This is a genomic window from Chryseobacterium salviniae, from assembly GCF_035819015.1.
GTDB classification, from domain to species: Bacteria; Bacteroidota; Bacteroidia; order Flavobacteriales; family Weeksellaceae; genus Chryseobacterium; species Chryseobacterium salviniae.
Genome location: NZ_JAYLAA010000018.1, coordinates 1 through 57,671, shown reverse-complemented (window position 1 = coordinate 57,671; position 57,671 = coordinate 1). Strand labels below are relative to the sequence as shown.

The 57,671-nt window shown below is 42.3% G+C and carries 49 protein-coding genes and 3 pseudogenes (1 of these 52 running past the window's edge); 22 read left to right on the top strand and 30 right to left on the bottom strand.

Annotated features, from left to right (window positions below; translation table 11 throughout):
- The 6 genes from SOP96_RS04110 to SOP96_RS04085 form a co-directional block, all read right to left on the bottom strand.
- Positions 1–36, bottom strand: the 5' portion of a protein-coding gene (locus SOP96_RS04110) for a heavy-metal-associated domain-containing protein (RefSeq protein ID WP_066434334.1). 186 nt of this gene lie to the left of the window's left edge; 36 of the gene's 222 nt are visible here — the first part of the coding sequence; its start codon is at positions 34–36; the stop codon falls past the left edge of the window.
- A gap of 122 nt (positions 37–158) precedes the next feature.
- Complete coding sequence (locus tag SOP96_RS04105; RefSeq protein ID WP_219071571.1) at positions 159–1,013, bottom strand: heavy metal-binding domain-containing protein; 855 nt, start codon at positions 1,011–1,013, stop codon at positions 159–161.
- A 182-nt stretch (positions 1,014–1,195) separates the two neighbouring features.
- The gene (locus SOP96_RS04100; RefSeq protein ID WP_066434337.1) at positions 1,196–2,392 is read right to left on the bottom strand and encodes an MFS transporter; all 1,197 of its coding nucleotides are present in this window, start codon (positions 2,390–2,392) and stop codon (positions 1,196–1,198) included.
- A gap of 163 nt (positions 2,393–2,555) precedes the next feature.
- Positions 2,556–4,856: a multicopper oxidase family protein gene (locus SOP96_RS04095; protein ID WP_066434340.1), complete on the bottom strand. Its 2,301-nt coding sequence runs from the start codon at positions 4,854–4,856 to the stop codon at positions 2,556–2,558.
- Between the two features lie 66 nt (positions 4,857–4,922).
- Positions 4,923–5,366 carry a DUF3347 domain-containing protein gene (locus tag SOP96_RS04090; RefSeq protein WP_082738211.1) on the bottom strand — a complete coding sequence of 148 codons (444 nt, stop codon included), beginning with the start codon at positions 5,364–5,366 and terminating at the stop codon, positions 4,923–4,925.
- A 35-nt stretch (positions 5,367–5,401) separates the two neighbouring features.
- Positions 5,402–5,623 (bottom strand): heavy-metal-associated domain-containing protein, encoded by a 222-nt coding sequence (locus SOP96_RS04085; RefSeq protein ID WP_027384830.1) that lies wholly within the window; start codon positions 5,621–5,623, stop codon positions 5,402–5,404.
- A 370-nt stretch (positions 5,624–5,993) separates the two neighbouring features.
- Between SOP96_RS04085 and hppD the strand changes: the two genes are divergently transcribed.
- The 3 genes from hppD to SOP96_RS04070 all read left to right on the top strand — a co-directional run bounded on the left by hppD (position 5,994) and on the right by SOP96_RS04070 (position 8,562).
- Positions 5,994–7,154 carry a 4-hydroxyphenylpyruvate dioxygenase gene (hppD, locus tag SOP96_RS04080; RefSeq protein ID WP_066434350.1) on the top strand — a complete coding sequence of 387 codons (1,161 nt, stop codon included), beginning with the start codon at positions 5,994–5,996 and terminating at the stop codon, positions 7,152–7,154.
- Positions 7,155–7,217: 63 nt separating this feature from the next.
- A complete protein-coding gene (locus tag SOP96_RS04075) occupies positions 7,218–8,051 on the top strand; it encodes a helix-turn-helix domain-containing protein (protein WP_066434353.1) in 834 nt (277 codons plus the stop codon).
- A gap of 100 nt (positions 8,052–8,151) precedes the next feature.
- The gene (locus tag SOP96_RS04070; RefSeq protein WP_066434354.1) at positions 8,152–8,562 is read left to right on the top strand and encodes an OsmC family peroxiredoxin; all 411 of its coding nucleotides are present in this window, start codon (positions 8,152–8,154) and stop codon (positions 8,560–8,562) included.
- 193 nt (positions 8,563–8,755) lie between these two features.
- On the opposite strand, the gene SOP96_RS04065 is transcribed toward SOP96_RS04070, so the two are convergent.
- The 12 genes and pseudogenes from SOP96_RS04065 to SOP96_RS04010 form a co-directional block, all read right to left on the bottom strand.
- A complete protein-coding gene (locus tag SOP96_RS04065) occupies positions 8,756–9,289 on the bottom strand; it encodes a universal stress protein (RefSeq protein ID WP_308196694.1) in 534 nt (177 codons plus the stop codon).
- A 93-nt stretch (positions 9,290–9,382) separates the two neighbouring features.
- Positions 9,383–10,465 (bottom strand): annotated as a pseudogene (locus SOP96_RS04060) (Nramp family divalent metal transporter); the annotation flags it as partial.
- A 260-nt stretch (positions 10,466–10,725) separates the two neighbouring features.
- A complete protein-coding gene (locus tag SOP96_RS04055; protein WP_066434355.1) occupies positions 10,726–12,933 on the bottom strand; it encodes a heavy metal translocating P-type ATPase in 2,208 nt (735 codons plus the stop codon).
- Between the two features lie 157 nt (positions 12,934–13,090).
- The gene (locus SOP96_RS04050) at positions 13,091–14,398 is read right to left on the bottom strand and encodes an efflux RND transporter periplasmic adaptor subunit (protein ID WP_066434357.1); all 1,308 of its coding nucleotides are present in this window, start codon (positions 14,396–14,398) and stop codon (positions 13,091–13,093) included.
- 1 nt (position 14,399) lies between these two features.
- Positions 14,400–18,717 (bottom strand): annotated as a pseudogene (locus tag SOP96_RS04045) (CusA/CzcA family heavy metal efflux RND transporter).
- Between the two features lie 40 nt (positions 18,718–18,757).
- A complete protein-coding gene (locus SOP96_RS04040) occupies positions 18,758–19,165 on the bottom strand; it encodes a hypothetical protein (RefSeq protein WP_146193372.1) in 408 nt (135 codons plus the stop codon).
- Between the two features lie 124 nt (positions 19,166–19,289).
- The gene (locus SOP96_RS04035; protein ID WP_219071566.1) at positions 19,290–19,781 is read right to left on the bottom strand and encodes a Fur family transcriptional regulator; all 492 of its coding nucleotides are present in this window, start codon (positions 19,779–19,781) and stop codon (positions 19,290–19,292) included.
- A 48-nt stretch (positions 19,782–19,829) separates the two neighbouring features.
- On the bottom strand, positions 19,830–20,357 hold the full coding sequence (locus tag SOP96_RS04030) for a DUF2652 domain-containing protein (RefSeq protein ID WP_185113527.1): 528 nt from the start codon (positions 20,355–20,357) through the stop codon (positions 19,830–19,832).
- A 118-nt stretch (positions 20,358–20,475) separates the two neighbouring features.
- A complete protein-coding gene (locus tag SOP96_RS04025) occupies positions 20,476–21,771 on the bottom strand; it encodes a TolC family protein (RefSeq protein WP_066439822.1) in 1,296 nt (431 codons plus the stop codon).
- A gap of 9 nt (positions 21,772–21,780) precedes the next feature.
- Complete coding sequence (locus SOP96_RS04020; RefSeq protein WP_066439828.1) at positions 21,781–24,912, bottom strand: efflux RND transporter permease subunit; 3,132 nt, start codon at positions 24,910–24,912, stop codon at positions 21,781–21,783.
- A 3-nt stretch (positions 24,913–24,915) separates the two neighbouring features.
- Positions 24,916–25,986, bottom strand: coding sequence for an efflux RND transporter periplasmic adaptor subunit (locus tag SOP96_RS04015; protein WP_050377138.1), 1,071 nt, complete (start codon positions 25,984–25,986; stop codon positions 24,916–24,918).
- A gap of 239 nt (positions 25,987–26,225) precedes the next feature.
- The gene (locus tag SOP96_RS04010; protein ID WP_066439830.1) at positions 26,226–26,816 is read right to left on the bottom strand and encodes a helix-turn-helix domain-containing protein; all 591 of its coding nucleotides are present in this window, start codon (positions 26,814–26,816) and stop codon (positions 26,226–26,228) included.
- A gap of 207 nt (positions 26,817–27,023) precedes the next feature.
- On the opposite strand from SOP96_RS04010, the gene SOP96_RS04005 reads away from it, so the two are divergent.
- Genes SOP96_RS04005 through dapB form a run of 3 tightly spaced genes read left to right on the top strand, consistent with a single transcriptional unit; the run spans position 27,024 to position 28,459 of the window.
- Entirely contained in the window at positions 27,024–27,290 is a 267-nt protein-coding gene (locus SOP96_RS04005; RefSeq protein ID WP_050377136.1) for a hypothetical protein, read from the top strand.
- Between the two features lie 45 nt (positions 27,291–27,335).
- The gene (locus SOP96_RS04000; RefSeq protein WP_066439832.1) at positions 27,336–27,647 is read left to right on the top strand and encodes a hypothetical protein; all 312 of its coding nucleotides are present in this window, start codon (positions 27,336–27,338) and stop codon (positions 27,645–27,647) included.
- 11 nt (positions 27,648–27,658) lie between these two features.
- Entirely contained in the window at positions 27,659–28,459 is an 801-nt protein-coding gene (gene dapB / locus SOP96_RS03995; protein WP_066439833.1) for a 4-hydroxy-tetrahydrodipicolinate reductase, read from the top strand.
- A gap of 61 nt (positions 28,460–28,520) precedes the next feature.
- Here the strand turns inward: dapB and SOP96_RS03990 are convergent, their stop codons facing one another.
- The 9 genes from SOP96_RS03990 to SOP96_RS03950 all read right to left on the bottom strand — a co-directional run bounded on the left by SOP96_RS03990 (position 28,521) and on the right by SOP96_RS03950 (position 36,385).
- A complete protein-coding gene (locus tag SOP96_RS03990) occupies positions 28,521–29,591 on the bottom strand; it encodes a flavin reductase family protein (protein ID WP_164467814.1) in 1,071 nt (356 codons plus the stop codon).
- A 108-nt stretch (positions 29,592–29,699) separates the two neighbouring features.
- Entirely contained in the window at positions 29,700–30,116 is a 417-nt protein-coding gene (locus SOP96_RS03985; protein ID WP_109568750.1) for a helix-turn-helix domain-containing protein, read from the bottom strand.
- Between the two features lie 105 nt (positions 30,117–30,221).
- Positions 30,222–30,467 (bottom strand): heavy-metal-associated domain-containing protein, encoded by a 246-nt coding sequence (locus tag SOP96_RS03980; protein ID WP_066439837.1) that lies wholly within the window; start codon positions 30,465–30,467, stop codon positions 30,222–30,224.
- A gap of 107 nt (positions 30,468–30,574) precedes the next feature.
- A complete protein-coding gene (locus tag SOP96_RS03975; RefSeq protein WP_066439840.1) occupies positions 30,575–31,084 on the bottom strand; it encodes a plastocyanin/azurin family copper-binding protein in 510 nt (169 codons plus the stop codon).
- Between the two features lie 169 nt (positions 31,085–31,253).
- Positions 31,254–31,592 (bottom strand): four-helix bundle copper-binding protein, encoded by a 339-nt coding sequence (locus SOP96_RS03970; RefSeq protein ID WP_066436100.1) that lies wholly within the window; start codon positions 31,590–31,592, stop codon positions 31,254–31,256.
- 250 nt (positions 31,593–31,842) lie between these two features.
- The gene (locus tag SOP96_RS03965; protein ID WP_066436101.1) at positions 31,843–32,232 is read right to left on the bottom strand and encodes a hypothetical protein; all 390 of its coding nucleotides are present in this window, start codon (positions 32,230–32,232) and stop codon (positions 31,843–31,845) included.
- Between the two features lie 48 nt (positions 32,233–32,280).
- Positions 32,281–33,231 carry a cation diffusion facilitator family transporter gene (locus SOP96_RS03960; protein ID WP_066436104.1) on the bottom strand — a complete coding sequence of 317 codons (951 nt, stop codon included), beginning with the start codon at positions 33,229–33,231 and terminating at the stop codon, positions 32,281–32,283.
- A gap of 88 nt (positions 33,232–33,319) precedes the next feature.
- On the bottom strand, positions 33,320–35,731 hold the full coding sequence (locus tag SOP96_RS03955; RefSeq protein WP_066436105.1) for a heavy metal translocating P-type ATPase: 2,412 nt from the start codon (positions 35,729–35,731) through the stop codon (positions 33,320–33,322).
- Between the two features lie 90 nt (positions 35,732–35,821).
- Positions 35,822–36,385, bottom strand: a complete 564-nt coding sequence (locus SOP96_RS03950) for a helix-turn-helix domain-containing protein (protein ID WP_066436106.1) — start codon at positions 36,383–36,385, stop codon at positions 35,822–35,824.
- A 229-nt stretch (positions 36,386–36,614) separates the two neighbouring features.
- Here SOP96_RS03950 and SOP96_RS03945 point away from each other — a divergent pair, with 229 nt between their 5' ends.
- The 8 genes from SOP96_RS03945 to SOP96_RS03910 all read left to right on the top strand — a co-directional run bounded on the left by SOP96_RS03945 (position 36,615) and on the right by SOP96_RS03910 (position 48,946).
- Complete coding sequence (locus SOP96_RS03945; protein ID WP_066436109.1) at positions 36,615–37,460, top strand: RteC domain-containing protein; 846 nt, start codon at positions 36,615–36,617, stop codon at positions 37,458–37,460.
- A 262-nt stretch (positions 37,461–37,722) separates the two neighbouring features.
- Complete coding sequence (locus tag SOP96_RS03940; protein ID WP_109568748.1) at positions 37,723–38,076, top strand: helix-turn-helix domain-containing protein; 354 nt, start codon at positions 37,723–37,725, stop codon at positions 38,074–38,076.
- Between the two features lie 11 nt (positions 38,077–38,087).
- Positions 38,088–38,396, top strand: a complete 309-nt coding sequence (locus SOP96_RS03935) for a helix-turn-helix domain-containing protein (RefSeq protein ID WP_002978404.1) — start codon at positions 38,088–38,090, stop codon at positions 38,394–38,396.
- 85 nt (positions 38,397–38,481) lie between these two features.
- The gene (locus tag SOP96_RS03930; protein WP_213189188.1) at positions 38,482–39,960 is read left to right on the top strand and encodes a DUF3945 domain-containing protein; all 1,479 of its coding nucleotides are present in this window, start codon (positions 38,482–38,484) and stop codon (positions 39,958–39,960) included.
- A gap of 6 nt (positions 39,961–39,966) precedes the next feature.
- Entirely contained in the window at positions 39,967–42,060 is a 2,094-nt protein-coding gene (locus tag SOP96_RS03925; RefSeq protein ID WP_213189189.1) for a type IA DNA topoisomerase, read from the top strand.
- A complete protein-coding gene (locus SOP96_RS03920; RefSeq protein ID WP_109568747.1) occupies positions 42,050–42,931 on the top strand; it encodes an ORF6N domain-containing protein in 882 nt (293 codons plus the stop codon). Before SOP96_RS03925 ends, SOP96_RS03920 begins: the two co-directional genes overlap by 11 nt.
- A gap of 146 nt (positions 42,932–43,077) precedes the next feature.
- Positions 43,078–43,515, top strand: a complete 438-nt coding sequence (locus tag SOP96_RS03915; protein ID WP_066434609.1) for a DUF1896 domain-containing protein — start codon at positions 43,078–43,080, stop codon at positions 43,513–43,515.
- Positions 43,502–48,946 carry an N-6 DNA methylase gene (locus SOP96_RS03910; protein WP_213189190.1) on the top strand — a complete coding sequence of 1,815 codons (5,445 nt, stop codon included), beginning with the start codon at positions 43,502–43,504 and terminating at the stop codon, positions 48,944–48,946. Before SOP96_RS03915 ends, SOP96_RS03910 begins: the two co-directional genes overlap by 14 nt.
- Positions 48,947–49,011: 65 nt before the next feature.
- On the opposite strand, the gene mobC is transcribed toward SOP96_RS03910, so the two are convergent.
- From mobC to mobA, 3 genes are all read right to left on the bottom strand, one after another.
- Entirely contained in the window at positions 49,012–51,009 is a 1,998-nt protein-coding gene (gene mobC, locus SOP96_RS03905) for a conjugal transfer protein MobC (protein ID WP_109568746.1), read from the bottom strand.
- 101 nt (positions 51,010–51,110) lie between these two features.
- A complete protein-coding gene (gene mobB, locus SOP96_RS03900) occupies positions 51,111–52,397 on the bottom strand; it encodes a conjugal transfer protein MobB (RefSeq protein WP_066440843.1) in 1,287 nt (428 codons plus the stop codon).
- An 8-nt stretch (positions 52,398–52,405) separates the two neighbouring features.
- Complete coding sequence (mobA, locus tag SOP96_RS03895) at positions 52,406–52,837, bottom strand: conjugal transfer protein MobA (protein WP_066440844.1); 432 nt, start codon at positions 52,835–52,837, stop codon at positions 52,406–52,408.
- Positions 52,838–53,603: 766 nt separating this feature from the next.
- On the opposite strand from mobA, the gene SOP96_RS03890 reads away from it, so the two are divergent.
- The 8 genes and pseudogenes from SOP96_RS03890 to SOP96_RS03855 form a co-directional block, all read left to right on the top strand.
- Positions 53,604–54,371 (top strand): ParA family protein, encoded by a 768-nt coding sequence (locus tag SOP96_RS03890; RefSeq protein ID WP_312768704.1) that lies wholly within the window; start codon positions 53,604–53,606, stop codon positions 54,369–54,371.
- 5 nt (positions 54,372–54,376) lie between these two features.
- Positions 54,377–54,826 (top strand): DUF3408 domain-containing protein, encoded by a 450-nt coding sequence (locus SOP96_RS03885; protein WP_312768702.1) that lies wholly within the window; start codon positions 54,377–54,379, stop codon positions 54,824–54,826.
- Between the two features lie 11 nt (positions 54,827–54,837).
- Complete coding sequence (locus tag SOP96_RS03880) at positions 54,838–55,110, top strand: DUF3408 domain-containing protein (RefSeq protein ID WP_312768701.1); 273 nt, start codon at positions 54,838–54,840, stop codon at positions 55,108–55,110.
- A gap of 11 nt (positions 55,111–55,121) precedes the next feature.
- Positions 55,122–55,394 (top strand): DUF3408 domain-containing protein, encoded by a 273-nt coding sequence (locus SOP96_RS03875; protein WP_312768700.1) that lies wholly within the window; start codon positions 55,122–55,124, stop codon positions 55,392–55,394.
- A gap of 2 nt (positions 55,395–55,396) precedes the next feature.
- Positions 55,397–56,038 carry a conjugal transfer protein TraD gene (locus tag SOP96_RS03870; RefSeq protein WP_312768699.1) on the top strand — a complete coding sequence of 214 codons (642 nt, stop codon included), beginning with the start codon at positions 55,397–55,399 and terminating at the stop codon, positions 56,036–56,038.
- A 37-nt stretch (positions 56,039–56,075) separates the two neighbouring features.
- Positions 56,076–56,864, top strand: a complete 789-nt coding sequence (locus tag SOP96_RS03865) for a hypothetical protein (RefSeq protein ID WP_312768697.1) — start codon at positions 56,076–56,078, stop codon at positions 56,862–56,864.
- 200 nt (positions 56,865–57,064) lie between these two features.
- Positions 57,065–57,369, top strand: a pseudogene (locus SOP96_RS03860) (DUF4134 domain-containing protein).
- 11 nt (positions 57,370–57,380) lie between these two features.
- Positions 57,381–57,671 (top strand): DUF4133 domain-containing protein (locus SOP96_RS03855; protein WP_326319940.1); only part of this gene is annotated, 291 nt, incomplete at its 3' end.

Here is a 57,671-nt window from a genome sequence, read left to right as displayed (position 1 = left end):
AAGATTGGTCTTGAACTGAAATTCTGTATTTTCCATATTTTTTTAAACTTATTTACTATTGTTTTGAACTGTCGCAAAATTCAACATAATCCCGAAGTCTGCTATTGTGATATTCCGGGTTTAATTTGTGACTTTTACTGTTTTCCTGTTACAGACTATTAATGGTTGTGCGTGTGGTGGCTGTGGTCTTCTACCGATTTTTCGCCTTCTGATACGGTAATAGTAAAATCTGCCGTATGTACCACATTGTTTATTTTGAACTGTGCCCACAATCTATAAAGCCCTGCTTTTTTGATAAGCGTTTCGGCATAGATTGGGAAATTCTCTTTTGATACCGGGTGTATATGTAGAAAATCCTTATTAGTTTTACTTATCATTACGATATGGGCAGTCGCTCCGAGATAATTCTGCATATCCTTTTCCTCTAATTTCTTGCCGTCCTTTTCTACCGAAAATTGCAAGCCCTGATTTCTGTTTGTTTTAAAGTCTTCGCCGTTAAGCAGCGTTACCGTAAAACCATCTACGGTTGAAACCAATTTTGTCTTTAAATCGGCTGTTTGTGTTGCTGCCGTACCTTTTACCTCAATGGTTTGCTTATTGACCTCTCCCTCGGCTCCGTTCGGTTTGTAGTCGGTAAATAACAGGTATTTACCTGCTGTAGGGAATGTTTCTGAAACCTTATAAGAACCGTCTGCCTGTTCTTCGGGGTGGATATGGTCAAACCAGGTCAGTTCTTCATTCACTACCAAAAGGTGCATTTTCATTTCGTGCACTACTTCCAACGGTACATTTTTACCGTGTTCACTAATGGCGATGGATAGATTAGTTGGTTTACCTGCTTCCACATTTTGCGGGTCGGCAGCCACTTTTACTTCATACTGGCTTTTCTCTTTATTAACAGGGCTCAAAGCCATACCACATTTAGGGCATTTATCGCCTTTGTTTCCTTTTACTTCCGGGTGCATCGGACAAGCGTATGCGCTGTCGTGATTTGCGTGCTGATGTGCATTCATATCCTCTGATTTTTTATTATTACTTTCTGAATTGTTGCAGGCAGATAACGCTGCCAGTGAAACAACCGTGCTTAGTAATATGGTTTTAAATTATTCATTTATTTATCTCTCTTATTACAATACAAATTTCCGCATTAAATGGGTTGTATCTATTGTGATATTCTTTGTTTGATTTACGATTTTTACTGATTGCTAACGCTGTTCTTTTGGCTCATTACAATCCTGATAACCGCTATCAATGTGATGATAAGCATCGGTATCAGTACAATGTTTACGCCATTCCAACCCCAGTAATTAAACAGGCTGCCTGCAAAGAAGCTAGCAATACTGATTACTGCAAAAACCGTGAAATCGTGGAAAGCCTGCGTTTTTTCTTTCTCTTCGGGACGGTACACTTTGGTAAGCAATGACGAACCGCCGATAAACAGGAAGTTCCAACCTAAGCCCACGATGAACAATGCGGAAACGAAATGCGCAAAGCCTGTTCCCATCAGGGCAATGATGATGTACAGGAACAAAATCGCCAAACCGGAAATAATGATACGGTAAACGCCGAATTTCTGAATAAGCATACCTGTAAAGAATGACGGCAGGAACATACCTAATACGTGCCACTGGATAACCGTTGCGGAGCTGTCGGACGAATGCCCTACGCTGTGCATTGCTATCGGGGTAACAGTCATAGACATTCCCATTACGGCAAATGCGGTAGATGATGCCAGTATTGCAAGTATGGTATCTTTATTCTTAATGATTTCTTTTAACGGGCGACCTTTCTTTACCGCTTCATTGGTTTGTACCGCAGATGTTCTTTGCAGCTTTAAAAAGGAAACAACACCCAAAGCGACCACGCTTAACAGGATAATAGAAAAGTAGGGATAAGCGTAAGGAACCGCCCCTAAATGCTGCGTAAACCTCGCTAAGTTGGGTCCTGCGAATGCTGCAACAATGCCACCTGCAATAACAAAAGAAATTGCCTTGCTTTTCGCATAGTCGGGAATGGCATCAGCCGCCGCAAAACGATAGTATTGCGAAAAGCCTTGATAAGTACCAATGAGCATATTACCCACTGAAAACAGCCAAAAGGAATTTTGGATAATACCGTACCACGAAACCAAACCCGACAAAACACCTATCAGTGTACCTATCATAAAGGCATTGCGCTGACCTAATTTTCTAATAATGAGGGATGCGGGTATCATCATACCTGCCGTACCTACGGTAATCATTGCCAATGGTAAGGTCGCCAGATTTTTATCGGGAGCCATTTGTAAGCCTACCACACCCGAAAGTGTAATGACCAATATGGATGCAGTCTGGAACAACGCCTGCGAGGTAAACAGTAGATACACGTTGTTCCATTTTATTTTTGCTGTCATAATCTTAAAATTTATGATGCAAAATTGGCAATTTGTTTCGGGCTGCCTATTGTGATATTTCTTGTTTGATTTGTGAGGTTTACTGATTTAGTCTGGTATTGTAAATGCAAAAAGGTTATAGCATAACCGCTACAACCTTTGTCTATTTTATGAATGAAATCCTTTAGTAATTGAGCGAAAGTCCTGCACCAAAGCCCATATCACTATCATAGTGCGCCCTGATACCGATATGCCTCGTCAAAATGTACCGCAGGTCTGCCATATATTCCAAATCGGTATTGACCATAAACCCGGCTCTTAACCGTCTGGAGATAGGTATATCCTCCCGCATCAATGATACCCTGAAAATACCGTCGTGGTAAACTTCTGCCTGTACGTTGACCAACATCGGCAAGGTGTACATTACCCCTAAGCTCACAGCAGCTCGGTTGTCTTTTTTATTAACCTGTCCGAAGAGGTTTTTCTCGTGCTCGTCCATTCCCATTCTGCGGTATCGCCAATCGAAACCGACAAAAGGCATCAGCCATTGCATTTTACCAATGTAACGTCCCAAATGCGTTTCCACTTCATAGCCGTGCATATCATTATAGCCTAAACGCCATTCCGTACCCAAACTGTAACGGGCGTTCATCAACATTGCTTCTCCGTCAATACCATTGGTCGCAAAATCACTTTGAGCCATCAAATGTGGCATATTGCTTTCACGCTGCAACATTTTATATGCTTTTTCCTTATTGGGTAAATACGGATTTTTGTAATCATCCACAGCGAAAACCCTATTCATACCTGCCATCATATGATACAGGATATGACAATGGAAAAACCAATCACCCTCGGTATTCGCAAGGAACTCTATCGTATCGGTTTCCATCGGCATAATGTCGATGATGTTTTTCATCGGTGCATTTTCGCCGTGCTCATTCAGCACCCTGAAATCAAAACCGTGCAGGTGTATCGGGTGGCGCATCATTGAGTTATTATAAATCGTAATCCTCAATACTTCGCCTTTTTTAACAGGTATCTTATCTGTTTCTGCCAAAACCTTGTTATCCATACTCCAAACGTAACGGTTCATATTTCCCGTTAAGGTAAATTTCAGTTCCTTAACCGGGGCATCAGCCGGAAGCGTGGTATTATGCGGCGATTTCAACATTGCGTAATTGAGCGTTTTAATGTCGCTCAACGCATTAGCATTATAACGGTTGGGGTCTTCGTCGCTATTCATCTTATGGTCGCCGTGATGCTCCATAGACGGTGCTGTACCCTTGTTTTTTTTGCTCTTTTCCTCGCCTGTAATCTCCGGGTACATCACTACGTTCATATCCATTTGGTTCAGGCTCATATTCATTCCCATATCTTCCAGGTCGCCGTTCATCTTCATCATATCGTTCATCATTTGCATACCCTCAAAATATTTCAGGCGTGGCATTTCCCCGACCAATTGTTTTGTACCGTTGCCAATAAAATAGCTTGTGGATTGGGTACGGTCTTCGGTGGTTGCCATAAATTCAAAGGCTTTGCCGTCCTCGGGAATGGTAACAACCACATCGTAAGTTTCCGATACAGCAATAATCAGCCTGTCCACTTCCACAGGCTCCACATCGTTGCCATCACTCGCCACTACGGTAATTTTACCGCCTGCATAGCGCAGCCAAAAGTAAGACGATGCACCCCCATTGGAAATGCGTAAACGTACTTTATCGCCTGCTTTTAAGGGCTTGCCGTCAATGCTTTTTAAATCGGTATGATGATTACCGTTCATCATTACACGGTCGTAATACACATCGCTCACGTCCATTGCCAACATACGCTTCCATTCGTTGTTCAGCTTGGTTTTGAATTTTCCGCTTCTAATGGCTTCGGCGTAGCTTTGTGTTGCGCCTTTCCTTATCGCAAACCAGTCGCTTGCTGCGTGCAGCATACGGTGTACATTTTCGGGCTTCAGGTTCGTCCATTCGCTTAGCATTATGGGAATTTCCGGTAAATCGTCAATTCCTTTCCTAAATGTTTTATCATCAGCCCTTTTGCGCATTATAAAGCTGCCGTACATTCCAATCTGTTCCTGCAATCCCGAATGTGAGTGATACCAATGCGTTCCGTTCTGAATAATCGGAAATCGGTAAGTATAAGTTGCGCCCGGCTCAATCGGCATTTGCGTTAAGAAAGGTACGCCGTCTTCCTTATTCGGCAGGAACAAGCCGTGCCAGTGCAGGGATGTACTTTCTTTTAACTGGTTATGCACTACGATTTCTGCCGTGTCGCCCTCTGTAAATTCAAGCGTGGGCATCGGGATTTGCCCGTTTACAGCAATTGCCCTCTTTTCCTTGCCCGCATAATTTACAAGCGTATCTTTTACATACAGGTCGTAATGAACTACCTTTTGTGCAATGCTGACTTGTGATATAAAGATTGCCAACAGGGTTAGCGGCAACAGCTTTTTGTAAAGAAATTTTTGATTATCCATTTTAAAAATCGCATTGGTTATAAAGATTAAAAGGCATTGCCCATTGAGCAATGCCTTTGTGGGTTATTATTTAGTTTCGGTAACTTTACCACAAGTAAGCATAGAAGAACCGTAGTAAGGATTTTTAATCTCCTTTTCTTTGCTTAACCAATATGCTTTTTTCATCGGGCAATATTGGTAGTAAACGGGTTGGTTTACTTTGTCTGATGATTTTACCACTTTCCACAGTACGGTTGATACTTCGTTGAAAGCGGCTCTTTGCTTTTCAAGGTTGTTACCTGCCTTACTTAATTTGTCGGTGGCTTTCTGCAATTCTGCTTTCTGTGCAAAATCGCCCTCGCTCTTAACGGCTTCGTTCAGTGCGCTAATGGCGGTGCTTGCCGCTTTACTATCGCTGCTTACCAAAGCATTTTTTACGCTGATGTAGTTGTTCAGCAGGTTGCCTGTATTTTGCGCAAAGGCAGAAAATCCAAACAACATTACGGTCATTGCTACTATTAACTTTTTCATTTTTTTATCCTTTTTAATAATGAGTGAATGGCTGATTATTCTGAAATGGGTTCAGCTTTAAACCCTTTTTTCTTGATGATGGCGACAACCTCGTCTTCGGTAATGCCCTCTGCTTTTACAGTCAGGATTTTATCGGCGTTGGTCGTATCAACGTTCCATTCGCAGATACCGCCTGCGTTATCTAAATCTGCCTGCACTTTTGATACACAGTTGCTGCAATTAAGGTTTGTCTTGAATTGAAGATTTTTGCTTTCCATTGTCTTGAACTTTTATTTGTTTTTGCTGATACAAAAATCGGTAGATAATGCGCTAAGCTGTTTGTGAAATTCCTTGTTTGATTTATGATATTTACTGATTGCATTTCAAAAACGGTTCCGCTTGTAATATTCCGGCTTTGTTTTATGACTTTTACTGATTATAGTGCTCGTTCAGAATAAGCGGAATACTTTTATCGAAGTATAACGCTAACTGTTTTATAAAATGGCTATCAAAACCTTTCTCTCCGTTTTGCATCGGGCTATGTTGTAGCTTCGGGTTCCCAACCCCAACACGATTGCACAAATCTTCTTTGTGCAACAATCTTTATTGCAAAATCACACATAACATAATTTTTAAAAATCATATATAATGACAAACGATTTAAAGAACGTCGAATATGGCTTGGATAAGATATTCGAGGGCGCACAAGATTTTTTACCGATTTTAGGAACAGACTACGTGGAATTTTATGTAGGCAATGCGAAACAGGCTGCTCACTATTACAAATCAGCTTTCGGGTTTCAGTCGTTGGCGTATGCCGGACTGGAAACAGGCTTACAGGACAGGGCTTCTTACGTGGTAAAGCAGGACAAAGTGAGACTGGTATTAACGACCGGGATGCGCTCTAATTCCGAAATTAACGGACACGTAAAGAAGCACGGCGACGGCATCAAAGTAGTGGGTCTTTGGGTAGAAGATGCCCGCAAAGCCTTTGAAGAAACCACGAAAAGAGGTGCTAAAGCCTATATGGAACCAACTGTAACTACCGATGAAAACGGCGAAGTGGTACAATCGGGCATTTATGCGTATGGCGAAACGATTTTTATGTTTACCGAACGCAAAAACTACAACGGTATATTTATGCCGGGCTATGAGCAATGGGAAACCGAATATAACCCTGCGCCTGCGGGACTAAAATATATTGACCATATGGTGGGCAATGTGGACTGGAACCAAATGGACACCTGGGTAAAATGGTTTGAGGATGTAATGGGATTTGAGAACTTCCTGTCATTCGATGATAAGCAGGTTTCTACCGAATATTCTGCCCTGATGTCTAAAGTAATGGCAAACGGTAACGGCAGAATTAAATTCCCGATAAACGAACCCGCAGAGGGCAAAAAGAAATCACAGATTGAAGAGTACCTTGAATTTTACGAGGGCGAGGGCGTTCAGCATATTGCCGTAACTACGGATGATATTGTAAAGACCGTAAACGACCTGAAATCAAGAGGGGTTGAATTTCTGTCAAGACCGCCACAAGCGTATTATGATGCCATTCCTGAACGCTTAAAAGCGCATATGCACCGCTTTAAAGAAGATATCAAGGAATTGCAGGAGTTGGGTATTCTGATTGATGCGGACGAAGAGGGCTATTTGTTACAAATCTTTACCAAACCAGTTGAAGACCGTCCTACATTTTTCTTTGAGGTTATTCAAAGAATGGGTGCAAGAGGTTTCGGCGCAGGAAACTTTAAGGCATTGTTCCAATCTATCGAAAGAGAGCAAGAACGCAGAGGAACATTATAATTTTTGTAACTTTAGCAAAGTCCTGATTTATTTCAGGGCTTTGTTGTTTATATAAAAAGGAGAATGGATATAGCGACCGAGAACAATCAGGATAAAATGATAGGTTATTTCGATTTTTTTGGAATGCCAGATGGGATTGTAAGCAACACAGTTTGGTTTGACGAGAATTATAAAATTGTTTTCTTAAAAGAAGGACGTGTTAATGTTGATTTTGTTGACTATGATTTTGAAGAAAGTACATTGCTTTTCTTTAGTATAGGGCAACAATTCAAAATATCTAAAAATTCGGAAGGAAGCATTGTTTATTTTAACCCGAATTTCTATTGTATCGCTTTTCACGATAAAGAGCTTGCTTGTGACGGACTTCTTTTCGACAACGTTTTTGAACTTCCTTTTATAGCGCTCACCGCACATCAAAGAGACATTTTTCAAAAAATACTTATTTCTATTAAAGAGGAAATTGCGGTAAAAGATTTTTGGGCGGAAGAAATGATTAAGACCTATATCAAGCAGGTTGTTATTTTTGCTACCCGAACTCTTGCAAAAAAGGACTACGATATTTATCACCCCGTATCATTCGATAAAGAGCTGGCGAGAAAATTTAGCCAATTGGTAGAGCAAAATTATCGAACTATCCACTCCGTAGCAGATTATGCATCTATGCTCAATCTTACACCTAAAAACCTCAACCGAAAAATAGTAACAGAAAAACAGATTGCTCCAAATACAATTATCAAAAATCGAATTATCCTTCAGGCAAAAAGATTACTTGTCAATACAACGTTAAGCATTAAAGAAATCGCTGTTTATCTCGGGTACGAAGACTATTCTTATTTTCTTCGCTTTTTCAAATCACAAACGGGCTCTTCACCTCTTACATTCCGAAATTCAATGTAACCCTACTTATGGGTAAAATGTCCTATTAAGTGTGAAGTATGTGTATTGATAGCCTTTCTCTGAAGCAGTAATTTTGTTATGTAATTAAAAATAGAGTACAATGAAAGCAAAAATCACAGCTAAATGGCAAGGTAATTTTAAAAACGGAAATGGAAATTTTGATGCATCGCATTCTACTATTGGTAGAAGTGTTTTTAAACACAATAAAGCAGAAGGAGAAACTACTGCTACTAATCCGGAAGAATTAATGGCGGCAGCGCACGCAGCTTGTTACACAATGACATTAAATTATATCCTCACGAGCAACGGTATAGAGGCAGAGAAAATTGAAACATCCTGTACTATAACCGCAACAAGCTTCGATATTACTAATTCCGATTTGGTACTGGATGCAGAAATACCTGGTTTAACCAATGAAGATTTTTTAAAATACGCTGAACAGTCAAAAGCAATGTGTCCTGTAGGAAAAGCATATAATTTAGAAATTTCATTAACTGCCACCTTAAATTAAAATCAGGTCAATTTTGGGGGATTGAGTTCATTAGTTTAATCAAATTAAAGTCACGGTATATCCCGTGACTTTTTAGTTTGCAATATTTACATAAAGTACTTTAAGAACTTTGGATTAACAACCCAAGAAGCGACGACAATAGCAGTACGCACTTCCAACAATTCAGTTTATTCATATTATCAATTTTTAAAGGTTAAATTTTTACTATTTCAGTGTTTTCTTTAGGGATAACCAGCACAGGTACATTTACCAAATGCCTTACCTGATTTATGGTTGCGCCGTACAACAAATCTTTCAATCCCTTATGCCCGTGTGCACCCATTACCACCAGTTCAGCACCGGACTGATTGACGATTTCGGCAATGGCATTGGCAGTCCTTCCAAAGCCTAGTTTTGCATCAGCAAAATATCCGTTGTCCTGTAACTGCTTTGCGTATTCCTCCAAAAACTCCCTGTCTTTTACAGTTTCCTCGTCGGTACTGTCGTGAAAGTGCGATGCGGATGCCACACTCTCCACGATATGAATGAGCGTGTACCTGCTGTCTTTACCGCCCTGCGTAATGGCGTGGTTGATAACCTTGTGGTCAAGGGTCTTAAAATCCACAGTAAGCGCAATATTCCGGTATGGCACGAATGGTTGTAGCTGCAAAGGCTCCGGCTTGTCGTGCGGTGTTATTTCACAAAAGGCTTTTCTACTGAATAATGGGTACAACGTAGTATATGCCATCAAAATGATAAAACCTATCCCACCCAAAATGATTAAACTTTTACAAGCTATGTTACCTGAAGTAGCAAAAAAACTAAATGCTTCCTCTGCTAATAGTTTGGAATTTAGATACACCAGTAGGATTGTTATAACCCAAGCCGTTATTTTTATCAAGGGCTTGATGGCAAATTTGCCCATTGTCCTTTTATCACTTACAAAATGTATAAGTGGAATAACTGCAAAACCCAGTTGCATACTCAATACCACCTGGCTGAAGATAAGCAGGCTATCTACATTGTCCTCGCCATTGATTAGGATTACCAAAGCTGCCGGAACTATGGCGAGTAACCTCGTGATAAGCCTTCTTAATAAAGGGTTTATTCTAAACCGCAGATAACCCTCCATTACGATTTGGCCGGCAAGCGTACCTGTAATGGTACTGCTTTGCCCGGCAGCTATCAATGCTACGGCAAAGAGTTTGGCTGTAAAATTACTTCCGAAATGTTGAGGTAATAGCTCGTAAGCCTGCTTTAGCTCCGCCACATCAGAACGCCCGGTTTTGTAAAAAACCGTAGCGGCAAGAATTAATATAGCAGCATTTACAAACAATGCCATATTTAATGCAATAGCACTGTCCCAAAAATTTAGCTTGATTGCTTTTTTGATGCTGGCGTCATCACGGTTAAACTTTCTTGTCTGTACCAATGCAGAATGGAGGTATAGATTATGTGGCATTACCGTCGCACCGATAATGCCGATGGCGATATACAATGCTGTATCGTTCTGAATGTGTGGTATCAGTCCTGTCGCTATTTCTCCTACATTGGGATTAGCTACCCATATTTGCACAAGGAATGACATTCCGATAACGAATATCAATCCAATAATAAAGGCTTCTAGTTTTCTCATTCCCCATTTTTGTAGGGTCATCAACAAGAATGTATCTAACGCAGTAATTGCAACACCCCAAATCAAGGGCATTCCTGTAAGTAATTGCAAGCCTATCGCCATACCCAATATTTCAGCAAGGTCTGTGGCCACAATAGCTATTTCTGCAAGTAGATACAGTATAAAGTTTATTTTCTTCGGGTATGTTTCCCGGTTTGCCTGTGCCAAATCCCTATTACGAACGATGCCCAACCTTGCTGACAAGCTCTGGAGCAATAAACCCATAATGCTACTCATCAACAAAACCCAAAGTAATGAATATCAGAACTGGCTGCCACCCGCCAAACCAGTTGCCCAGTTGCCTGGGTCCATATACCCAACACTGACAAGATAAGCTGGCCCGAAAAAAGCCAGTACTCTCCGCCAACGGGATTTACCAGGAGTGGTCGTATCGACTGAATTATGTATTTCGCTTAGTGAAGCCTGTGATTGTTGTTTACCCATTTCCAAAATTGCTTACGATAAAAAAACTGCCGCAAAAATAATCTTGCGGCAGTCCAACTTAACAATTAAAACTTCATTCTTTGTATCCGCACCGCATTAAGAATTGCTAATAAGGCTACACCTACATCGGCAAATACAGCTTCCCACATTGTTGCTAATCCTCCTGCACCAAGTATAAGCACGATTGCTTTTACTCCGAATGCCAATGCTATATTTTGAAAGACGATTTTTTTAGTCTGTTTTCCGATATTAATAGCCATTGGTATTTTGGATGGCATATCGTCCTGTATCACAACATCGGCTGTTTCAATAGCAGCATCACTTCCTAAACCGCCCATTGCGATACCTGCATCACTCAACGCAATTACTGGAGCATCATTTACACCATCACCTACAAACGCCACGCTGCCATTACGGGATTTGATTTCCTTTACTTTATTTACTTTGTCTTCAGGTAATAAATCCCCATACGCACTGTCAATGCCCAACTGTCCCGAAACAAACTGAACAACGGTATTTTTATCACCACTCAACATTGTGGTTTTTACACCCATTTTACGCAGATTTTCAATTGCTGCTTTTGCATCTACTTTAATGCTGTCCGAAATGGTTAAATATCCTACGAACTTTCTATCATAAGCAATCGCTATTACTGTGTAAACTATGTTTGCGGTATCTGCATCGTGGCTGATGTTAAATTTATCGAGCAATTTGAAATTACCTACTAAAAGCTCTTTACCGTTAACGGTGGCTTTTAATCCGTGTCCTGCTATTTCTTCAACATTTGCTAAATTTACGTCGGCATCTACCTCTCCCCAATAATTGTGGATTGCGGTTGCAACAGGGTGTGTACTTTGACTTTCCAATACGTTGACGAGGTTGAGTATTTCGTCTTTATTGAATTCTGGTTTGATAAAGACTTCCTGGACTTTGAAAACACCTTCGGTGAGGGTTCCCGTTTTATCCATCACTACATTTTCTACTTTGGCAAGAATATCAAGGAAATTAGACCCTTTAAGCAGGATACCGTTTCGACTTGCTGCCCCAATACCACCAAAATAACCCAGAGGGATGGAGATTACCAAAGCGCAAGGACAAGAGATAACCAGGAATACCAATGCTCTATACAACCATTCACTGAATACATAATTATCTACGAAAAGTGCGGGAAGTAAGGTAATAGCAATAGACAGATATACGACTATCGGCGTATAAATTTTGGAAAATTTACGGATAAACAACTCGGTTGGTGCTTTTTGCGATGTGGCATCCTGAACCAGTTCCAAAATTCTGCTTAACTTACTATCCGAATAATCGGTTGTTACCTTTATTTGGCTTACAGTGTTGAGGTTAATCATACCTGCCAATACAGCTTCGCCTTTACTTTTTGTATCAGGTTTGCTTTCTCCTGTAAGGGCTGCTGTATTGAAAGAGGCGGTTTCTGAAATCAACTCGCCGTCCAATCCCAATTTTTCGCCCGGCTTTAACTGAATAACATCGCCTATGTAAGCATCTTCAGCTTTTACAACAATAGGCTTACCTGCTCTGATAACCGTTACCTCATCAGGGCGTTGGTCTAATAGGGCTTTAATATTACCTTTTGCTCTTGATACCGCAATAGTCTGAAATACTTCACCTACGGAGTAGAACAGCATTACAGCTACTGCTTCAGGATATTCGCCAAGTGCAAATGCACCGATTGTCGCAATCGCCATCAAGAAAAATTCTGAAAAAAAGTCTTTGTATCGGATACTTTCAATAGCTTCTTTGATTACTGGCAATCCGACAGGTAAATAAGCGATAACGTACCAGGCAATTCTAACCCAACCAGTGAACCAGTTTTGAGTAAAGTAATTATCAAAACCGATAGCAACAAGTAATAAAGCTAAAGATATACCCGCAGGCATAAATAACTGAAATGGCGTTTTGCCCTCTATGTCGTGACTGTGGTCGTGGTCATCACCGTGGCTGTGCCCGTGGTGATCGTGATTGTGTCCGTGGTGGTCGTGATTGCGTCCGCTTTTTTCTATATGGTTGTGGTCATCATCACAATGTTTAGTATCGGCTTTACTGCAACTTTTGCCGCCAGTGTGTCCGTGTCCGTCATCGGAATGATTAGCATCTTTCAGCAAATCTGATGCACCTGCATTTTTATAAATCTTTTCTGTTTTCAAACAGCATAGTTGATTTCCCTGTGTATCATATTTATGTTTATGCTCTTTTTTATTTACCAGGTTCAGACTATCGTCTGTACTACAACATATTTTTGACATATCTAAAATTTTTTTTATTTCTATTTGTAAAACAAAATTACTCTGCCATTTTGGGAACCTGGTTGCAAAAGCGAAACAGCTACCATTTTAGCAAAACCCTTATATTTGATTTACTGGCTGATTGCTTATTAGGAACAATCAGAGGGTATTTGTTATTTTAGTGTGCGTGAGCGTGACCGCCACCACCTGATAATTTCGCATTGATGAAAAACGCACCTTTGGTAACTATCCTTGCATCTTTGGGAATTTCCGTTACTGGAGTAATGCTCGTATAACCCATTTCTGTAACACCTGTAACCACTTCAATTTTTTCAAAATTTACCGTGCCTGCCGCTTCCTCTTTATGCGCTGTCTTTTCATCGCCGTGGTCGTGCCCGTGTCCGTCTTCTTCTCCGGCTGCCTGCGGCTTTTTGTTGGTAATGACAAAGATGTATTTCTTACCGTCCGCATCTACCACCGCATCATTTGGAACTGACGGGGAAAGCACATTGTTGAGGCTCACAATCGCCGTAATGTTCATCCCGTCAATCAGTCCCTTTACATTGCCTTTTACACGGGCGTGTATGGGAATGGTTTTGCTGTCGTTTTCAAACGCCGAACCAATACCGTATATCACGGCATCGTGCTCGTTTACCGGATTATTGGTCAGGGTAAAATGTATGGTCTGCCCGGTTTTCAGCAAGGGCAAATCTTTTTCAAATACATTCAAATGCAAATGCAGGGAACTGTTATCTACAATTTCAGCCACAGGCGAAGAAACATCTACATAGCTGCCGATTTTGCCGTACACATTGCTAATGGCTCCGCTAATGGGGCTTGTAACTATCAGTGAGGATTTAAGTGAACTGTTGCTGACTGAATTTGGATTGATGCCCATTAGCTGTATTTGTTGATGCAAAGAGGCTTTGCGGGTTCTTAACGCATTGAGTTCGGCGGTGGCATTTTGCAGGTTTTTCAATGCCCCGGCATTGCCGGTGTTCAGTTCTTTTTGTCTTTGCATTTCCTGTTCGGCAAAAGTTATTTTACTGTTGATGGTCAGGTATTCTTCCTGCAACTGGATAAACTGCGGGTTGGCAATGGTGGCAATAACCTGTCCTTTGCGTACATAGTCGCCAATCTGTACATTAATAGATTTTATCACGCCACCGTATAAAGAGGTAGCATTTGCCTTGCTACTGTTGGGCAAACTCAAAATACCGTTCGCTTTAATAGTGGCGGTTAGTTCTTTCATTTCCACCACACCGTATTTGATACCTACAGCTTCAATCTGTTGGGGCGTAAGTGCCGCAACGGTGGCAGCGCCCTCTTCGGCTCCGTGCTCGTGTCCGTGCCCTGTATCGGCTTTTGCTTCCGTTTTGTGCTCGTGGTTATGACCGTCTTCGCTTTCCTTTTTTTGACTATCTCCACAGGCGGTCAGGGAAACTGTAAAGAGTGCTGCTAAAAACATTTTCGATATATTGTTCATCTTATTTGTTATTAAGGTAATTGTATTGAATTGCTGAGTGATTGTAACTGTTCAGAACGTCCAGATAATTTTGGCGGATATTGATTGCCTGCGTTAAGAACTGGCTTAGTTCTGCAAAGCTGATATCTCCCGAGCGGTAGCTTTGTGACGCCGCTTCGGTAATATCCTTTGCCTGTTGCAGTCCCGATGTTTCAAAGAAGCTCAACAAAGCCATATTCTTTTCCATTTCTGCGATGGCAGATTTCTTGTCCGTTGCCATTACCTGCGTTTGGTAAGACAATAGGTTTTCCTGTACTTCCTTTTCCTTGTTGGCTACATTCACTTTGTTTTTATACGCACCTGCACCAAACAACGGGAAGCCTACCGAAACCGAAAAGCCCGTAAACGGGTCTGAAACGCCGTACAATCTCTGGCTGAATACCCTTGCTGAAAATTCGGGCAAATTGCTTTTCTTTTGTATCTTGATATTTGCCGCCGCAACGCTTACATTTTGCTGCTGCAACTGCAATACCGGGTGTACATTGTTTTCATCATACAAGTTCGTTTCCAATTTCTGTAACGGCTCATCTATTGGGAGTATCCATTCGTTACGATTGAGCAATACCATTAATTGCTGTTGCTGTATTACAATTTCCTTATTGTTCTGCTCCACGTAGGCTTTTAACTGTTTGAGTTGGGCATCTGCCGCAATCTGGTCGAGCTTTGCGACGTCGCCCGTTCTAACCCGAACCTGTGTTGTATTGAAGAGGTTGGTGTAAATGCTGTCAAGGCTTTTCAGTAACAGATTTTTATCCTGCAAAAACCACAACTGGTAATAAGCGGTTCTAACGTCTTTTCGGATATTGGCATTCATAACCTCTGTATTCAATTCGGAATATTTTAGCTGTGCTTTTAAATAGTCCTTGCGGGCAGCATATAAGCCGGGCCACGCAATACTTTGCGTAAGCCCGATTTTCCATATACCCGTTTTGTCCGATGGTCTTAAATCTTCATTTTCTACAAATACCTGTGTCATTGGTATATCGTTAGCGGTCTTTACATTGTATTTAGCCGCATCAATCTCCGACTTATTGACGTTGACCTGCCCATTGCTTTGCAATGCGGTATTAATAGCAGTATCTATGCTTACCCTTTCCTGGGCATTGGCAGTGGTCATACCTCCGATACCCAGTAAAAGAGCGATTACGGTTGTTTTCACACCTTTACTGTTTTTGAAATTAAATTTTGAATTGAATATGATGTAGAGCAATGGCAATACAAACAGGGTAAGAAATGTAGCCGTTATTAATCCGCCAATCACTACTGTAGCCAATGGCTTTTGTACTTCTGCCCCGGCACTGGTGCTGATTGCCATCGGCAGGAAGCCCAGTGATGCTACCGTTGCCGTCATCAATACCGGACGTAACCGGATTTTTGTTCCCTCGATTGTCCGTTTTATCACATCATCCAAACCGTCTTTTTTCAGTTGGTTGAATGTGCCTATCAATACAATACCGTTCAATACGGCAACACCGAACAGGGCAATAAAGCCGATACCTGCGCTAATACTGAAAGGCATTCCCCGCAGCATCAAAGCAAACACACCGCCGATGGCACTCATCGGGATGGCAGTAAATATCAAACCTGCCTGCTTGAATGAACGGAATGTGAAATAAAGCAATGCGAATATCAATAACAGCGATACTGGTACGGCAATCATCAGGCGGTTACTGGCTTCTTTCAGGTTCTCAAACTGACCGCCGTAAGTAAAGTAATACCCTGTGGGCAATTTTACTTTTTCGGAAAGCTGCTGCTGAATATCGGTAACAACGCTTTGCACATCACGTCCGGCTACGTTAAAGCCAATCACAATGCGGCGTTTTCCCGCTTCACGGCTGATTTGTGCGGCATCCAATTTGTAATTGACATCAGCAACCTGCGATATGGGTATCTGAAAGCCTGTATTAGTTGGTATCATCAGGTTCCTTACATCTTCGATGCTGCTGCGGTGTACGCTATCCAACCTTACCACAAGCTCAAACTGCCTTTCGTTCTCATAAATAACCCCGGCTGCTTTACCTGCAAATGCGGTACTCACAATATCGTTTACCTGTTGTATCGTCAGCCCGTAATTTGCCATCCGGGTACGGTCGTAGTCGATGTTAATCTGCGGCAAGCCGTTTACCTTTTCCACCTGTGGCGGTGTGGCTCCTTTTACCTGCTGTACTACTTCGCTAACCTTATTGGCATACACGCTTAACGTGTCCATATTCTCCCCGAATATCTTAACGGCAACGTCCTGACGAATACCTGTCATCAATTCGTTGAAACGCATCTGTATCGGTTGGTTCTTCTCAAAGAAAACGCCCGGAATAACGGACAGCCTTTCCATCATTTCATCCCCTAACTCGTTGTAGCTTTTCTTGCTTTTCCATTCGTCCTGCGGTTTGAGGATAATCATCATATCCGTAGCTTCAGGCGGCATCGGGTCGGTAGGCACTTCGGCAGCTCCGGTCTTGCCGACTACCATTTTAACCTCGTCAAATTCTTTAAGAATGCGGGATGCCTGCATCGACGTTTCTATACTCTGATTGAGCGAACTTCCCTGAGGTAAAATACAGTGAAAGGCAAAATCTCCCTCCTGCAACTGCGGGATGAACTCGCCGCCCATTCTGCTGAACAGAATAACGGCAACTACAAATACCGCAGTGGTAACGCCCACTAACCAATATTTAACCCTGATAGCTTTCTGCAACAAAGGTTGGTAGAAGCCTTGCAGCTTATCCATAAACTTGTCGCTGAAATTCGGCTTGTCGTGCCCTTTTTTCGGCAGGAACAACGCACACATCATTGGGATATAGGTCAAGGACAATATCAATGCGCCGAAAATGGCAAAGCCTACGGTTTGCGCCATCGGTGTGAACATTTTACCCTCAACGCCTACCAACGTCAGGATTGGGATATATACGATAAGGATAATGATTTCGCCAAATGCGGCACTTGTCCTGATTTTGGAAGCGGACAAAAATACTTCCTCGTCCATTTCGCTTTGGGTCAGTTTATTGGTGGATTTCCGCAAGCCCAAATGGTGTAGGGTTGCTTCCACGACAATAACGGCACCGTCCACAATCAAACCGAAGTCAATCGCTCCCAGGCTCATAAGGTTGGCACTAACGCCAAACACGTTCATCATCCCCAATGCAAACAGCATCGCTAACGGAATGGCTGATGCTACGATTAGCCCGGCTCTTAGGTTGCCCAGAAACAGCACAAGCACAAAAATCACAATCAAAGCTCCCTCAATCAAGTTCTTTTCCACTGTGTCCATTGCCCTGCCTACTAATTCGGTACGGTCTAAATACGGCTCGATGGTTACATCTTCCGGTAATGATTTCTGAATGGTGGGTAATTTCTCTTTTATCCGTTTTACCACCTCGTTACTGTTCTCGCCTTTGAGCATCATTACCACACCGCCCACGGCATCTACTTCTCCGTTATAGGTTAGTGCGCCGTAACGCACGGCACTACCGTAACGCACATCGGCTACGTCTTTAATAAAAATGGGTGTATGCCCCGTGATTTTTACGGGTATATTTCTAATATCTTTCCAACGAAGTAGCCAAGCCCACACCACGGATAAAATAAGCGTTAGGCTTCTTGTCGATATATGCACCGCCCGTATTCTGATTGTTTTGTTCCAGTGCGTTGAATATGTCGGGAATACTTACGGTCATCGCTCTCAATCGGTCGGGGTTTACCGCAACCTCGTATTGTTTCAATTCTCCGCCAAAGCTGTTTACTTCGGCAATGCCTGGCGTGCCGTACAACTGGCGGGCAACAATCCAATCTTGCATTGTACGCAGGTCTTTGGCGTTGTACTTATGCTCGCTGCCTTTTTTGGGGTGGATGATGTATTGATAGACTTCTCCAAGCCCTGTACTTACCGGAGCCAGTTCAGGCGTGCCGATACCTTTCGGAATTTTTTCTTCGGCTTCTTTCAGTTTTTCATTGACCAACTGCCTTGCAAAGTAGATGTCTACATTTTCTTTGAACACTACCGTAACGACGGAAAGCCCGAACCGGGATATACTTCTTGTTTCTACTAAATCGGGAATGTTGGCGATGCTCTGCTCAATGGGGAACGTAACCAACTGTTCCACTTCCTGCCCCGCCAGTGTAGGACAGGCAGTAATAATCTGTACCTGATTATTGGTAATATCCGGTACGGCATCTATTGACAATTTGGTTGCACTCCATACGCCCCAAATGATAAGAACCAATGTCATTATAGCAATGACGATTTTGTTCTTGATGCTGAATTTAATTATACTATCTAACATTTGAATTTGTATTAAGCCTGAAATGTTTTGTATTTGGTGTCTACTGCGGATATTCCATCATTAAAAAGCAGCCGGAATATCGGTCGTCAATCATAATGAGAATTACAGGCTCCCGCAGTTCGTCGAGGCTTTCATCGTAGAAGAAGTCATAAGATTTCATCAGGGCTAAATTGCCAATGATGACTTCGTGCCCGTTTACAAATCCTTTGATACCATAACCAGGTATCTCTTCAAATTTTTCGACCTTGTAATCGGATAGCGTGATACCCGGAAGAAATTTGAGCAAACTGCTTGCTATACGGTGCGTGGAATGGGATTGCATTGCTGCCGTATAAGCAATCACGATTTCTTTTTCGGGTACTGCACATTCAAAGGAAATTACATCAAACAGGCGGTTGCTTTTGTAGGCTGTATCTATATCTGCTGAATAATGATTTTTTATTGCCATTGTCATATTATTTTAATTTACAAGGCAAAATTATCAGTCGGTTTTGGGAACCTGGTTGCAAATACAAACAGCCATATCGGGAAATATGGCTGTTTGTAAATTTAAAGATGAGTATCATAAAATATTATTTTGTTTTAACGAACCTCGAACATTCGTTGCACATTCCTTTCATTACAAAATTGATACTCTCCAACAAAAATTTGTCGGGCAACTGGATAGGCGGAATGGCAATACTTTCGAGGCAGAAGGTATTCTTGCATCGGTTACAGTTAAAGTGCACGTGCAAGTCGCCAACGGTGCACATACAGTTATCGCTGCAAATAGAATACTTCATTGCGCCGGAGCCATCATCAATAGTATGAATGAGTAGGTTATCGTGAAAGAGGGTCAACGTCCTGAATATGGTCGATTTATTGACCGTTTCCAGTTCGGTTTCCAAATCAGTCAGGCTGAAAGCCTTTTTAAAGTCAGACATTCTTCTAAAGATTAACAGCCTAACCGAAGTTGGTTTTATGTTCCTGCGCAATAGTTTTTCTTCTAAATCTTTCATTTTGTCATTGTCGGTTTTAGAACCGTATTTAAAATCTAATGTAAAATTATAGAAGCTGCTATGCACAAGTATTATAATTTCCTTTGATAAATTTGTGATTTTTACTGTTAGGTTTTATAGGTAATGGATATAACCTATTTCGGGCAGGTATTTACAGTCTTCGCAGTTGTCATACGCAACGGTTGCTTTTTCGGGTTGGTCAAAATTGATTTCCAAAAACGCATTAGAAAATAACGCATATGGCGGGTATTCCGCAATGTGATTTTTCAGCATCTTGTGGGCTTCTACCACTGGTGCTCCGTAGAGCTTCTCGAATTTCCCGATTTTGTATTTGGTAAATTCCCCGTAGTGTACAATTATCTTTAATGATAAAGGAATTTCTATTGCCAGTTGTAATGCGAGGCGTTTGCATTCCTTTTGAAAATCGTTGTACATCTGTTCTATCTGCATCAATGTTTCTTCAAAGGTGGGCAGGTTGTGGTACTTGTAAAAAAGTATCGCATCGCCCTCAACCTCGGAAATTTCAAGGCAAAGGATATTGCTATCCATTACTGATTTGAGCAGGCTTTCTGTTATGTATTTTCCAACAAACATATTTGATTTGATAACGAAATCCGTAAAGCCTGAAATGTCGGGTATCATTATCATACCGTTTTTATTGGCAGTATCGTGTTGCATTTATATCATCGTATTAACCATTAAAAATGCAGGGGCTTGTTACCGTCCCCCGCAAATTGAGTGTATCTCACTCCAACAAAAACTATTTTATCTGCCCAGTAGCTTTGTGGTACACAGCTTCGGCTATTTTGTACCGTATTTTTGCATCCAACATATTGCTGTATGCTCTTTGCCAAAGCGTTTCAGCTATCAGCACATCTTCTCCGGTAATGGTTCCGGCTTTAAAGCGGTCATTGCTCAACTTCAAATTTTCGTCGGCTTCAATTAATGACGCCTGCATCAAATCAATGTTATTCGCCTGCAATTGCAGATTAAGCATTGCGTGCTCAATCTCCACCGTGATTTGGCTTTTCAGTTCTTTCAAACCGTATTCAGCCGAACGTATATTAGCTTCCTGCTGTTTTACTTTTTCTTTTCTGCTACCCCAGTCAAAAACCGGGATTTTCACGCTTAGCATACCAAAGTAGGTTAGCATATGGTTTTTGGTCGGGTCGCCAAAGTTAATACCCTCTTTTCCAAAGGCAGCCATTCCATTGAGCGATAAGCCTACCGATGGTTTCAGGTCGGCTTTGAGCATACTTTTGGTAAGCTGGCTCATTTTAATGCCATTGGTTGCCAACTCAATTTCCGGTCGGTTCGCATCGACAGCATCCAAAACACCCTGCTTAGAAAAGTCGCCCGTACTCAATGTATCGGCTACGTCTATACCTGTTGGGGCTTCCATCCCGATTAACTGGCTCAATCTTCTTTTTGCCAGGATGAGCTTATTCTCCGCAGCCTGCAAACGGGCTTCGTTTTCATTCTGGAGCACCTTTGCCCGCAATACATCGTTTTTGTAAATCAATCCTGCCCCAAACTGGTTGTTCAGGAATGTATAATGCGAAGCCAGTTGCTTTTTAACCTGCTGTTCCAGTTTGATTTCTTCCTTAGCCTGCACTAAAAGCCAGTAAGCGGTTTCGGTAGCCAGTAATACTTCGTCTTCCACCAATCGTTGTTGCGCATTGCTCATCTGTATATTGGTTTCTGCCATCTGCTTGCCGTACTTAATCTTACCGCCTGTGTAAATCGGCTGTGTAACGCTGACCATCGGTGCAAACCCGTATTCGGGCAGCATTGTGTTCAATGGCTCGCCAAAGTAAAAGGCGGTTGCCGAAGCATCCAGTTTTGGTCTGCCTGCCACATCCGCAATCAGCTTGTCGGATTGGGTGGCAATTACGTCTTCTTTAGCTTTGCCTATTCTGTTATTGTTTTTTAATGCCAGTTCTTTGCTTTCCGCAAGGGTTAGCTGCTGTTGTGCAAAGAGGTTGTTTGTTCCCTGCAAAAGAACGAAACCGCATATAAAAACCTTTATGACTGTTTTATATCTTTTCTGTAACATAATCCCTTTTTATGATAAATATTTTTGGTGGTGAACATCGGTATCGGTATTGCGCTCGTGCTGTTCATCCGATTGTTTGTTTTTAGGTGGTTTTACGAACCTGTAATACAGTACCGGAACGATAAATAATGTGGTAATCATTGATACCAGAATACCGATTGAAATGGTACTTGAAATCGGTCCCCATTCCGGCGAGCCACTCGCCATTAACGGTATCAAACCGATTGCTGCCGCCATTGAGGTAAGGAAGATTGGTCGCATTCTTCGTTTAGCTGCAAACAGGGCTGCTTCTCTAATCGTATGACCGTGCTCCCTTACCAGTTCATCTGCATAGTCCACGAGGATAATCCCGTTACGGACTACGATACCCAGTAAGGCGGTAATACCGATGATTGCCATAAACCCGAACTCGTACCCTGTAAGGAACAAGCCCAACATTGCGCCCAGTAAACTCAACGGGAACGAAGCCAGTACAATGAATACTTTACCCACACGCTTGAACTGGAATAACAGCACAAGGAAGATGAGAACGAAACTTATCATAAAAGCCTTTCCCATTTTGGGACCGCTTTCCAGTCCATCCTCATACTCGCCGCCGTAGGCAATCTTAATGCCTTTAGGCAGTTTCAGGCTGTCAATTTTAGGCTGTACTTCTGCAAATACTTCTGCGGGTTTTCTGCCCAACTGCGCTTCGGAAGAAACGGTTAAGGTTCTTAACCCGTTACGGTGTACAATAGCCCCAGTATGCCACGACGGTTGTAAATCTACCACCTGCTTTAGAGGAACCTTAGCACCGAATGTTGAATTGATGTACATATTGCCCAAAGCATCCAGATTTTCCCTGTCGCTTTCGTCTGTACGCAATACAATGTCGATGGCTTTATTGCCCTCCCACATCTGCGATACCGGGTATCCTTTTATCTTTGCACCCAATGCCTGTGCTATCTGCGCTTTGGTAACGCCCAAACGCAAGGCTACATCTTCTTTAACCACGGCTTTCAGCCCTACATAATCATTCTGATAATCGGTGCGCACCCAGTTAGAACCTTTAGTGTTTTCCAGTAATGCTGCAACCTGCTTGGCTACTTTTTTCTGCTCGGTCATATCCTTGCCAATCACACGGATTTCAATCGGTGCGTGCTGCTGCTTCTTGCTTAGCTGCCTAACCCGCACATAACCGTTCGGCAGGTAGTTGTTGAATTTCTGTACATACTCGTCTATCATTTCTGCCGTTGCATCTTTGCTTGTGGTATTGATGAATACCTGCGCAAAGTTTTCCCGTGGGTGCTCCGGTGCATAGGTAGAGTAGAAACGTGGCGAGCTTGTACCGATAAAACTTGCTGTGTTTACAATGCGCTTATCGCCTGCAATTTCCTTTTCTATCTTCTTAACGGCTGCTTCGGTTTCGTGGATATTCGTACCGTTATCCATCCACAATTCAAGGTTGAACTGGTTTCTTTCCACGATAGGGAAAAATTCGGTTTTAACCTGACTACCTACCACGAAAGACAGTAAGAAGATAACCAAACCTGCTACCAACGTAGTTTTCTGCCATTTCATACAGAACTCGATTGCCCGGTCGAAACCGTCCTGCATCCGGTCTAAGAAATTGCGTTTTTTGGGTTTATCATCGTGCTTTTTCAATCCTTTTTTCAGGAAGTGGTAACACATATACGGCGTAAGGAACAAGGCTACAAGGAACGAAACCGCCAAAGCTATGCTTACGGTAATCGGTATCCATTGCACAAACTCTCTCGTAAGCCCGGTAAGCGTAAATGCCAACGGCAGAAACGATAGGACAATGGTAAGCGTAGCCGTGAAAATGGGAACCATCAACTGCGTGGCACTCTGCCAGGCGGCAGTCCACGACGGTATTTTTTCGTCCACTTTCTCGATGTAATTATCCACTACGATAATGGCATCATCGACCACCATCCCCAGTACGATAATCATTGCCGCCAAACTAACCTGGTGCATTTCGATACCCAACAAATTGAGGATAGCAAATGTTACGGCAATGGTAACGGGTGCTGCAATGGCTGAAATGGTGGCAACCCTGAACGGCAGCAGGAGCATTACGACCAAGATAACGGCTGCAATGGCGATACCGAACTCGATAAAGAAATGCCCCAAATTCATATCAACCACTTCGGGTTGGTCAACAATGGTGCTGACCTGCACATCTGATGGCAGGATTTCTTTTACTTCAGCAACTTTCTGTGTCAGCGCATTACCCAAATCGACAATGTTCTGTCCGGGCTGCATTTCTACGGTCAGCATCATTACATCGTTTCCTGAAACGGTAATTTTGCTTTTCAGGTCTTCATATCTTCTCTCGATGTTGGCTATATCCCGCAAACGGATATTGCCGCCCTGCGGGGAACTATATACAATCAGGTTCCCGATTTCATTTTCATTCTGATACTGCGCATCCGTGAAAATAAGGAAACGGTTTTTGTCAATTTCAATATCGCCACTCGGAATAGTTACATTCTGTTGGCTTAATGTGTTTGTGATTTCGTTGATACCGAAACCGTATTGCTTCAATACATCTTCTCGCAGGGTAATAAATACCTGCTGCTTCTGTCCGCCGTAACGCTTGATTTTGGAAACGGACGGTATCGTCTTAATGCCGTCTTCCAGTTCATCCAAATAGTTTTCCAACTGGGCGTAAGAACGACCGGGGGCTGATACGGCAATCATCTGAACAACCACATCGCCGAAATCGCTGTTCACATACGGTCCCTGTACGCCCCGTGGCAATGCTAAAGGCATATTGGCATCCAAACCGTGCTGTAAAGTATTCCAGAATTTTTTGGTGTCCTTTACATAGTCCTGCAATTCTACCGTTACAACCACCTGTCCGGGCTTACTTTCCGAATGGGTTTTTTCTTTTTTGATTTCCTCGAAACCGAACAGGTATTGTTCCAGCTTGTCGGTTACTTCTTTCTCTATCTGCTCTTCGTCGGCTCCGGGGTAGAAAGCCACAACAAGCCCCTGTCTAACTGTTACACGGGGGTCTTCACTTCTCGGCATCGTCATTAATGAAATTAACCCGGCAAACACCATAATAACGGTAATCGCTATCGGTACTTGCGGAAATTTCATTGCCGCTTCAATGAGGTTTATCTTTCTTTTCATAAATTATTCAGATTTTGGGGCTGATGCTGTTACCGATGTAGTTTGCGCTTTTACTTTCTGCCCGTCTTTCACGTTATTTTGCCCGGCAAGGATAATGGTCTGGCTTTCGTTAAGACCATCGGTTATAATAACCGCATCGCCTACGATTTTGCCCACTGTAACCCTCGTCAGCTTAGCGGTGTTGTTCTTATCTACCACGTACACGTGCGGGATTTTATCTACATTGTTGATGATGGCGGTAAGTGGTACACGTACCTGCTTAACCTTTACCGGGACGCCTGCAAGCACTTCGGTAATCATTCCCGGCATCAGCACGCCGCCCGGATTGTCCAAGCGTACTTTAAGGGTAAATGCTTTTGAAATTTCATCGGCTACGGGATTAATGATGGTGATTTTACCCGTGAAATTGCGTTGCAATGTAGGAATATTCACATCTACCTGCATCCCTTGTTTAAAGCTGCCGATTTCGCTTTCGGGTACGGCAAACTGCGCATATACCATATCTGTTTTTACAATGGTAAAGGCAGGAACGCCCGGTGCTGCCATACCGCCAACCTCGGCAGTTTTCACGGTAATTATACCATTGGTAGGCGAATGCAAACGGCTGTCGGCAATGCGCTTGCGGTTGATTTTTTTGTTGGCTTCTGCCTGCGCTACTTTGGTCTTGATGTCGATGTAATCCTTTTCAGGGAAACTTCCTTTTTTGTACAGTTCATCAAATCTTCTGAACGCATCCTGGCTCTGCTCTAAACTGGCATTGGCAATCTGCAATGCCGCTTCGTACTCGGTGGCATCAATGCTTGCAAGAAACTGTCCTTTGCTCACTCGCTGCCCCTCATTTACACCCACACTGTTAATCGTGCCGGGAACGGCAAAACTTATGGTAGTCATATTGTCGGGAACAATGGAACCCGAATAGGAAACGGATTGCTCGGTTTCCGAACTGTTGATAGTGGCTACGGTTACTACCGGAGGCTCATCTTTTAACTGTTTTTCTTCTTTTTGTTTGCAACTCTGTATCAATCCGGCTCCGATAAGGAAGAGGGATAACAAACCAATTTTACTTGTTCTCATCTTACATTTATTTTGTTACGCTTCTTTGTTTAGTTAAACTTTGAAAATTTTAAATACAGGGGCAAAGGTCGGGTTACAGCTAAGGTGCAGCTATACGAAATGACGGGTAAAAGTTGTGAAATTTACTTTTTTGATTTGGTGGTATCTGCCTGAAACAAACAGAGCTACTGATGTTTCAGTAGCTCCGATGCCTGCATTAAAAAAATAGCAAAATGCTTGGGGGATGGATTGGAAAACCCTTAATGCGGGGGTTGCGCTTCGTCCATCTGCATAGTAACGGCTTCCCCGTGTTCCTGCTTTACCTGCTTGAAATAGCTTGATGTAAAGCCCGTGTGTTTTTTCAACTGGTTGGAAAGGTATGCCTGACTGCTGTACCCCAGTACGTGGGCAATCTCGGTCAGCGACATTTCGGTATGTACCAAAAGGTCTTTTACCTTTTCAATCTTCCGACGAATGATGTACTTTTCGAGTGTAATTCCCTCCACTGAAGAGAATAAGGCACTCAATGTATCGTAGTTCTTGTGCAGCTTGCCACTGATTAAGGTTGTGAATTTGGTAGGTGTGCCGCTTTGCAGTTGCAACGTGATACCTTTCTCCACCAACTCTTTTATCCTGTTTATTGTCTTTTGGTTTTTGTCATACATCAGTTCCAAGCCGATGCCTTTCAGCATCGTTTTGATTACTCCCAACTTCTGCGAAAAGTCTGTCGTATCCTTTATGATGGCTTGCCCCAGTTTTATATCCAAAACCTCAAAACCCAAAGCTGTCAATTCCTGTTCAAGAACATAGGTACATCTATTGCACACCATTCCTTTTATTAATAGTGTCATATCTTCTAAAATGTATAAGTTCCTTTATTCAATGGTCAAAATTCTGCATTTGCCCCCGACAAACTATTATGATATTCCGGCTTTGTTTTGTGAAATTTTATGAAAATCGGTGCAGTAACATTAAATATCATAAACTAAATAAGGAAAAGTACATAGCTACTTCCGACCATCTTACGGAATTTTGTAATAGACAACATCCGTATAAAAATGAAGAACAAAAAGAGCAACGAACATCAGGTTTTAAAGGTGCTGAAAGATTACAACGCAGGTAAAAGCGGACTGGAACTTTTCGAGAAATACGGCGTTTACGGCACGAACATTTTTGAACTGAAACACAAATACAAGGATTTAGGGATGGATATTCTTGTAGAATTGGTAAATTTAAACGAAGAAAACAGCAGGCTGAAAACAATGTATGCCGAACTGTGCATACAGCACCGGAAGCTCAAAGACCTGCTGAAAGAAGATTTCTGACAGGACAGTCGGGAGCGGTAAGCAGCAATTTAAAATACTATTACTATGACAAATGTAACGTACAAATACGCTACGGTTTTGGTAGCAATACAGAACCTACGCAACGAGGGGTATAACGTGGATTTCAATCTCGAAGAGAACTGTTTAATCTGCGGCGATAACAAATATACCATTGATGATTTTGAGATTGAGCAGGTCTATCGCTATGAGGGCGAAAGCAACCCAAGCGATGAGGCTACGGTGTATGGCATTGCCTCGAAAGACGGTTTAAAAGGAATTTTGGTTACGGCTTATGGTGCTTATACCGATAGTATGAGTACGGCAATGCTCCGCAAACTGGCACTAAAAAACGATTAAGATTTTAAAGTATGATAAAAGTGTTTATAGCCGGAGCCACCGGGTGGGCAGGCTCGGCAATCGCAAAAGGTGTTTATAACGAAAAAGGAATGCAACTGGCAGGCGGCTTGTCACGCTTCAATAAACAAGAGAATTTAGCCGAAATCCTGGATTTCGGAAATGATGAAATCCCATTGTTCGGAACCATAGAAGAGGCACTGGAGCAAGTGGATTTTGATGTACTTGTCGAATTTACCAAACCAGATATTGCCAAAAAGAATATCCTGTCAGCCTTAAATAAAGGAAAAAAAGTTGTGGTGGGTACTTCGGGACTTACTAATGAAGATTATACCGAAATAGAAAAGGCAGCCAACGATAATAACACTTCAGTACTTGCCGCAGGCAACTTTGCCATTACAGCCGTCCTGCTATTCAAGTTCGCTTCTATTGCTGCGCAGTATATTCCCAATTATGAACTCATAGACTACGCAAGCCAAAACAAAGTGGATGCGCCGAGCGGCTCGGTAGCGGAACTGGCGCATCGTTTGTCGGGCATACAGCAATCGAATATTACGGTTCCCGTTAAGGACACCATTGGCAGCAAAGAAACAAGGGGTGCAGATATTGAGGGCGTACAGGTGCACGCTGTAAGGCTTCCGGGTCACGTGTTGGGTATTGAAGCCATCTTTGGAATGCCGGACGAAAAGCTGATTTTAAGGCACGATGCGGGAAACAGTGCCGAACCTTATGTAAAGGGCGCAATCCTTGCCATCGAAAAAGTAAGCACGTTCAAAGGGTTGAAAAGGGGTCTTGATGCGGTAATGGATTTCTAAAAAAACAAAGTGCAAAATAATAGCTGAAACTGATATTTTGCCTTTTTTCTATACCCGGTATTTACTGCACCGTCACACAAACATCGGCATTCATCGGGTAGCTTTGGCAAAGCAAAATTATTCCCTCTGCGATATCCTGTTCTGTCAGTGCCCCGTTATGGAGCATCCGAACTTCGCCATCGGTTTTTACTGCCCAACAAGCCCCGCAGGTTCCATTCTTACAGGAACTCGCCACTTTGATATGGTGCTCTTTCATCGCATCCAGAAGCGACTGCTTCGGCTGTACCTCAATGAGCGATGTGCATTCATACGTTTGCTTTTCCTCGTTCTCGTAGTAGTCCTCGTAATAGTTTACAATCACATCTTTAACAGTACCGTCCGTTTCCAAATCGCCCGCATTCCCCGGAACCGGGTCGAAGTATTCCAAATGGATATGGTCTTCGGGAATGTACAAGCCCGTTAAGGCATCCTGGTACAAATCCATCAGCCCGTTGGGTCCGCAGATGTAATAATGGGCTGCAGCAACATCGCCAACCAGTCTTTTAATGACCGAACGTAAAACAAGCAGATTGAACCTGCCTGCAACGTGGTTGAGTTTGGTGGAAATAAAATCAGGTGCAGTAAAGGAATAACAAATATTCAATTCTTGCGCTGCCTGCATCGCTTCCAGTTCATTCCAAAATATGGTTTCTTCCGGTGTTTTATTGCTGTACACCAGTAAGGGTATCCGATTGCTGTTTTCAACGCTTTTCAGCATTGCGTATAACGGGGAAATACCGCTACCGCCTGCCAGTAAAACAATTTGGGATTGCTCGGCTATCGGTTTTTCTAAAACAAAGCTGCCAAATGGGGCTTCTATTTCCCAGGCTTCGATGTTGTCTGCATTATTTAAGATGTAATTGCTCATCTTTCCACCTGTAACCCTTTTAATAGTAATGGCGGGAAATTCGTCAGACGGCACAGAACTGAACGAATACGAACGTATGAGCAGTTCGCCGTTTACGGTAAGCCTGATGTTGAGGTACTGACCGGGCAGGTAGGTAAACGCCTGCTGCTCCGTGTCAAAGTATAGGGTAATGGTATCTTCGGTTTCCTTTATAATTTTATGTGTTCGCCACGTGTATTTCTTCATCCCTCGGTTTTTAATGTCTTGCATTGCTGATAAAAAGAAAACCTCTGCTCCTGTACACAAAGCGAGGTTTCATAAAGACTTCTATTTAAAAGTTTGCTGTTCTGATAATTATAGTTCGTTTTGCTTTTCCTGTTGTCTTCTGATGATTTCGAGCTTGTTTTTTCGTATCTGCTTAAAATGGGCAGACGTTAATCCCGTATAGGTCATTAATTGCTCGGACAGTTCCGTCGGCTTTTGATAGCCTAACGCCTTTGCGATTTGTGACAGCGATTGCTCGGTGTACACCAGTAACTCTTTTACCTTTTCGATAATGCGCCTGATATAGATAATTTCAAGGCTCATATCATATTTAACAAGGAACAGATTGTTCAACTGGTGATAATCTGCTTTCAATTCGTTTGTAAGCTGTACGGCAAACGGTGCAGATTTACCTGTGTCCAACCTGTTCTGTATAATCCGGTCTGCTACATTGCAAACTTTCGTCATTATCTCCGAACAGTCGCCTGAATTTTGTTTCTGTAACATTGCTTTTTATTTATGGAACGAGATTTAACTGTTTCATACGCTGGGTAGCTTTGGTAAAAAATACCGGAGAAGTACTGGTGTGCTTGCTCCGGGACTGTCCAAAACTTATCCGCAGCATCCTGTTGAACAACTTGAAGCCTTTCCGCTGTCGTCGCCGCCAACTTTGTAGCCTGCTTTTTCAATCGCCTCAACCAACTCTTCTTTCACTTCGTCGTTTTCAACTGAAACAGATAATTTTCCTGCTTCCAGTTTTTCTACTTTAATGCCGTCAATGTCTTTGATTGCTCCGTTTACTCTCGACTGGCAGTGTGCACTTTGCATATCTGGTATGCTTAATTCTACATTTTTCATTTGAACTTATTTTTTATTGTGATACAAATTTCCGTATTAAACGAGGTGTTACTATTATGGTATTCCCTGTAAGATTTGTGATTTTTACTGATTTTGAAATCGCCGTGTTATTCCACGATTAATTTACCTTTCATATAGATGTAATGACCGGGAAACGAGCACAGGAAATCATACGAGCCTTTTGCCGGAGCCGTAAAGGTAATTTCTGTGGTTTGCCCACCGCCAATCATATCCGTTTTTGCGATTACGGCGTTTTCCATTCCTTTAGGTATGTAGCCGTTGTCCTTAGCATCTATCGCAGCATTGGCAAAAGTGTTGAAGTCTGTGCCCTGGGCAAGTATAACAACATTGTGCCCCATTGCCTCAATCGGTGCTTTTCCGATGTGCTTTAAAATGAGCTTTACGGTTTCGCCTGCTTTGGCTTTCAGTTCGGTTTTGTCGAATTTCATATCATCGCCGCCGCTAATGGTAATTACATTTTCGTTCCCTGTTTCTGCGGGGGCAACTGTTTCTTCTATTACAGGCTGATTGCTCTCCTGTGTGGTCTTGTCTTTTTGCTGATTGTTGTTACAGGCAGTAAATGCGATTACCGACAATGCTAACACTAACTTTTTCATTTCTATTTGAGATTTTATTTTGTTATCTGATAGTGCAAATTTCAGTACATAAGGTCACTTCCTCATTACGCTTTTCCCTGTTTGATTTGTGATATTTACTGATTGGACAGGGCACAAAAAAGAGGGCTGCAATAACCCTCTAAATTTTAAACAAAAAAAAATGCCAGTATTACGCTGCCATTTCCTCACAAGCCTTTGCACAAGCTCTGCACGCTTCTGCACATTCTTTACAATGCTCCATACCCATTGCAGCGTGTTTCTCACACTCTTCAGCACAAGCGTTGCAAATGTCAGCACATAGTTTGCAAATCTCTTTGCTAAATTTACCATCAAGACTTAATACGTTTGCTGCCGCTTGGCAAATAGCTGCACATTCCAGGTCTAACTGGATACATTTCTTTACGTGTGCAACATCATCTTCATTTAAACAAGCAATGGCACATTGGTTACAGATAGCTACGCACTTCAGGCAAGCCTCGATACACGATTGAAATTTTGTTTGTATCATAATATAAAATTTAAAAAATTAAGAAATAGATTTTATACTGTTTCTAACAAATATCAGTCCCTTGCAAAAGAAATGCTTTGTAAAATTCCTTGTTTGAATTGTAAGATTTACTGATTTGATATTTCGTAATATAAGGCTATATAAATAAAACCTACCTAATATTATTTCTGTAAAGAATTAGAATAAAAAAAACGACAGTCCCAATTAAGGAACCGCCGTTTTAGCAAACGCAATAAAGCTAAGTTCTACATTATTTTTTCAGTTTGTCGGCAGGAGGATTGTAATCAGACAATGTTGTTACCCTTACGGTATCAACCCCGGTAATATCCCAAGTGATAGGTATCATAGTCATATACTCACATTTCGGACACATATCACCCTCTGAACCTATCATTTCTTTATGACCGGGACAGCCTGTAATCAAATGTCCGTGGGCATCAATCAGCTCGCCTTTTTCGTTCCTGTCTTTTGCTGTAATTTTTTCGGCGGGTTTTTCAACCACCTGTTCCGTAGCGTGGTCGTGCCCGTCGCCCTCGGTGTGTGCGTGTCCGTCTTTTGCTGTTTTGGTATCGCCCCCGCAAGATGCTAAGAAAATCGCTAAGGAGGCAAATACGCCTATCAATAATTTGTTCACTTTCATTTCTATTTATTTTTTAGAGATTAAAAACTTGATTTTATTCCAGTAAGATTAATGATTATGATGGTCGTGTGCTGACGGTTCAGCCTTTACAATACATAGCACCGAATTATCGTGTAGATGTGCTGGTGTTTCCAACTGGATGGTAACGTGATGGATATTCATATGCTCTAATTCGTGTTCTACTTTACGAAGTAATATTTCACTTTCTTCGATAGTCATTTTTTCATTTACAACGGCGTGGCACGTAAGTGCATTCAATCCACTTGTAATTGTCCAAATATGCAGGTCGTGAATACTTTTAATACCATCGGTTTTAAGGATTTTTTCATTGACCTTATCCACTTCAACATTTTCGGGTGTGCCTTCCATCAATACGTGTACCGATGATTTAGTAACTAAATACCCACTTCTCAATACCAGTATCGAAACAATAACGCTTGCCAACGGGTCTGCCCACCCCCAACCGAAAAACATAATGAGCAACGCTGCGATAATTGCACCAACCGAACCGAGCATATCACTGATGACGTGCAGGTAGGCTCCACGCATATTGAGGTTTTCCTTTACGTCAGCACCACGCATCATTATCCAGGCTACAAGCACATTAACCAATAAGCCTACAATTGCTACAATGAGCATACCTCCTGATTGAATTTCCGGTGGGCTCTGAAAGCGTTCTATCGCCTCGTAAATGATATAAACTGAAATCAGGATAAGTGTTGCACCGTTGATAACTGCTGCAAGTATTTCAAAGCGCTTATAGCCGTAGGTCTTACTGTAATCGGCTATTTTACTGCTGAACTTAAAGGCCATCAGCGCAATGAAAAGCGATATTGCATCACTCAACATATGTCCGGCATCGGCTAATAAGGCAAGGCTGTTTGTCAGAAAACCTCCCACTACCTCCACTACCATATATGTAGTGATGATTACCAAGCTAATGGTCAGGGTCTTTTTATTCGCAGTATGCGAGTGGCTGTGTCCGTGGTCTTGTCCCATATTTACTTGTGATTATTGTTTCACTGCTGCAAATATCAGCAGCAAAACGTTTCTATCTATTTTAATATTCTTTGTGTGATTTATCGGTTTACTTCTTCCATTTCAAACGTAAACTGTTACTTACCACACTTACACTACTCAACGCCATTGCGGCTCCGGCAATCATTGGGTTTAGTAAGAAACCATTGATTGGGTAAAGAATACCTGCTGCAATCGGAATACCTATAAGGTTATAGATAAATGCCCAAAACAGGTTCTGCTTAATGGTTGATACGGTTTGTTTTGATAGTCTTATGGCTTGAGGTATTTTGGTAAGGTCTGATGAAATAATGGTCATCTTCGCCACGTCCATTGCGATATCCGAACCTTTACCCATTGCGATACTTACATCGGCAGTTGCCAGTGCTGTACTGTCATTGATACCGTCGCCAACCATTGCTACTACTTTGCCTTGCTGTTGCAGTTCTTTCACAAAATCAGCTTTGTGCTGTGGCAAAACTTCGGCTTTGTAATGCTTGATACCAGTTTGCTCGGCGATAGCTTTGGCGGTAGCCTCATTATCTCCCGTCAACATATACAGTTCGATATCCGCATCCTGCATTTCTTTGATAGCCTGTACCGATGTCTCTTTAATTTTGTCGGAAATAGCGATTACAGAAAGAGCTTGTTTACTGTTTGCAAACCATATAACGGTTTTAGACTGTGTGCCCCATTCGTCCGCCTGCTTTTGCAGTTGGTCGGCAATGGTAATGTTGTTTTCGGCTAACAGTTTTTTATTACCTACATAGTAAGTGTCGCTGTTGTAATCGGCTTTTGCGCCTTTACCTGTTATACTGTCGAAGTTTGATAATAAAGTTGTAGAAACGCCCTCCAAATTTTTCACAACGGCTTCCGCTAATGGGTGCTCCGATTGCTTTTCAATGCTCAATAAAACATCTTTCGTCGCATCGTCATTGTTCAGCCATTGGATGCCTGTAACCTGTGGTCTTCCCTCGGTAATCGTACCTGTTTTATCCAGCACGATAGCGTTTACTTTCTTCGCTAATTCCAAACTTTCCGCATCTTTAATCAGGATGCCGTTTTCTGCACCCTTACCAACGCCCACCATAATAGCGGTAGGAGTAGCCAAGCCTAAAGCACAAGGACAAGCAATAACCAATACAGTAACGGCTGCTAAAAGACCTTGTACAACACCATTCTCGCCTCCTAAGAAGAACCAAAGAATAAATGTCAGGATAGCAATACCGATTACTACCGGAACGAAAATACCTGCGATTTTATCCACCAGTTTTTGTACGGGTGCTTTACTTCCCTGTGCATCCTGCACCATTTTGATGATTTGGGCAAGCATTGTTTCTTTACCCACTTTTACCGCCTTGAACTGGAAGCTACCTTTTTGGTTGATGGTTCCGGCAAATACCTTTTCGTTTTCCTTTTTCAGTACCGGAACAGGTTCGCCGCTTAGCATACTTTCATCTACATACGAATTGCCCGATACAACTGTACCATCCACCGCAATTTTTTCGCCCGGCTTAACCAAAATAATATCGCCTGCGTTTACATCTTCGATGGCTTTTTGTCTTTCCGTGCCGTCTGCTTCTATTACGATAACCGTTTTCGGTTGCAAGCCCATCAGCTTTTTAATGGCTGATGAGGTATTGCCTTTGGCTTTTTCTTCCAATAGCTTGCCCAATAAAATAAAGGCAACGATTACGGCTGCGGCTTCAAAGTACACGTGTGCGTGTAAACCTCTTTGATGCCAAAAGTCCATAAACAGCATATTGAATACGCTGAATATATAGGCGATACCTGTACTCAATGCGACAAGTGTGTCCATATTGGCAGAACGGTGTTTCGCCTGCTTCCACGCATTGATAAAGAAGTCTTTACCTAACCATAAAACTACCGGAGTGGCGAATGCCCACATTATTTCATTACCGTAAGGCATATCCATAAAGAACATACCGATAATGACCACCGGTAGCGATAGGATTACTGCCCAAATGGTTTTGTTTTTAAGTTTTCTGAATTTTTCGGCGTGGATAGCTTCTAAAGTTTCCTGTTGCTTGCTCTCGTCTTCGAGCAATAGGTCATAACCGCCGTCCTGTACCGCTTTCCTGATTTGCTCGGAATTGGTTATATTCGGCAGGAATTCAACGTTGAGGTTTCCCGTACCGTAATTCACTTCGGCACTTACTACGCCCGGCGTATATTTTGCCATACTCTCGGCACTGCCTGCACAAGATGCACAGGTCATACCTAAAACGGGATAAGTCTTTTTAACAGTGGGAACGCCGTAGCCTAAATCTTTAATTGCTTTTACAGCTTCGCCTACTACCTCGTTATCATTAACGGTAATAGCCGCCCTGCGGTTATTTAGCTCTACTTTGTGGGTTTCTACGCCTTTTACCTGTGCCAGTCCTTTTTCGACGATTAATGCACAGTGCTCGCTTTCTACATCCTCTAAAGGAATGTAAATTGTTTCTTTATTGGTTGCCATATCTCGATTGCTTTATTTTCATAATGCAAAGGTGGCAACAATAAAGAGGAGTTCTATTGTGAAATTCTGGGTTTGATTTGTAAGATTTACTTAAACCTTATCCAGTGGCTTGCGCTTGTCTTCCCTTATCTGCTTGAAATGGCTCGGTGTAAGCCCTGTTACTTTCTTGAACTGGTTGCTCAAATATGCCACGCTCGAATAATTCATACGGTCGGCAATCTCGCTTAACGACAGCTCATCGTACACCAACAGTTCTTTTATCTTTTCTACTTTCTGTGCGATAAAGTACTTCTCAATGGTCGTACCCTCAATATCGGAAAACAGGTTGCTAAGGTAGTTGTAATCGTGGTGCAGCGCATCGCTCAACACATCCGAAAGATTGGTTTTCGCATCGTTGTCCTGATGGTGCACCAGGTCAATGATAACGTTCTTTATTTTCTCAATCATCCGGCTCTTCTTGTCGTCGATGACCTGAAAACCCAAAGGGTCTAAAACGTTTTCCAATGCCTCACGCTCTGCTGTGGTTAAATCTTTTTTAAGGATTATTTCGCCCAGTTTTATATTGGTAGCCTCTATGCCGAGTTTGTCGAGTTCGTTCTGAACTACGAGAATACAACGGTTGCAGACCATATTTTTGATAAATAATGTACTCATATTTCGCTAAATCACAATTCATTTTGTTGCATCAATACGCAACCACAAATTTAAGATTAAAAATTAAGTATTTATTGATTATGAGTGACTAAGTGATGCAAACGACGGTTTTCATAGGGGAAAATAGCTAAAATATTCCCCATTGTAGGGGAATATTGGCGGTTAAAGTGCTGTTTATTAATAACATTTGCTAAGGTACTCTGATATTGATAACGTAATCCTCCCTACTATGAGAAAGTTATTAGGAACTATTGTTACCGAAATTCAGGAGCAGGAACGGAAACTGTCAATTACGTGCTCGGGGCTAATTGAAGAGGCTTTTCAAATGACGGTCTTTCTTCAGGAGCTATTGGTTTCGGCAAAAGAATGTGTGCTAAGTTCGGAATTTGAGAACGATGCAAAAGAGATTGAGTTCTTTAAAATGATTAAGCCCCAAATCCTGGGCAAACTCATCTATTATAACAAGCTCTACCGGATAGAAACCTCGTGCCCGGTCAATAACGGGAAAATATATCATAACTATTTCTCGAACCATTTAACGGAGCTAAAGATTGAGTTTAGGGAACACATCTGCAACTCCCATTTTTATCGCTACTACCGTTCGGGCAGGGTGGATAAAGACCACGAATATTTTAAGCGTGGGCAGATAAACTACCTCGATGGGCTTAATAGTTACGTATTTGAAATCGACCCGCAATTCTCTACCTATTACGATTACAAAGTAGCCCGCATCCTCGCCAACGACCTCTTATACGCCTACCTCTTAACCAAAATCAGCCCCGAAGAAAATTCCGATACATTTTTCAGTAGCGCCAGCGAAATTAAAGAGCTATCCTGGACGGACAGCAAGAATGCTCTGATTGAGCTAACGTATGCCCTCTACGCATCAGGTGCTATTTCAGGAGGTAAGTTAGGCATCCGGAAGCTCACTGCTATTTCACAAGTGTTGTTCCGAATACCACTGACCGATGTGCATCACGCATTCCACCGTATGAAAACCCGTGCAGGCTCTCGCACCTTGTTTTTAGACCAGTTGAAACAAGCACTGGAAGAATATATGGATAAAGACTTATAAACACTCCATCAATAAAGGCTTTGAAAGCAATACGCATTCCGTATTGCTTTTTTTTGTGCCTGCGTTCGCCAATATATGGCAATTGGCGAACGGGCATATTTCCTTATCCCAAAATCGGAAAATCTGCCGAAACGCTTATTTAATAAGGCTTTCCGGCAAATTGTAAAATTTTCAAAAAACCGCTTTTTCAATTGGCAAGCATTGGCGGACAAACACTGCCACAATTCTGAATTTTGCCCTGTGAACATTAAACGACAGCGCAATGAATATAATAACAGTTGACGAAGAAGTGTGGCAGCACCTTAACGAACGGTTGAAAGCCATTAGCGAATATATCCTGAAACTGGAAGATACAAGCTATGATAGTTTGTGGCTCAACAATCACGAAGTCTGCCAGTACCTCCACATCAGCGAAAAAACATTGTGGCGTATGCGCACCAACGGGCAGATAGCCTTTTCAAAAATGTACGGGCAGTATTACTATACGATTGGTGCTATCAAGGAAATGCTTAACGCCAATGCCGTACAAACTACCGATGAGTATGTGGAGCAGCTTATGGCGAAAGGCAAAAGCTACATTAAACAAGGCAGAAAGCTAAAATCAGGTAATAAGTAAAAGTTTTGGGTATGAATATCGACAAAATGGAATTTGTGGCGTGGATGGAACGCATAATGGATAGGCTTGACATTCTCGGCAACCACATAGACGATTTACAAAAGAAGCGCAATAGCATAGACGGAGAAGAATTACTGGATAATCAGGATTTATTACAAATGCTGAAAATCAGCAACCGTTCCCTGCAACGGTATCGCTCCATCGGTAAGCTGCCTTACTATACCATCAGCGGAAAATTGTATTACAAACTATCCGATGTGCATCAGTTCATCAGGGAAAGTTTTAACCCGCCTTTGCCCAAACTGGATGCCAATAAGTGACAAACACTGCCTTTGAGTGCCACATAGTGCAATACGGTGCAGGCTTCCTTTACATTCGACAGCGAACTTTTAAAATTTTCAGAATATGAGTGAAGAAACAACTAATAAACAGGAAATGCCCGAACAGCTTTCGGACATATTACTCGTACTGGATAAAGAAAAAATGAAAATCCAGGCAGTGAAGAGTATCGACGAAAACGGGAAAATGGAAACCGTCGAACCCACGAAGAAAAACCAAAACCAGTTTATGCGTGTGGACAAAAGCGGCGATTTCTTTTCCAACTTCTTTTCCAATTTTTTCAGCCAGTTAAAGAACCCTACAAACTTTACTTTCTTCAAAGTACCCGCCCCTATTGCTGCTGAAAAAGCACAGGAATTACAAAAGCACGTAGATAAGCCCACTCCCGATGGCGAGAAAGTGCTGAAAGAACTCGAAGTAAAGGCAGAACCGCAACAGGACAAAAAACAAGAAAATCAAAATAATATGGCAACAGCACAAACAACAACGGAAACGAGTGAATATCGCTACAAGCCGGAGCAGATTGATTGGGACACAATGAAAAACCTCGGATTAAGCAAAGAGTATCTTGAAAAAAGAAACCTGCTTGACCCTCTATTAAGAGGTTACAAAACCAATGAACTCTTACCGATAGGCATTAACCTCGGCGGTTCTATTCTGCGCACGGATGCCCGCTTGTCTTTACAGCAAGCGGAAGACGGTAATGTTATCGTGGCAATACACGGTATCAAAAAAGAGCCTAACCTCCATTTTGAGTTTTTCGGTCACAAGTTTACGGACGAAGACAAGAAAAACCTGCTTGAAACGGGCAATATGGGGCGTGTAGTCAATTTGGTAAATTCTAAAACGGGCGAACTGATGCCGTCTATTATCAGCATTGACAGGCTTACCAATGATGTAGTGGCATTGCGAACTGATTTCATAAAAATACCTGATGAGTTAAAAGGTGTGAAACTGAATGACGAGCAAAAGCAAACCTTAATGGAAGGCAAACCGCTTTATCTGCAAGGTATGATTTCTACCAAAGGAACAGAGTTTTCTGCAATGGTACAGTTTAATGCGGACAAACGATATGTAGAGTTCCTGTTTGACAGAAGCAATAACCATCAGCAGGCGCAAACCAACCAACAAACCAATCAACAGGGCAATCAGCAGAATAATCAGCAAAGCCAACCGCAGGAAGCTCCGAAAACTTTCAGGGGCAAAGAACTGGACGATGAGCAGTACAACAAATTCAAAGCCGGGCAAACCATATATGTGGAATTGAAAGATAAAAAAGACCAACCCTACAAGGGTTATATCACTTTCGACAAAGATACCGGAAAGACCAACTTTGAATTTCCCGGTCAGTATAAAGCACGGGTAGAAACTGCCGAAACCCATAAAACACAGACTGCCGTTAATTCAGAGGGTAAGACCAATGAAGCAACCAAGAACATCAAAGAGCCTTTGAAGTCCGGGCAACAAAGACCGAAAAATGAAAAGCAGCAGGAACAACAAGAAAAACCCGAAACTCCTGCAAAATCCAAAGGCAGAAAAATGTAATACAGTATGAAAACAATTATAGCAGAAAAACCAAGCGTAGCAAGGGAGATAGCCGGCTTGTTGGGAGCATCTGAAAAAAAGGACGGCTACCTGACAGGTAACGGCTATTTTGTTACGTGGGCATTCGGTCATTTAATAGGACTGGGAATGCCCGAAGATTATGGGATTACGGGATTTGACAAAGCCGCTTTGCCTATATTGCCTAACCCGTTTTTATTGACCGTTCGCAAAGTCAAAAAAGATAAAGGCTATACTGCCGATGCTGGCGCATTAAAGCAACTGAAAGTAATCAAAGAATTGTTCAATAAAAGCGATAGCATTATCGTGGCGACAGATGCAGGTCGTGAGGGCGAACTCATTTTTAGGTACATTTATGAATACCTGAAATGCAACAAGCCGTTTGAACGCCTTTGGATTAGTTCGCTTACAGAAAAGGCAATTAGGCAGGGCTTTGACAACCTTAAAAACGGAAAAGAATTTGACGGGTTATATCAGGCTGCACAAGGCAGAAGCCGTGCCGATTGGCTTGTAGGCATCAACGCTACACAGGCGTTGAGCATTGCCGCAGGCAATGGTATTTACTCGCTCGGAAGAGTGCAAACTCCGACGTTGGCTTTGATATGCAAACGCTATCTCGAAAACAAAAATTTCTCTGTAAAGAAATATTGGCAGATACAATTGCTACATCACAAAGCACAGGTTGATTTCAAAAGTATTTCCGTTACCAAGTGGGATGAAAAGCATCTTGCTGATGATACGCTGAAAGCCATTCAGCGCAATGAAATTGCAACCGTTACATCGGTAGAAACCAAAAGTGTTACAGAACAACCGCCCTTGCTTTTTGATTTGACGGGCTTGCAAAAAGAAGCCAACAAAAGGCTGAAATTATCTGCTGAAGCAACGCTCAATATTGCGCAAAGCCTGTACGAAAAGAAGTTTATTACTTATCCCCGTACCGGAAGCAAATACATACCCGAAGATATGTGGGCAGAAATTCCCAACCTTGTGCGGGCATTGCAGAACCGTGAAGATTGCAAACAAGCCCTTACCAAAATCAAATGGGGACGGTTCAATAAACGTATCGTGAATGACCTCCGTGTAACGGACCATCACGGTTTATTGATTACCGACAAAGTGCCGTCTGTACTGAATGCAGATGAAGATAAGATTTACAATATGATTGCACTTCGCCTGCTCGAAGCCATATCACAAGCCTGTGTCAAAGAGATAACCGATGTATCATTGCAGGTGTTGCACTACGATTTTACGGCAAAAGGTTGTAAAATTCAGGAAGCAGGTTGGCGTTCCATCAAAGGAAGTTTTACCGATGATGGCGAAGAGCCAGTGCAGGAACTACCCGAACTGACTAAAGGCGATGAACTCAAAATAAAAGAAGCTGCCGTTTTGGAAAAGCAGACCAAACCACCAGTCCTTTATACCGAAGCCGGGCTTCTATCGGCTATGGAAACCGCCGGAAAAGAAATTGAAAACGAGGAAGAACGGAAAGCCCTGAAAAATATTGGTATTGGTACTCCGGCTACAAGAGCCGCCATTATCGAAACCTTGTTTACCCGTAATTATATCCAAAGGGATAAGCGTTCTTTAATACCTACAGAAAAAGGATTGCAGGTGTACGGGCTTGTTAAAGAACGCAAGATTGCAGATGTAGCTATGACCGCAGAATGGGAACTGGCATTGCAGAAAATTGAAAACAACGAAGCGGATGCCGGAGCATTTCAAAAGGAAATGGAAACCTATGCGAAATCTATTACCGATGAACTGCTGCAAACTTCTATTGCAAATACTAATCAGCCAAAATTGACCTGTCCGAAATGCAAAAGTCAGCAACTCATCATTCGTGACAAGATTGTGAAATGTTCTGATGAGGCTTGTAATTGGGTGCAGTTCCGTACCGTCTGCGGGGTACAAATCAGTATCGAAAATATTGTAAGCCTTATCAATAAGGGTAAAACGGCTTTAATCAAAGGAATGACGAGCAAAGCCGGAAAGAAATTCGATGCTTATATCGTGCTGAAAGAAAATGCAGAAACCTCCTTTGAGTTTGAAAAAAACAAAAGCAATAAGCGTAATGGAAAATAAATCGTCTATTATACCCAAAGAAATAAGGAACCTGATTTATACTATTCGGGGCAAACAAGTAATGTTGGATAGTGACCTTGCTGCCTTGTATCAGGTGGAAACAAAGAACCTCAACAAAGCCGTAAAACGGAATATCGAGCGTTTTCCTGCTTCGTTCTGCTTTCAACTGACTGAAAAGGAAGTTGAAAACTTGAGGTTCCAATTTGGAACCTCAAGTTTAAATTACGGTGGCAGACGTTATTTACCCTATGCTTTTACCGAACAGGGGGTTGCAATGGCATCTGCCATACTCCGTTCGGACATAGCGGTAAGAATGAGTGTTCAAATAATGGAAGCCTTTGTAGAAATGCGGCGTATGCTCATTAGCAATGCTTCTTTGTTTCATCGGCTAGATAATATTGAATTGAAACAACTGGAAGCCGACCAAAAATTTGAAGAGATTTTTAAGGCTTTGGAAAGCGACAAGCTGCACAGCGAAAAAGGTATCTTTTACAACGGACAGGTTTTTGATGCCTATGCTTTTGTTTCTGATATTATCCGTAGTGCCGGAAGTTCCATTATCCTGCTTGATAATTATGTGGATGATACGGTGCTTACTTTATTGGGTAAGCGCAATGATAATGTAACTGCCACTATCCTTACCAAAAGTATCAGTCACCAGTTACGGTTGGATTTACAACGCTACAACAGCCAATATACTGTAATAGATATTGAGATTTTCTCCGATGCCCACGACCGTTTTTTAATTATTGACAATACAGAGCTTTACCATATAGGGGCATCGCTCAAAGACCTGGGCAAAAAATGGTTTGCCTTTTCTCGAATGGATATTGAAGTCGGCAGGATGCTCCAAATCCTTAACAAGCCATAAAAATGAACCTCTGAATTTTTCAGAGGTTTTTTATTGTCCATTACGCCAAATACCGCCTCTCAAAGCCAAACCCTGCAACATTCACAAAGGCATTTGCTTTCGCTTATAATTTTAGGATTTAAGTAAAATTCTAAACAAAATATAGTATGGACGTACAGCAAAAAGACCTATCGTATTTCAGATTACGACTGCAAGAATTATTAAACAGCAGCTTCCCCGAAAAGGTACACGACCAAAAATTTATAGACCAACGGTCTTCGTGGGCTGCCAACGCTTATGAGGGGGCGTTCCGGTCGGGAAACGCCTTAGAGCAATGCAATGAAATAGCTAATTACATATTGTTTGAGGGCTTACACTTCTCCAAGTTCGACACGGTTTTTAAAGTGGTATGCAATGAGTTTGATACCATAATGGCAGATGAGGAACTGCGACCGTTCGCCCTGAAAATGTTTCCTGTTTGCGAACCTGTATTTGCAGGATATGAATTAACCGATGATTTCATCCACGGGTTTGAGTTCGATTTACTCTATACCGAACTGACCGGAACCATCGCAATATGGATTGAGGAAAATGGGCTTCAGTAAGCGGTTCCATCTCCAACAGAATATTGATGCCCTGCGAATTGTTTTTAAACTGGAAAAGGAGAAACGGCAAGCCACCGTAGGCGAAAGACTGCTAATGATGCAATACAGCGGATTTGGCGGTCTTAAATTCGTTCTGAACCCCTTTGAAAATGAAATAGACATCAATAATTGGAGAAAAACGGAACACGACCTCTTTCCGATTACGCAGGAACTCCACCAACTACTCAAAGAAAATTCCGAAGACGATAAGCAATACCGCAGGTATGTGGATAGTATGAAAAGTTCTGTTTTAACGGCTTTTTATACCCCGCCAGAGGTCATAGATGCCATTTCATCAGCCTTGCGGGATAGCGGTCTGCATATTGATAAATTCCTCGAACCCTCCGCAGGTATCGGCTCATTCATACAATCCTTTTCGGAAAGTCAAAAAGCCAATGTTACTGCCTATGAAAAGGACTTGCTGACAGGCAAGATTTTAAAGCAGCTCTATCCCGAAAGCAATGTACGTGTAAGCGGTTTTGAGGAAATTCCCGAAAGGGAACAAAACAGCTATGATGTAGTAGCCAGTAACATTCCTTTTGGCGATACTTCCGTATTCGACCTTTCTTATTCCCGAAGCAAGGACAATGCAAAAATACAGGCTGCCCGAAGCATACACAATTACTTCTTTCTGAAAGGTGCTGATATGCTCCGTGAGGGTGGTTTGTTAGTTTATATCACTTCACAAGGCATATTGAACAGCCCTAAAAACGAACCCATACGCAGGGCGTTAATGCAGGATAATAATTTGGTATCGGTTGTAAGATTACCTAACAACCTGTTTACAGAATATGCAGGTACGGAAGTGGGAAGCGACCTGATTATCCTGCAAAAAAATACGGCAAAAGAAAATCTGACCGACAGGGAAGATCTGTTTTGCCGAAGCAATCCAACCGAATACAATACACCAGGCAATGCCTTGTTTCAAAACAGTGCAAGGATTGTGCATACAGACTACAAATTAGATACTGACCCATACGGACAGCCTGCCTTAATCTATACGCATAAAAATGGTGTTGATGGGATTGCCAAAGATTTGAAACAAATGCTTTCCGAAGATTTCGGTAAGCATCTGAATTTGGGTTTATACAAAGGCAAACGGAACGATGAGCCTATTATACAAATTCCGATTGAGCCAAAGGTTATACCTCCGGTAATAGAGCCTGTAACCATTCGGCAAAAACTACAACCCGAACCAACTCCGGTAGTCCGTCAGGAAAGCCCGCAGGAATTGAAACAACTAAGCATTTTCGACCTGTTTGAAAGTGCGGGCGAACCTGTTGCCGTAATTGCGTTACCCAAAAGAACTACCCGAAGCAAAAAGCAAAGCACCCGAAAAAGCAGAGATACAATAGGTCGCCAAACCGATCTGTTCAGTGGTGCATTGCAGCAAACCTATATACCGCCAAAAACCAACGGTACTGCTAACGGTACTCCAAAGATAAACAGCAAAAATCAGGAAGCAATTGGCGACCTGTTTTCACAAATAAACGGGAATGGCCAGACTGATAAGTCAGCCGTTCCCAATGCCATTAATAACGCCATTCCCGAACCTACCCCGTATAGTGGCGAACTGCAATCATTCCACCGTAATGATTGCCTTGTTGCGGATAATGGTTGGGTTGGTTATCTGCAAGATGTCGAAAGAAACGAAGAAAAATCATCAGCAACCTTTCATACATTGCAATTACCGACTTTACAAAAAGCAAGAGCCGAAGCCTATATTGCCGTAAGGGACAGTTATATTAACCTCTATCAAAAAGAAGCTGAAAGGCAAACCGAACACAAGGAAGAACGGGAAACGCTGAACCTCCTTTATGATGCCTTTACTAAAAAATACGGCAATCTGAATGCTGCCGACAATGCCAAGCTCATAAAGACAGACAGCGCAGGTAAGGAAATACCGTATCTGGAGCGTATTATCGGGGGCGTAATTCACAAAGCAGATATATTCAGCCGCCCCGTTAGTTTTTCTACTACCACATTAGCAACCGACAATCCCGAAGAGGCTTTAGCGTCATCGCTGAACAAATACGGAAGCGTGGATTTGGATTTTATGTCCGAAATCAGCAGCCTGCCTGCCTATACGCTGAAAGAAGCCTTGCACGGGCGGTTGTTCTACAATCCGCTACAACAGGAATATGAAATTGCTGAACGGTGGATAGCGGGCAATGTTGTTGAGAAAGCAAATGATGTACGAGCATATCTCGAAAACAATCCTGATGATAAGGAAGCCAAAGAAAGCCTTACCGCTTTAGAAGAAGCCCGACCAAGACGGATTGAATTTGAGGAACTTGATTTTAACCTCGGTGAACGGTGGATACCCACGGGAATTTATGCCCGGTTTGCTTCGCATTTGTTTGATGCCGATGTACTGGTTCATTATTCGGAAAGCTCCGACGACTTTTCCGTAAAGTGTCATCAGGGCAATATGCACATTTGGGAAAAATATGCAGTCAAGGCAGAAAGCCGAACATTTGATGGTATTGCGCTGCTCAAACACGCCCTTGTCAATACCACGCCGGATATTACCAAAAAAGTAATGGTTGGCGACCAAGAGGTCAAGGTACGGGATATGGAAGCCATACAAATGGCGAACACCAAGATTGATGAAATCCGTACCGCCTTTACCGACTGGCTACACGCACAGAACGATGAGTTTAAAAACAGGCTGACCGACCAATACAACGATACCTTTAACTGTTTTGTTCGCCCGAACTATGACGGCAGCCATCAGGACTTTCCGGGATTAGACCGAAAGGCAGCAGGTATTGAAGACCTGTATTCAAGCCAAAAGGACACCGTTTGGATGATAAAACTGAACAACGGCGCTATCTGCGACCACGAAGTAGGTGCAGGAAAAACGCTGATAATGTGTACAGCAGCACAGGAAATGAAGCGGTTGGGCTTAGCCCATAAACCAATGATAATTGGGCTGAAAGCGAATATACCTGCCATTGCTGAAGACTACCGCAAAGCCTATCCACACGCTAAAATCCTTTATCCAGGTATTGATGATTTTACACCTCAAAAACGCCTCCGGATTTTCGGGGATATTAAAAACAACGATTGGGATTGTGTGATACTCACGCACGACCAGTTCGGAATGATACCGCAATCGCCCGAAATACAAAAGGAAATCCTCGAAATAGAATTAGACAGCGTAGAGCGCAACCTCGATGCCCTGCAATCGCAAGGTAAGGAAGTAACAAGAGGGATGCTTGCGGGTGTAATCAAAAGGAAAGAAAATCTTGAAGTAAAACTGAAAACACTCCAACACGATATTGAAAACCGCAAGGATGATATTGTGGACTTCAAAATGATGGGTATAGACCATTTGTTTGTGGACGAAAGCCACCAGTTCAAAAACCTGATGTTCAACACCCGTCATACAAGGGTAGCCGGACTGGGTAATGTGGACGGGAGCCAAAAGGCACTTAACCTGCTCTTTGCTATCCGCACCATTCAGGAGCGAACCAATGCGGATATGGGTGCAACCTTTCTTTCAGGTACAACCATCAGCAATTCCTTAACAGAACTGTACCTGCTGTTCAAATACCTGCGCCCTCGTGCATTGGAAAAACAGGGCATTCATTCTTTTGATGCGTGGGCAGCTATCTATGCAAGGAAAACGACCGATTATGAATTTTCGGTAGCCAATAATATAGTCGCTAAAGAGCGTTTCCGCTACTTCATCAAAGTGCCGGAACTGGCACAGTTCTATTCTGAAATCACAGATTACAGGACGGCAAAGGATATTGGTATTGACCGCCCCGAAAAGAATGAGGTATTGTACAATATACCGCCAACGCCCGACCAAGAAGATTTTATCCAAAGCCTGATGCAGTTTGCTAAAACGGGCGATGCTACTTTGCTCGGAAGATTACCGTTATCGCAAAGGGAAGAAAAAGCAAAGATGCTCATTGCTACGGACTACGCCCGTAAGATGTCCCTTGATATGCGAATGGTAAGCGGAATGTATGACGACCATCCCGACAACAAGGCTTCGCATTGTGCGGCAAATATTGCCAAGTATTACAACCAGTTTAATGCACAAAAAGGAACACAGTTCGTTTTCTCTGATTTGGGAACCTACAAGCCAGGCGAATGGAATGTGTACTCCGAAATAAAACGCAAGCTCGTGGAAGACCACGGCATACCTACAAACGAAGTAAGGTTTATTCAGGAAGCCAAAAATGATAAGCAGCGTAAAGACCTCATCAACGGAATGAACGAGGGTAAAATCCGTGTGCTGTTCGGCTCTACCAGTATGTTGGGAACGGGTGTTAATGCACAGAAAAGAGCCGTTGCCGTTCATCATTTAGATACGCCGTGGCGACCGAGCGACCTTGCACAAAGGGACGGGCGGGCTATCCGAAAAGGCAACGAGATAGCCAAATTCTTCGCTGATAATAAAGTTGCTGTGATTATCTATGCCGTTGAAAAATCTTTGGATAGTTATAAGTTCAACCTGCTGTATAACAAGCAACTTTTTATCGACCAGTTAAAGACTAATAACCTAAGCAAAAGAACGATTGATGAGGGAAGTATGGACGAAAAATCGGGAATGAACTTTTCGGAATATGTGGCAATCCTATCAGGAAATACAGACCTGTTGGATAAAGCCAAACTTGAAAAGCAGATTGCCGGATTGGAAAGCGAAAAGCAGGCGTTTAACCGTTCTAAATCCAGTGCCAAATTTAAGGTGCAGGATTATACGGAAATGTTGCAAAGTACCCAATCCCGTTTGAACCGGATGAGTACAGACTGGGAAAACTTGCAGCAACGCCTACAAAAGCATTCAGACGGAACAATCGCAAATCCGGTGCTGTTGGATGGCTTACCGCCGAATGCAAACCCGAAACAAATCGGTACGAAACTCAACCAGATTGCGGATAAAGCTCGTACCGCAGGGCGATATGAAGAAATCGGCAGCTTGTATGGTTTTACGCTGTTGGTTAAAACTGAAATCTCTGAAAAAGAGGGAGCAGATATTAGGGTAAACCGTTTTTTGGTTCAGGGCGAGGGCAACATCAAATACACCTACAACAACGGCATAATGGCGAAAGACCCTGAAACCGCAGCAATGAATTTTTTGAGGGCTTTAGAAAAGCTGCCGGGCTTTATTAAGCAGGAGCAGGAGAAAATTTCTGAAATACAAAAAGACCTGCCCATACTTCAGGAAGTGGTTAACGGTACGTGGGCTAAGGAAAGCCGATTGAGCGAACTTAAAACGGAACTGGCTGCTGTTGAGAGGAAAATACAGCTATCCATTACACCGGAAACAAAAGCAGATACTCCGGAACAAGTGGAAAAGCAGAAAGAAACCCCAATGGTTCAGGAAAGCATTGTACGGGCAAAAGGTATTCATATACCTCGTGGTATATTGTAGTAATATAGCATACGGGCAAAATAAAAGGGAGGTGTTAGACGGTGTTAGACTTCCCTTTTATTTTATCACTCCTGTACCAAATGCTGTAAATCGGGGTCATTCTTGATGCGTTCCATTTCACTTACAACAATATTTAGTATATCTGATTTTATCTGTTTGTAATTGGCTTCAATTTCCTGCTTCATTTTATCTTCACCCTGCTTATCAACAAAGGACAGGATTTCCGGTATTTTCTGATAGGCTTTTGTTTCGGCAGCAACTGTTTCATTATCTACCACAATTTCGGCGTGAAATATTTTTTGCTCGATACGTTCATCAAAGTTATCCGATACAGAACCTACAAACATACCTTGTGTCAAAGTTGAGATTTTTGATGCAGGTATGAGGCTGTCTAACTGTGTGGATATCGAAGTAGATTTATCATTTCTGTTAATGGTCATACTTTGGCGTTTCTGCAACACCTTGCCGAAGCGTTCAGATAAACTTTTTGCCGTTTCTCCAACCACCTGACCACTGAATATATTACCAACCGTGTTCTGTATTACCTTGCTCTCTTTGTCGCCGTAATCCCTCGTTAATTGCGAAAAGTCCTGAAAGCCCAGGCAAACGGCTACCTTATTACTTCTCGCCGTTGCGATAAGGTTATCCAGTCCCCTAAAATAAATTGTGGGCAACTCATCTATGATAACCGAACTCTTTAACTGCCCTTTTTTATTGATGAGTTTTACAATCCTTGAATTGTACAAACCCAAAGCTGCGGAGTAAATATTTTGACGGTCAGGATTGTTACCAACGCATAAAATCTTCGGCTCGTTCGGGTTGTTGATGTCGAGCGTGAAGTCGTCGCCAGTCATTACCCAATAAAGCTGCGGGCTTATCATTCTTGATAAAGGAATTTTTGCAGAAGCAATTTGCCCCTGTAACTGGTCTTGTGCGCCGCCTTGCCAAGCATCCATAAAGGGCGATAAATAATTCTCTAAATCAGGGTATGAGGTAAGAATTGTGAATACGTCCGAATACTTTTTATTCAGTAATTCAATGGCGTGCGGGAATGTGCAATACTTGCCGTTTTCATAGATTTTCAGATACCAAATAATAGCTGCAAGCAAGATAATTGGGCTTTCCACGAAAAAATCCCCTTGCTTCTGTATCCACGACCTGTTGAGGTTCAGCATTATGGTATAAGCTGCTTCGTAAGCATCGGAAATATCCGTCATAAAGTCGGGATTGAGTGGATTGCAACGATGGCTCTTGCGTGGGTCGTCAAAATTTATCACATAGAATTTCGGCTGAATTTTATACTTGTCGCGATGCTTCAGTAAGTGATTGTAGGCAATGGTAGAAAGGTCGTCGAATTTGAAATCGTAGATATACATACTAAAGCCTTTCTCAATCTGCTGCTTGATGTAGTTATTTACGATAGCATAGGATTTTCCTGAACCCGGAGTACCCAACACGATAGATGCCCTGAAAGGATTTACGATGTTTATCCAACCGTTGTTCCATTTGCCCTTGTAGTAAAATTTGGTGGGCAAGTTGACGGAGTATTCATTTTCCATCAGCTTGGTTTCCTGTTGGAAGCTCTCGTTTTCATTATTGAAAACGTCGTCCATAAGGTTAGTACGGAGCAAACGGCTCATCCATACACCTGCCATCAATAAGGAGATATAACCTAAAGAGATGGTAAGGATATACAGAAATGTGCCTGTTGCCGGAGATAGCTTTAATAATGAGGTATTAAGAAAAAACAGCACAAAGCCTACCCCCAAAGCCACATAAATTTTAGACCAGGTTATCTTCTCATTTTTTACGCCTTTCGTTCCTAAGCAACTCAAAGCCAACAAAACCAAAGCAAATGCTTTGGTGTATAAGGTATGTGAGAACAAACCTGCCGTTCTGTCGAAATTGCCCAGTATTTTGTTGATTACTTCCAACGTCCACCCACGTTCTAAAAAGAAACCGTAGCAGAACCAATAAAGGTGCATCAGTACCAAAAGAATACTGACTGCCCGCATAAAAGCCATTATCTTGGCAAGCCCTCTTAAATCGTCTTCTCCCTGCATTATTTTAAGTTTTAATGTTCGGGCGTGAATTTAAAGGCTCTATGGAGTGGCTATAAGAAAGTGGCAGCCAGTGGCGTTGTGTGGCAGTATTTGGCTGATTACTATTTCTGACCTCTTTGGCGTTTGCGTTTCTTCTTCATCTTGTTAGCAAAATCCAATTCTTCATAATCCTCGCCCTGGGCTTCGGGTAGCAAACCGCCCAATGCTTCAATCAAACCGTCTTCGTGTTTTTCCGTAGTTAAGAAATCGAACAAATGGTGTGCTTCTTCCGCAGGAAGATCCGCATCATTTGATGTGGATATTTTGGGTTGCTGTAAAGCAGGTTCTTTTATCTCCGGTTTGATGTTATTGTTCCAATAATCATTAAAGACATTGGCAGAAAGTTCCTTTGCTAAGCGTGAACCGTTCCAAACCGTTTTAGAATTATGGTCTATAAAAGTCATTCCGTAAATGCGACCTGTATCATTCCGGCGTACCACTACGTTAATGCCCTGTTCAGCCAATTGCTTTTTGAAAGCCTGCTCATCGCTCGTTGTTTTCAGGGCAATGGTAGCGGCAGCTTTTAGGGTTTGCTTGCTTGGGTGGTCTTTTAAAGCTGTTTTGCATTTCGCAAAATGCAATTCCAAAGCAGGTAGCCCTGCGCCCTTGCCGAAGAGGGAAGCCTTAAACGGATGCCCGGCTCTTTCGCCTTTTTCATTTAATGGAATGTACAATAAACCCTGCTGCATTTTTCCCTGCAATTCTCCTTCGATTTTCTCGGCGGTAATATTGAAAAGAGATAGCAAGGCATTGTATTCGCCCAAACTTTGGTACTGGTAATAGTTCGGCAGGTGTCGGACTACCGAAGCGATTTGGCTTTTTACATCGCCTGCCCTATAATCTACCGGACGGAAAACCTTATCATTCTGATTGCGCTCTTTATCTGTTGCGGGTATCAACCCGTGTTTTTTTTCCAACTCCCGGCACAGGTTCATAGACCGCATTTTCTCGAACTTATCCGAAATTTTTTTGCCCTGCTCATCAACACAAACCGATACAATATGGATGTGGCTGCGGTCAATATCGGTGTGTTTGAATACTACAAAAGGCTGTTCGCCGTAACCCATTTCACGCATATATTCCTCTGCTATTTCCCGAAATTTATCATCGCTTACCTTGTCATTCGGGTCGGGGTTGAGCGAAATATGCAAAGTATGTTTCTCGGTATTTCGGTTGGCAATCAGATAGGGCGCAAAAGATTGGGCTAATTGTGCAACGGAATAATGCCCGTTAGCGGTTTCAATTATCTTATTGGCGAACAAAATTTGTCCGTTTTCATTTTCTACTTTGAGCTGATTGTACGCCAATGCTCCGTATAAATTCCCGCTTCTGCCAATCTTTGCTATCATTTCTACCGCTATTTTTTGAGGTATTTTGCATCAAATTCCTCGCTCATCTGAATGATTTTTTGACAGAGCATCGCCATTTCAGCCGTTTGTTTTTCCAGTTTGTACAGGAATGCTGCGGCTTTTTTCTCCGAAAAATTCTTGTACAACAGCTTTACAATTTGGTTGTAGTTCACGCCTATGGAACGGAACTGGCTGTGAAAAGAGGTCAGCCGCATATAAAAATCAACTGTTCCTTTGTCAATCTGAATGGTCTTTATGGTCTTGTCAAAGATGCAGGACGTAATAAAATGCGCCTTTACCTGCATACCTGATTTGTCAAAAAGAGCAAGAAAACGGGCGTGTTCCTGCTCGTTAAAGGAAATCGTGTATCGGATGTTCGCCGGGTCTTTTTTCGGGCGGCGTCCGGTCTTCTTCTGTTGCTTATTGTTATTATCATTCATCACTAATCCATTTTAAATCCATACAAAACCCTGACTTCGGAAGGTGTTTTCTGCCCCTGCAAAGGGCAAGTTGTTTTGAGCATCGGAAATCATTCCGAGATGCTCAAAACACAACTTGCCGTGTTCTGTTGAACACAAAAATCCGCCCTGCGGGACGGAATGATTTTAACAGGGAAAAACGGCTCGATGCCGTTGCTGTTAAAGTCCATTTTGTCCATTCGATTTTGCATAAATCCATTAATAAAATTCATTTTACAAAGTAAAGTCCTCTTTCTGAAAGCATTGCAGTGTAACAGAGTGCCAAACACTGCCTTTGAACGCCAAACACTGCCACCTATGTACAACAAGGAAAATAACATTGGTTCTTTGTATCAGATTTCAGGCAGGAACGCTGTCGGACAATCATTCAGAGCGGACTGATAGCATTCAAAAATGCAAACCATTCTGCAAGCCGGATTGCAAGACTTCAAGATTGCAGGATTGCAAGAAAGCAAACGTGATAGACTGACGGCAGGCGAGCACACAAGACAGATTTCCTGAACGTATGCAGGTTTGCAGGAATACAGGAATGACGGCTCTCCTGACTGATAACAAACAAGAACGGGTGCAGTCCTGCCGCATCGCAGAAAGGCAGGCAATCACAAGTTCAGTCAAGCAAGATGGCTGGCTATCCTTCAAGGAAGCCGGAACGAAATCAGGAATGACTGACAGACAGTCCGCAGGATAGAATGCCTGCAAGAAAGTAGAAACTTTAAATTTTTAAGATATGGACACAAAAAAGAAACCTCTGTTCGTTGCCTTTTCTTCTCAAAAAGGCGGCGTTGGCAAAAGCACATTTACAGCACTTGTAGCAAGCCTGCTCCATTACCGAATGGGCTACAATGTAGCCGTGCTGGATTGCGACTATCCACAGTACAGTTTATTGAAAATGCGTGAAAGGGATTTGAAAGCTGTACAGGAAAACGAACACTTTAAGCGGATTGCCCACAGGCAGTTTATGACCATTAATAAGAAAGCCTACACGATAGAGCAATGCAAAGCGGAAACCGCTTTGGGGGAGGCTGAAAACTTAATAAAATCATCCGCCATTCCGTTTGATGTGGTTTTCTTCGACCTGCCCGGAACGGTGAATTCTGCCGGAATACTCCATACCCTTATGGGAATGGATTACATCTTTTCGCCTATCACGGCTGACAGGGTTGTCGTGGAAAGTACACTAAGCTTTACACAGGCGCTTACAGATATTATAATGAAAAGCGGAGGAAGCACCATTAAGGGCATCCACCTGTTTTGGAACCAAGTGGACAGACGTGAAAAATCAGAACTCTATGATTTGTACGGCAAATTCATAGCCGATTTGGGTTTCTCCCTGATGAAGATTTATGTAACGGACAGCAAGCGTTTCAGAAAAGAAAGCGAAGCGATGGAAAAAACGCCTTTCCGTTCTTCTTTGCTACCGCCCGACCAAAGGCTGATGACTGCCTGCCAGTTGGATTTATTTATCCAGGAATTTTTAAGAACCATTGAACTGTAACGATTATGGAAAAAGGAAATAAAAAAAGAAACACGCCTGAAATTGACGAGGAATATGTAATGTCCCTAATGGCTGGCGGTGTCCGCAAAGAGGGAATGCAACAGCCTCCTGAAGAACCTCCCAAAGAGGAAATTAAAGAAGAAATCATCAAAGAAGAAATTACGGAGCCAGTACAGGAGAAACCTGTACAAAGGGAGCGGACAAGAGCCAAGAAAAATTTGGATAGCACTTATGGCGAACGCTTCCTCAATACGCACTCAATGGAAAAGCGGGGCGACAAGAGCATCTATATCCGGCAGGAATACCACGAACGCCTGTCCCGTATCGTACAGGTTATCGGAAAAGATAAGATACCGCTGTATGCGTATCTCGACAATATTCTCGAACATCATTTTGAACTGTTTGAGAAAGCGATTACCGATGATTTTAATGAGAAGTTTAAACCCATTTTTTAAAGCAACGGATTATGAAAACTACAAACAAAAAAACAGACAAAGCCATACGCACGGCTCAATACAAATCCACATTCCTTACACCTACGGAGTTTATGGCAAGAAAAGGGAAAACGGTATATATCAGCAAAGAGTTTCATCAGAAACTGAACTTGCTTGTATTTATGCTCGGTGGTGGCAAGCTGACCCTTGCCGATTATTTGCAGAATTTGCTTCAGCATCATTTTGATGATTTCGGGGCGGAAATGAAAGAGCTTTACGACAAAGCAAACAAACCAACCTTTTAAAAATTACAGCGATGAACAGCAATAGAAAAAATCAGAAAAATAAAGAGCGGAAAAACCCTTATCCCTCTTTATTCCTTATCAACAGATTTCCTTCAGGACGACACGGAAAAGTAGTGTACATACGTCCCGAATACCACGAACGGCTACTTCGTATTGTACAGGTATCAAGAGAGGACAAAGCCACGCTTTACTCTTTAATAGACAACATTCTTGAACATCACTTCAAGGAATTTGGCGAAGATATTATTGATTATTACAACAAACAGAACAAACCAATTTTTTAGCGATGGAAATAGTAATTGTAATATGCCTGTTGATAGTCATTGCCCTGCTTTTGCAGGACAAGATTGTTATTAAAAGAAAGTCGGAACAAAAACCGAAACAGGAAAAAGTCAATCCGAAACTGCCCGATATTATGGGACAACCGAAGCCCGTACGAAGCCAATCAGTGCCAAACACTGCCAATGAAAGCCAAATGGCAGAACCGGAGGTAGATGTTGATAATTTAGACATCGAATACGACGAAAATGAAAACGTCGGCATTCAAATTCCGCAGGAAGAATTGGATAAGGTGTTCAGTAATAATGTACCCGATTTAGCAGAGGAAGAAGAAGATTTGAACAGGTACAGAACTTCCGGTAGCGATGACGGTTTTGCCCAAGGGGTTACCTTTGAAGAACTAAACAACGTGGGGGTGTTGCTCCAAAAAGAAACATTGGAACCAGCCCAAAAGGAAACAGCGATTGATATAGTTCAAAGATTACAGGGAACCGAATTATTTGCTCTACTGGAAAGTTCAATGCAAGGTGCTTCAAGAAAGATTGCCGAGCTTTTGGACAGCACACTTTCATCATCTGATACCGAAACCAGTTCTTCCAATTTGCGGAAGAATGATTTAAGTGATTTTGATATTGCCGATTTCATATAATCCGCATTTCCGAAAATAACGCCCTAAGCATACAGATATGATTAAATCCAAAAACGACCCGGATTATATATTCGAGGAATATAAAGGTTATACCATCGCCAGCCACAAAAACAATGTGGTCGGTAAAGATATAGACAATCTTATCATTGTCTATAAATCTGACGAGTTCCCCAAGCACGGCTATATCATTGGGCTTGATGACAGTAAGCTGTCAGGGCATAGAAAATCCGTACCCAACAATATAGAGGATGCCAAAGCCTATATAGATTGGGCGGTTAAAATACGTGAAGAAAAGGAAATGGCAACACAGCCCGAAAACGCCTATGACTTACGGGTAAACAAAGGAATGTTACCAATCATTGATATTGCCGGGCATACTTTCTATGTGGATATTCGTATGGATATGCTTCGACCTAAAGACGATTTTCTTTCTAAGGGAATTGTTTTCTCCAATATACAGAACTACTATGATGAAGATAAAAGAACCTATACCATTCCGTACAATCCTACAACACACGAATTTCAGGAGCCGGATTATAAAAACATAAAAGAGCTTCCCAAAGATTTAATTGCTGTGGAATTTCCGTCAGAAAGATTACTTGACAGAATTGGCTGGAATAGAAAATATGGTTTTGAATTGACACACGGTTTGGTACATCAGGGTTTGAAATTACAATTTGAAGCAAAGCTAATACCGTGGGAAAAAACCTTTCTCGTGGATTTGATAAAAAGCAATCTGAAAGCGGAAAAGAACCAGCAAAAAACCAAAGAAAAGCAAGAGCCGGACCGACCAAAGAAAAGCAATACAAAAGGTCGAAAAATGTAAATAAATGTATCAGACAGACAACGCCAAACAGTAAAATGCTTGGCGTTTTTTTATTCCAAAACATACCACTATAAAGCCATTGAACGCCAAACACTTCCTCTGACTGCCACTTTACGGTAACGCCTCTTTTTCCACAAGACATTTGTCCCGAAAGCTCGCAAGGTGCGGGATAAACAGTAACAAATTAATGTGTTTCAATTATGGAAAAACAGAGAAAAAAAATTTTGCTGGCAGCCGTGGCAATGCTGTCAGGAATTGGTGCGTTCGCACAGGGAAACGGTTCTGCGGGTATCAACGAGGCTACCCAAATGGTAACAAGTTATTTCGACCCCGCAACCCAATTAATCTACGCCATCGGTGCGGTGGTTGGGCTCATCGGAGGCGTAAGGTGTACAACAAATTCAGTTCCGGCGACCCTGATACGAGCAAGACCGCAGCTTCGTGGTTCGGTGCGTGTATCTTCCTGATTGTTGCCGCTACTATCCTGCGTTCATTCTTCCTTTAATCCGTTGCCTTATGAATTACAATATCAACAAAGGCATCGGCAGGACGGTGGAATTTAAAGGGCTGAAAGCGCAATACCTGTTCATTTTCGCAGGTGGGCTACTTGGTACGCTTATCCTCGTGATGATACTGTATATGGCAGGCGTAAACTCTTACATCTGCCTATTCCTCGGAGCAGGCGGTGCTTCGCTCATTATATGGCAGACCTTTTCGTTGAACAGGAAGTATGGCGAACACGGGCTGATGAAAATTGCAGCCAATAAAAGGCATCCCCGCTACATCATCTGCCGCAAGCCTGTACAC

Bases quoted from the DNA above. Each gene is read 5' to 3' on its own strand.
- SOP96_RS04025 (WP_066439822.1), bottom strand. From the start codon at position 21,771: ATGTTACAGAAAAGATATAAAACAGTCATAAAGGTTTTTATATGCGGT.
- SOP96_RS03975 (WP_066439840.1), bottom strand. From the start codon at position 31,084: ATGAAAAAGTTAGTGTTAGCATTGTCGGTAATCGCATTTACTGCCTGT.
- SOP96_RS03925 (WP_213189189.1), top strand. From the start codon at position 39,967: ATGAAAACAATTATAGCAGAAAAACCAAGCGTAGCAAGGGAGATAGCC.
- SOP96_RS03870 (WP_312768699.1), top strand. From the start codon at position 55,397: ATGGAAATAGTAATTGTAATATGCCTGTTGATAGTCATTGCCCTGCTT.
- dapB (WP_066439833.1), top strand. From the start codon at position 27,659: ATGATAAAAGTGTTTATAGCCGGAGCCACCGGGTGGGCAGGCTCGGCA.
- SOP96_RS03885 (WP_312768702.1), top strand. From the start codon at position 54,377: ATGGAAAAAGGAAATAAAAAAAGAAACACGCCTGAAATTGACGAGGAA.
- mobA (WP_066440844.1), bottom strand. From the start codon at position 52,837: ATGAATGATAATAACAATAAGCAACAGAAGAAGACCGGACGCCGCCCG.
- SOP96_RS03960 (WP_066436104.1), bottom strand. From the start codon at position 33,231: ATGGGACAAGACCACGGACACAGCCACTCGCATACTGCGAATAAAAAG.
- SOP96_RS04015 (WP_050377138.1), bottom strand. From the start codon at position 25,986: ATGAGAACAAGTAAAATTGGTTTGTTATCCCTCTTCCTTATCGGAGCC.
- SOP96_RS04095 (WP_066434340.1), bottom strand. From the start codon at position 4,856: ATGGATAATCAAAAATTTCTTTACAAAAAGCTGTTGCCGCTAACCCTG.
- SOP96_RS03865 (WP_312768697.1), top strand. From the start codon at position 56,076: ATGATTAAATCCAAAAACGACCCGGATTATATATTCGAGGAATATAAA.
- SOP96_RS04055 (WP_066434355.1), bottom strand. From the start codon at position 12,933: ATGTCAAAAATATGTTGTAGTACAGACGATAGTCTGAACCTGGTAAAT.
- SOP96_RS04020 (WP_066439828.1), bottom strand. From the start codon at position 24,912: ATGAAAAGAAAGATAAACCTCATTGAAGCGGCAATGAAATTTCCGCAA.
- SOP96_RS04070 (WP_066434354.1), top strand. From the start codon at position 8,152: ATGAAAGCAAAAATCACAGCTAAATGGCAAGGTAATTTTAAAAACGGA.
- SOP96_RS04105 (WP_219071571.1), bottom strand. From the start codon at position 1,013: ATGAATGCACATCAGCACGCAAATCACGACAGCGCATACGCTTGTCCG.
- SOP96_RS04040 (WP_146193372.1), bottom strand. From the start codon at position 19,165: ATGGCAATAAAAAATCATTATTCAGCAGATATAGATACAGCCTACAAA.
- SOP96_RS04000 (WP_066439832.1), top strand. From the start codon at position 27,336: ATGACAAATGTAACGTACAAATACGCTACGGTTTTGGTAGCAATACAG.
- SOP96_RS03940 (WP_109568748.1), top strand. From the start codon at position 37,723: ATGAATATAATAACAGTTGACGAAGAAGTGTGGCAGCACCTTAACGAA.
- SOP96_RS03910 (WP_213189190.1), top strand. From the start codon at position 43,502: ATGGGCTTCAGTAAGCGGTTCCATCTCCAACAGAATATTGATGCCCTG.
- SOP96_RS03935 (WP_002978404.1), top strand. From the start codon at position 38,088: ATGAATATCGACAAAATGGAATTTGTGGCGTGGATGGAACGCATAATG.
- mobC (WP_109568746.1), bottom strand. From the start codon at position 51,009: ATGCAGGGAGAAGACGATTTAAGAGGGCTTGCCAAGATAATGGCTTTT.
- SOP96_RS04085 (WP_027384830.1), bottom strand. From the start codon at position 5,623: ATGGAAAGCAAAAATCTTCAATTCAAGACAAACCTTAATTGCAGCAAC.
- SOP96_RS04100 (WP_066434337.1), bottom strand. From the start codon at position 2,392: ATGACAGCAAAAATAAAATGGAACAACGTGTATCTACTGTTTACCTCG.
- SOP96_RS03965 (WP_066436101.1), bottom strand. From the start codon at position 32,232: ATGAAAGTGAACAAATTATTGATAGGCGTATTTGCCTCCTTAGCGATT.
- hppD (WP_066434350.1), top strand. From the start codon at position 5,994: ATGACAAACGATTTAAAGAACGTCGAATATGGCTTGGATAAGATATTC.
- SOP96_RS03930 (WP_213189188.1), top strand. From the start codon at position 38,482: ATGAGTGAAGAAACAACTAATAAACAGGAAATGCCCGAACAGCTTTCG.
- SOP96_RS04005 (WP_050377136.1), top strand. From the start codon at position 27,024: ATGAAGAACAAAAAGAGCAACGAACATCAGGTTTTAAAGGTGCTGAAA.
- SOP96_RS03950 (WP_066436106.1), bottom strand. From the start codon at position 36,385: ATGAGTACATTATTTATCAAAAATATGGTCTGCAACCGTTGTATTCTC.
- SOP96_RS04075 (WP_066434353.1), top strand. From the start codon at position 7,218: ATGGATATAGCGACCGAGAACAATCAGGATAAAATGATAGGTTATTTC.
- SOP96_RS03875 (WP_312768700.1), top strand. From the start codon at position 55,122: ATGAACAGCAATAGAAAAAATCAGAAAAATAAAGAGCGGAAAAACCCT.
- SOP96_RS03880 (WP_312768701.1), top strand. From the start codon at position 54,838: ATGAAAACTACAAACAAAAAAACAGACAAAGCCATACGCACGGCTCAA.
- SOP96_RS03890 (WP_312768704.1), top strand. From the start codon at position 53,604: ATGGACACAAAAAAGAAACCTCTGTTCGTTGCCTTTTCTTCTCAAAAA.
- SOP96_RS03990 (WP_164467814.1), bottom strand. From the start codon at position 29,591: ATGAAGAAATACACGTGGCGAACACATAAAATTATAAAGGAAACCGAA.
- SOP96_RS04090 (WP_082738211.1), bottom strand. From the start codon at position 5,366: ATGAAAAAGTTAATAGTAGCAATGACCGTAATGTTGTTTGGATTTTCT.
- SOP96_RS04030 (WP_185113527.1), bottom strand. From the start codon at position 20,357: ATGATACCCGACATTTCAGGCTTTACGGATTTCGTTATCAAATCAAAT.
- SOP96_RS03985 (WP_109568750.1), bottom strand. From the start codon at position 30,116: ATGTTACAGAAACAAAATTCAGGCGACTGTTCGGAGATAATGACGAAA.
- SOP96_RS03955 (WP_066436105.1), bottom strand. From the start codon at position 35,731: ATGGCAACCAATAAAGAAACAATTTACATTCCTTTAGAGGATGTAGAA.
- SOP96_RS03920 (WP_109568747.1), top strand. From the start codon at position 42,050: ATGGAAAATAAATCGTCTATTATACCCAAAGAAATAAGGAACCTGATT.
- SOP96_RS03970 (WP_066436100.1), bottom strand. From the start codon at position 31,592: ATGATACAAACAAAATTTCAATCGTGTATCGAGGCTTGCCTGAAGTGC.
- SOP96_RS03945 (WP_066436109.1), top strand. From the start codon at position 36,615: ATGAGAAAGTTATTAGGAACTATTGTTACCGAAATTCAGGAGCAGGAA.
- SOP96_RS04065 (WP_308196694.1), bottom strand. From the start codon at position 9,289: ATGGCATATACTACGTTGTACCCATTATTCAGTAGAAAAGCCTTTTGT.
- SOP96_RS03915 (WP_066434609.1), top strand. From the start codon at position 43,078: ATGGACGTACAGCAAAAAGACCTATCGTATTTCAGATTACGACTGCAA.
- SOP96_RS03980 (WP_066439837.1), bottom strand. From the start codon at position 30,467: ATGAAAAATGTAGAATTAAGCATACCAGATATGCAAAGTGCACACTGC.
- mobB (WP_066440843.1), bottom strand. From the start codon at position 52,397: ATGATAGCAAAGATTGGCAGAAGCGGGAATTTATACGGAGCATTGGCG.
- SOP96_RS04050 (WP_066434357.1), bottom strand. From the start codon at position 14,398: ATGAACAATATATCGAAAATGTTTTTAGCAGCACTCTTTACAGTTTCC.
- SOP96_RS04010 (WP_066439830.1), bottom strand. From the start codon at position 26,816: ATGACACTATTAATAAAAGGAATGGTGTGCAATAGATGTACCTATGTT.